The 55818-nt window shown below is 64.0% G+C and carries 59 protein-coding genes and 1 tRNA gene (2 of these 60 only partly in view); 49 read left to right on the top strand and 11 right to left on the bottom strand.

Annotation, left to right across the window (positions count from 1 at the left end):
• The 19 genes from I6E04_RS04675 to I6E04_RS04590 form a co-directional block, all read left to right on the top strand.
• Window positions 1–81 carry the final stretch of a nucleotide-binding protein gene (locus tag I6E04_RS04675; protein WP_235422000.1) on the top strand. Its footprint begins 1341 nt before the window's first position, so only the last 81 of its 1422 coding nucleotides appear in the window; its start codon lies beyond the left edge, outside the window; the stop codon is at window positions 79–81.
• Entirely contained in the window at window positions 78–1436 is a 1359-nt protein-coding gene (locus I6E04_RS04670) for a CpaF family protein (RefSeq protein ID WP_235421999.1), read from the top strand. The genes I6E04_RS04675 and I6E04_RS04670 overlap by 4 nt, the downstream gene beginning before the upstream one ends.
• The gene (locus I6E04_RS04665; protein WP_235421998.1) at window positions 1385–2335 is read left to right on the top strand and encodes a type II secretion system F family protein; all 951 of its coding nucleotides are present in this window, start codon (window positions 1385–1387) and stop codon (window positions 2333–2335) included. The genes I6E04_RS04670 and I6E04_RS04665 overlap by 52 nt, the downstream gene beginning before the upstream one ends.
• A gap of 12 nt (window positions 2336–2347) precedes the next feature.
• A complete protein-coding gene (locus I6E04_RS04660; protein WP_235421997.1) occupies window positions 2348–2974 on the top strand; it encodes a type II secretion system F family protein in 627 nt (208 codons plus the stop codon).
• Between the two features lie 54 nt (window positions 2975–3028).
• Window positions 3029–3211 (top strand): hypothetical protein, encoded by a 183-nt coding sequence (locus tag I6E04_RS04655; RefSeq protein WP_235422021.1) that lies wholly within the window; start codon window positions 3029–3031, stop codon window positions 3209–3211.
• 53 nt (window positions 3212–3264) lie between these two features.
• Window positions 3265–3687 carry a hypothetical protein gene (locus tag I6E04_RS04650; RefSeq protein WP_235421996.1) on the top strand — a complete coding sequence of 141 codons (423 nt, stop codon included), beginning with the start codon at window positions 3265–3267 and terminating at the stop codon, window positions 3685–3687.
• A gap of 14 nt (window positions 3688–3701) precedes the next feature.
• Entirely contained in the window at window positions 3702–3947 is a 246-nt protein-coding gene (locus I6E04_RS04645; RefSeq protein WP_235421995.1) for a hypothetical protein, read from the top strand.
• 16 nt (window positions 3948–3963) lie between these two features.
• A complete protein-coding gene (locus I6E04_RS04640; protein WP_235421994.1) occupies window positions 3964–4428 on the top strand; it encodes a TadE/TadG family type IV pilus assembly protein in 465 nt (154 codons plus the stop codon).
• A gap of 100 nt (window positions 4429–4528) precedes the next feature.
• Window positions 4529–6487, top strand: coding sequence for a hypothetical protein (locus tag I6E04_RS04635; RefSeq protein ID WP_235422020.1), 1959 nt, complete (start codon window positions 4529–4531; stop codon window positions 6485–6487).
• A 5-nt stretch (window positions 6488–6492) separates the two neighbouring features.
• On the top strand, window positions 6493–6951 hold the full coding sequence (locus I6E04_RS04630; protein WP_235421993.1) for a hypothetical protein: 459 nt from the start codon (window positions 6493–6495) through the stop codon (window positions 6949–6951).
• Window positions 6948–7328: a DUF192 domain-containing protein gene (locus tag I6E04_RS04625; protein ID WP_235421992.1), complete on the top strand. Its 381-nt coding sequence runs from the start codon at window positions 6948–6950 to the stop codon at window positions 7326–7328. Before I6E04_RS04630 ends, I6E04_RS04625 begins: the two co-directional genes overlap by 4 nt.
• 55 nt (window positions 7329–7383) lie before the next feature.
• Window positions 7384–7662, top strand: a complete 279-nt coding sequence (locus I6E04_RS09945; protein WP_419179986.1) for a BrnT family toxin — start codon at window positions 7384–7386, stop codon at window positions 7660–7662.
• Entirely contained in the window at window positions 7637–7993 is a 357-nt protein-coding gene (gene brnA / locus I6E04_RS04620) for a type II toxin-antitoxin system BrnA family antitoxin (protein WP_235421991.1), read from the top strand. Before I6E04_RS09945 ends, brnA begins: the two co-directional genes overlap by 26 nt.
• Window positions 7994–8142: 149 nt before the next feature.
• Window positions 8143–8218: transfer RNA gene (locus I6E04_RS04615), tRNA-Phe, on the top strand.
• 69 nt (window positions 8219–8287) lie between these two features.
• Window positions 8288–9352, top strand: coding sequence for a glycoside hydrolase family 5 protein (locus I6E04_RS04610; RefSeq protein WP_235421990.1), 1065 nt, complete (start codon window positions 8288–8290; stop codon window positions 9350–9352).
• A gap of 21 nt (window positions 9353–9373) precedes the next feature.
• Window positions 9374–10243: a 16S rRNA (cytidine(1402)-2'-O)-methyltransferase gene (gene rsmI / locus I6E04_RS04605; protein ID WP_235421989.1), complete on the top strand. Its 870-nt coding sequence runs from the start codon at window positions 9374–9376 to the stop codon at window positions 10241–10243.
• Between the two features lie 431 nt (window positions 10244–10674).
• A complete protein-coding gene (metG, locus tag I6E04_RS04600; RefSeq protein WP_235421988.1) occupies window positions 10675–12279 on the top strand; it encodes a methionine--tRNA ligase in 1605 nt (534 codons plus the stop codon).
• A 98-nt stretch (window positions 12280–12377) separates the two neighbouring features.
• Window positions 12378–13247 carry a 16S rRNA (adenine(1518)-N(6)/adenine(1519)-N(6))-dimethyltransferase RsmA gene (rsmA, locus tag I6E04_RS04595; protein WP_235421987.1) on the top strand — a complete coding sequence of 290 codons (870 nt, stop codon included), beginning with the start codon at window positions 12378–12380 and terminating at the stop codon, window positions 13245–13247.
• Entirely contained in the window at window positions 13247–14272 is a 1026-nt protein-coding gene (locus I6E04_RS04590) for a TatD family hydrolase (RefSeq protein WP_235421986.1), read from the top strand. The genes rsmA and I6E04_RS04590 overlap by 1 nt, the downstream gene beginning before the upstream one ends.
• 114 nt (window positions 14273–14386) lie before the next feature.
• On the opposite strand, the gene I6E04_RS04585 is transcribed toward I6E04_RS04590, so the two are convergent.
• On the bottom strand, window positions 14387–14920 hold the full coding sequence (locus I6E04_RS04585; RefSeq protein WP_235421985.1) for a pyridoxal-dependent decarboxylase: 534 nt from the start codon (window positions 14918–14920) through the stop codon (window positions 14387–14389).
• A gap of 124 nt (window positions 14921–15044) precedes the next feature.
• Here I6E04_RS04585 and I6E04_RS04580 point away from each other — a divergent pair, with 124 nt between their 5' ends.
• Both I6E04_RS04580 and I6E04_RS04575 read left to right on the top strand, forming a co-directional pair.
• On the top strand, window positions 15045–15401 hold the full coding sequence (locus I6E04_RS04580) for a hypothetical protein (RefSeq protein WP_235421984.1): 357 nt from the start codon (window positions 15045–15047) through the stop codon (window positions 15399–15401).
• A 65-nt stretch (window positions 15402–15466) separates the two neighbouring features.
• Window positions 15467–15841, top strand: a complete 375-nt coding sequence (locus I6E04_RS04575) for a hypothetical protein (protein WP_235421983.1) — start codon at window positions 15467–15469, stop codon at window positions 15839–15841.
• A gap of 134 nt (window positions 15842–15975) precedes the next feature.
• Here I6E04_RS04575 and I6E04_RS04570 read toward each other — a convergent pair whose 3' ends face one another.
• Entirely contained in the window at window positions 15976–17346 is a 1371-nt protein-coding gene (locus I6E04_RS04570; protein ID WP_235421982.1) for a D-alanyl-D-alanine carboxypeptidase family protein, read from the bottom strand.
• Window positions 17347–17584: 238 nt separating this feature from the next.
• On the opposite strand from I6E04_RS04570, the gene I6E04_RS04565 reads away from it, so the two are divergent.
• The 10 genes from I6E04_RS04565 (at window position 17585) to I6E04_RS04520 (ending at window position 26194) form a co-directional block, all read left to right on the top strand.
• On the top strand, window positions 17585–18283 hold the full coding sequence (locus I6E04_RS04565; protein WP_235421981.1) for a response regulator transcription factor: 699 nt from the start codon (window positions 17585–17587) through the stop codon (window positions 18281–18283).
• Window positions 18273–18902: a hypothetical protein gene (locus I6E04_RS04560; protein ID WP_235421980.1), complete on the top strand. Its 630-nt coding sequence runs from the start codon at window positions 18273–18275 to the stop codon at window positions 18900–18902. The genes I6E04_RS04565 and I6E04_RS04560 overlap by 11 nt, the downstream gene beginning before the upstream one ends.
• 6 nt (window positions 18903–18908) lie before the next feature.
• A complete protein-coding gene (locus I6E04_RS04555; RefSeq protein WP_235421979.1) occupies window positions 18909–19832 on the top strand; it encodes a sensor histidine kinase in 924 nt (307 codons plus the stop codon).
• Between the two features lie 374 nt (window positions 19833–20206).
• Window positions 20207–20947 carry a phosphate ABC transporter ATP-binding protein PstB gene (gene pstB, locus I6E04_RS04550; RefSeq protein WP_328225427.1) on the top strand — a complete coding sequence of 247 codons (741 nt, stop codon included), beginning with the start codon at window positions 20207–20209 and terminating at the stop codon, window positions 20945–20947.
• Between the two features lie 133 nt (window positions 20948–21080).
• Window positions 21081–21761 carry a response regulator transcription factor gene (locus I6E04_RS04545; RefSeq protein WP_235421978.1) on the top strand — a complete coding sequence of 227 codons (681 nt, stop codon included), beginning with the start codon at window positions 21081–21083 and terminating at the stop codon, window positions 21759–21761.
• A 30-nt stretch (window positions 21762–21791) separates the two neighbouring features.
• Window positions 21792–23216 carry a sensor histidine kinase gene (locus I6E04_RS04540; protein ID WP_235421977.1) on the top strand — a complete coding sequence of 475 codons (1425 nt, stop codon included), beginning with the start codon at window positions 21792–21794 and terminating at the stop codon, window positions 23214–23216.
• Window positions 23217–23539: 323 nt separating this feature from the next.
• Window positions 23540–24202 (top strand): YveK family protein, encoded by a 663-nt coding sequence (locus tag I6E04_RS04535; RefSeq protein WP_235421976.1) that lies wholly within the window; start codon window positions 23540–23542, stop codon window positions 24200–24202.
• A gap of 3 nt (window positions 24203–24205) precedes the next feature.
• Entirely contained in the window at window positions 24206–25021 is an 816-nt protein-coding gene (locus I6E04_RS04530; RefSeq protein WP_235421975.1) for a CpsD/CapB family tyrosine-protein kinase, read from the top strand.
• Window positions 25022–25036: 15 nt separating this feature from the next.
• Window positions 25037–25690, top strand: a complete 654-nt coding sequence (locus I6E04_RS04525; protein WP_235421974.1) for a CpsB/CapC family capsule biosynthesis tyrosine phosphatase — start codon at window positions 25037–25039, stop codon at window positions 25688–25690.
• Between the two features lie 9 nt (window positions 25691–25699).
• A complete protein-coding gene (locus tag I6E04_RS04520; protein ID WP_235421973.1) occupies window positions 25700–26194 on the top strand; it encodes a GNAT family N-acetyltransferase in 495 nt (164 codons plus the stop codon).
• A gap of 302 nt (window positions 26195–26496) precedes the next feature.
• On the opposite strand, the gene I6E04_RS04515 is transcribed toward I6E04_RS04520, so the two are convergent.
• Window positions 26497–27459, bottom strand: coding sequence for a hypothetical protein (locus tag I6E04_RS04515; protein ID WP_235421972.1), 963 nt, complete (start codon window positions 27457–27459; stop codon window positions 26497–26499).
• Window positions 27460–28044: 585 nt separating this feature from the next.
• On the opposite strand from I6E04_RS04515, the gene htpG reads away from it, so the two are divergent.
• Complete coding sequence (gene htpG, locus I6E04_RS04510) at window positions 28045–30078, top strand: molecular chaperone HtpG (RefSeq protein ID WP_235421971.1); 2034 nt, start codon at window positions 28045–28047, stop codon at window positions 30076–30078.
• Between the two features lie 113 nt (window positions 30079–30191).
• Here htpG and I6E04_RS04505 read toward each other — a convergent pair whose 3' ends face one another.
• On the bottom strand, window positions 30192–30449 hold the full coding sequence (locus I6E04_RS04505; protein WP_235421970.1) for a hypothetical protein: 258 nt from the start codon (window positions 30447–30449) through the stop codon (window positions 30192–30194).
• Window positions 30450–30902: 453 nt separating this feature from the next.
• Window positions 30903–31901 (bottom strand): DNA mismatch endonuclease Vsr, encoded by a 999-nt coding sequence (gene vsr / locus I6E04_RS04500; protein ID WP_235421969.1) that lies wholly within the window; start codon window positions 31899–31901, stop codon window positions 30903–30905.
• A 560-nt stretch (window positions 31902–32461) separates the two neighbouring features.
• Between vsr and I6E04_RS04495 the strand changes: the two genes are divergently transcribed.
• From I6E04_RS04495 to I6E04_RS04485, 3 genes are read left to right on the top strand one after another with little or no spacing between them, the layout of a single operon-like run.
• On the top strand, window positions 32462–32635 hold the full coding sequence (locus tag I6E04_RS04495) for a hypothetical protein (protein ID WP_235421968.1): 174 nt from the start codon (window positions 32462–32464) through the stop codon (window positions 32633–32635).
• A gap of 56 nt (window positions 32636–32691) precedes the next feature.
• A complete protein-coding gene (locus tag I6E04_RS04490; RefSeq protein ID WP_235421967.1) occupies window positions 32692–33501 on the top strand; it encodes an ABC transporter ATP-binding protein in 810 nt (269 codons plus the stop codon).
• Entirely contained in the window at window positions 33491–35740 is a 2250-nt protein-coding gene (locus tag I6E04_RS04485) for an ABC transporter permease (RefSeq protein WP_235421966.1), read from the top strand. The genes I6E04_RS04490 and I6E04_RS04485 overlap by 11 nt, the downstream gene beginning before the upstream one ends.
• 144 nt (window positions 35741–35884) lie before the next feature.
• Here I6E04_RS04485 and I6E04_RS04480 read toward each other — a convergent pair whose 3' ends face one another.
• The 3 genes from I6E04_RS04480 to I6E04_RS04470 all read right to left on the bottom strand — a co-directional run bounded on the left by I6E04_RS04480 (window position 35885) and on the right by I6E04_RS04470 (window position 38574).
• Window positions 35885–36049 carry a hypothetical protein gene (locus I6E04_RS04480; RefSeq protein WP_235421965.1) on the bottom strand — a complete coding sequence of 55 codons (165 nt, stop codon included), beginning with the start codon at window positions 36047–36049 and terminating at the stop codon, window positions 35885–35887.
• A gap of 1202 nt (window positions 36050–37251) precedes the next feature.
• Window positions 37252–37434: an Arc family DNA binding domain-containing protein gene (locus I6E04_RS04475; RefSeq protein WP_235421964.1), complete on the bottom strand. Its 183-nt coding sequence runs from the start codon at window positions 37432–37434 to the stop codon at window positions 37252–37254.
• 105 nt (window positions 37435–37539) lie between these two features.
• Complete coding sequence (locus tag I6E04_RS04470; protein WP_235421963.1) at window positions 37540–38574, bottom strand: SPFH domain-containing protein; 1035 nt, start codon at window positions 38572–38574, stop codon at window positions 37540–37542.
• 315 nt (window positions 38575–38889) lie between these two features.
• On the opposite strand from I6E04_RS04470, the gene I6E04_RS04465 reads away from it, so the two are divergent.
• The 5 genes from I6E04_RS04465 (at window position 38890) to pflA (ending at window position 43996) form a co-directional block, all read left to right on the top strand.
• Window positions 38890–39270: a PTS-dependent dihydroxyacetone kinase phosphotransferase subunit DhaM gene (locus tag I6E04_RS04465; protein WP_235421962.1), complete on the top strand. Its 381-nt coding sequence runs from the start codon at window positions 38890–38892 to the stop codon at window positions 39268–39270.
• 304 nt (window positions 39271–39574) lie between these two features.
• Window positions 39575–41656, top strand: coding sequence for a formate C-acetyltransferase (gene pflB / locus I6E04_RS04460; RefSeq protein WP_235421961.1), 2082 nt, complete (start codon window positions 39575–39577; stop codon window positions 41654–41656).
• Window positions 41657–41746: 90 nt separating this feature from the next.
• Entirely contained in the window at window positions 41747–41998 is a 252-nt protein-coding gene (gene grcA3 / locus I6E04_RS04455) for an autonomous glycyl radical cofactor GrcA3 (RefSeq protein ID WP_235421960.1), read from the top strand.
• A 38-nt stretch (window positions 41999–42036) separates the two neighbouring features.
• A complete protein-coding gene (locus I6E04_RS04450) occupies window positions 42037–43092 on the top strand; it encodes a Gfo/Idh/MocA family protein (protein ID WP_235421959.1) in 1056 nt (351 codons plus the stop codon).
• Window positions 43093–43195: 103 nt separating this feature from the next.
• Complete coding sequence (gene pflA, locus I6E04_RS04445; RefSeq protein ID WP_235421958.1) at window positions 43196–43996, top strand: pyruvate formate-lyase-activating protein; 801 nt, start codon at window positions 43196–43198, stop codon at window positions 43994–43996.
• A 92-nt stretch (window positions 43997–44088) separates the two neighbouring features.
• Here pflA and moaC read toward each other — a convergent pair whose 3' ends face one another.
• Entirely contained in the window at window positions 44089–45546 is a 1458-nt protein-coding gene (moaC, locus tag I6E04_RS09940) for a cyclic pyranopterin monophosphate synthase MoaC (protein ID WP_235421957.1), read from the bottom strand.
• Between the two features lie 6 nt (window positions 45547–45552).
• Window positions 45553–46581: a GTP 3',8-cyclase MoaA gene (locus I6E04_RS04435; protein ID WP_419179988.1), complete on the bottom strand. Its 1029-nt coding sequence runs from the start codon at window positions 46579–46581 to the stop codon at window positions 45553–45555.
• A gap of 634 nt (window positions 46582–47215) precedes the next feature.
• On the opposite strand from I6E04_RS04435, the gene I6E04_RS04430 reads away from it, so the two are divergent.
• Both I6E04_RS04430 and I6E04_RS04425 read left to right on the top strand, forming a co-directional pair.
• Window positions 47216–48271 (top strand): hypothetical protein, encoded by a 1056-nt coding sequence (locus I6E04_RS04430; protein ID WP_235421955.1) that lies wholly within the window; start codon window positions 47216–47218, stop codon window positions 48269–48271.
• 553 nt (window positions 48272–48824) lie between these two features.
• The gene (locus I6E04_RS04425) at window positions 48825–49304 is read left to right on the top strand and encodes an S-ribosylhomocysteine lyase (RefSeq protein WP_235421954.1); all 480 of its coding nucleotides are present in this window, start codon (window positions 48825–48827) and stop codon (window positions 49302–49304) included.
• A gap of 65 nt (window positions 49305–49369) precedes the next feature.
• On the opposite strand, the gene I6E04_RS04420 is transcribed toward I6E04_RS04425, so the two are convergent.
• The gene (locus I6E04_RS04420) at window positions 49370–50383 is read right to left on the bottom strand and encodes a MurR/RpiR family transcriptional regulator (protein WP_328225404.1); all 1014 of its coding nucleotides are present in this window, start codon (window positions 50381–50383) and stop codon (window positions 49370–49372) included.
• On the opposite strand from I6E04_RS04420, the gene I6E04_RS04415 reads away from it, so the two are divergent.
• The 7 genes from I6E04_RS04415 to gatC all read left to right on the top strand — a co-directional run.
• A complete protein-coding gene (locus tag I6E04_RS04415; RefSeq protein ID WP_235421952.1) occupies window positions 50273–51700 on the top strand; it encodes a 6-phospho-beta-glucosidase in 1428 nt (475 codons plus the stop codon). The genes I6E04_RS04420 and I6E04_RS04415 overlap by 111 nt on opposite strands.
• A 377-nt stretch (window positions 51701–52077) precedes the next feature.
• A complete protein-coding gene (locus I6E04_RS04410; RefSeq protein WP_235421951.1) occupies window positions 52078–52350 on the top strand; it encodes a CAT RNA binding domain-containing protein in 273 nt (90 codons plus the stop codon).
• Window positions 52323–52910, top strand: a complete 588-nt coding sequence (locus tag I6E04_RS04405; RefSeq protein WP_235421950.1) for a PRD domain-containing protein — start codon at window positions 52323–52325, stop codon at window positions 52908–52910. Before I6E04_RS04410 ends, I6E04_RS04405 begins: the two co-directional genes overlap by 28 nt.
• Before the next feature lie 64 nt (window positions 52911–52974).
• Complete coding sequence (locus I6E04_RS04400) at window positions 52975–53997, top strand: HAD hydrolase family protein (RefSeq protein ID WP_235421949.1); 1023 nt, start codon at window positions 52975–52977, stop codon at window positions 53995–53997.
• A gap of 72 nt (window positions 53998–54069) precedes the next feature.
• Window positions 54070–54606 (top strand): PTS sugar transporter subunit IIA, encoded by a 537-nt coding sequence (locus I6E04_RS04395; RefSeq protein ID WP_235421948.1) that lies wholly within the window; start codon window positions 54070–54072, stop codon window positions 54604–54606.
• Between the two features lie 308 nt (window positions 54607–54914).
• On the top strand, window positions 54915–55163 hold the full coding sequence (locus I6E04_RS04390; RefSeq protein WP_235421947.1) for an HPr family phosphocarrier protein: 249 nt from the start codon (window positions 54915–54917) through the stop codon (window positions 55161–55163).
• A 497-nt stretch (window positions 55164–55660) separates the two neighbouring features.
• On the top strand, window positions 55661–55818 hold the 5' portion of the coding sequence (gene gatC / locus I6E04_RS04385) for an Asp-tRNA(Asn)/Glu-tRNA(Gln) amidotransferase subunit GatC (protein WP_235421946.1). Its footprint extends 154 nt past the window's final position; the window shows 158 of its 312 coding nt (coding positions 1–158); its start codon is at window positions 55661–55663; the stop codon falls past the right edge of the window.

Genomic DNA, 55818 nt, shown 5'->3' with positions numbered 1-55818 from the left:
CAGCGCGTGCAGAACCAGGGCGATCCGCACCGTCCGCGCATCAAGCTGCCATGGCATAAGCTGGAAGGAGGTGGACGATGAGCGTGCTGGAACGCGTTCGTCGAGCGGAGCGCTACGACGTGGAGCTGTCCGACGGGACGGAAGGCAGGCGTACCCAGCTGGTCAAACGCCGGATAAAGTGCGAGATGATGGAGCGCGTCGGCTTTGCCGAGGTCGCACGGATCGCAGGGTTTTCCGACGTGCGTCGGTCCCGCGAGGAGCTGCGCCCGGCAATCGAGGCGGTCATGAACGCGGAGAATCCCGACGGGATCGATGCCGAGGGGCGCGCACGCATCGTCGACGAGGTGCTGAACGACGTGGTGGGGCTCGGGCCCCTGCAGCCGCTGCTCGAGGACGACACGGTGAGCGAGATCATGGTCAACGGATGTGCCTCGACGTTTTTCGAGCGGGCGGGTGTGCTGCATGAGCTGCCGAGCGTGTTTGAGAACGATGAGCAGATCCGCATCATCGCCGATCGCATCATCTCGCCGCTCGGCAGGCGTCTCGACGAGCGCAGTCCCATCGTGAACGCGCGTCTGCCGAGCGGGTACCGCGTGAACGCGGTGATTCCGCCGATCGCCATCGATGGGACGACGGTCACGATCAGGAAGTTCTCGGACCGCATCAGTTCGCTGGCGCGGCTCGTCGAGATGGGGTCGCTGCCCGATTGGTACGCGCGCCTGCTGTCGTGCGCGGTGGCGCTCCGGCAGGACCTGGCGGTCGCTGGGGGCACGGGATCGGGAAAGACCACGCTGCTCAACGCGCTGTCCTGCGAAATCGCCCTCGGCGAGCGCATCGTGACGATCGAGGATTCCGCCGAGCTCAAGTTCTCCCGTCATCCGCATGTGGTGAGGCTCGAGGCGCGCGAGGCGTCGATCGAGGGCGAGGGCGCGGTAACCATCCGCGACCTGGTGACCAACGCGTTGCGCATGCGGCCCGACCGCATCGTGGTGGGCGAAGTGCGCGGCGCAGAGTGCATCGACATGTTGCAGGCCATGAACACCGGACACGATGGGTCGTTGACGACGCTGCATGCCGGTAGCGCCCGCGAGGCGATCGTCCGCTTGACGCTGCTCGCCCGTTACGGCATCGACCTACCGGGCGACCTGATCGAGGAGCAGATCGCGATGGCGCTCGACGCGATCGTCATGTCGGTGCGCATGCCGGACGGGCGTCGCTACGTGTCATCCTACACCGGCGTGTCGCGCGGGGCGGAAGGCACGGTCGAACTGACGGATTACGTGGCGTTCGATATGGCGACGCGCAGCTGGGAGCTGGTCGCGGAACCGCCGTTCATCGAGGAGGGGCTGCGCTCCGGCGCGTTGAGCGAGGAGGAGGTGGAAAGTTGGAGATCGCTGTGTCCTGCGGCATCGGGGGAGCCGTCGCCGTGTGCATAGCCTGCGCGATTCCCGACTGTGGGAGCGGCGACGCGACGGACGATTCCGCGTCGCACCGAAGGCCCGACGAGGTCGTGTGGGCAGGGATGCAGACGATCGGTGCCTGGCTGGAGGCGGCGGGTATCGTGCGCGCGGATGCGGCGCGGGCCCTGGAGCGGGAGATGCGTCTGCTCGATACGGAGGGGAGATGGTGCGGCGCGGCGTTCGACCGGCATATGGCGGTCGGCTCTACGGTAGCCGCATGCGTGCTCGCGAGCGTGGTGCTCGGTATGCTCTCGGGATCCATCGTGGGTGTCGCGATCGGTGCGGTGGCGCCGGCGGCATCGCTCGCCGTGTTGCACATGCGCCGGAAGGCGGGGGAGGAGCGCCGGCTCGAGGAGATCATGCCCGAGGCGTTCGGGGCGCTGTCGATCTCGCTGGGATCCGGCTATTCGCTCGCGCAGGCCATGCGCTACGTGAGCGGGCATGTCGCCGAGCCGTTGCGGTCCGAGTTCATGCGGGTTTCCTTCGCCGTCGACTGCGGGGTTCCCATGGTCGAGGCGCTCGACGGGATGCTCGGTCGTCTGCGTGCACCCGGATTGGAGCTCGTGGTGCTCGCCCTCAAGGTCTCGCAGCGGACGGGGGCTCCGCTCAAGGAACTGTTCGCCCAGGCGACGCAGCTGGTGAGTGACCGTATCGAGCTGAGGCGAAGGCTGGATGTCAAGACGTCGCAGGCGCGCATGTCTGCCCGCATGGTGGCGTGTATGCCGATGGCGATGGTGCTGTTGCTCTCGCTGCTTTCGAGCGATTTTCGGACGGGGGTGACCAGGCCTGCCGGTGCCGCTGCGGTCGTCGTGGCGCTCGTGCTGAACGTCATCGCCTGGTCTGTTATCAGGAAGATCATGGATGTCGAGTTGTAGGGCGTGATGGTGATGGAGCTCGTTGCGATGGCGATGGCCGTGGGCGGTTTTGCGGCCGTGGCGGCGTGGGGTGCGTGCGAGGTGCGCGCGAGCGCGGTCGTGGTGGCGGTAAGCGATCTTGTGACGCGCATGAGCGAGGCGGCCGATGGGATTCGGGAAAGGTTGCGTGCGGTTTCCGGCGTGGCCGAACCCTCCCGGGTGACGCTCGGCGAGGCGTCCGAGATGGTCGATATCGTGCGGCTGGGCCTATCCGCAGGGCTCTCGTTCGACGCTGCGCTCGGGCTGTATTGCGAGCAGTGCACGGGATTGCTCTCCGAGAGCATGATGCGTGCGCGCATGAGTTGGCAGACGGGTATGGCGTCGCGTGAGGAGGGGTTGATGGCGGCTGCGCGCGAGCTCGGCGTCCGCCAGCTCGAGTCGTTTGCAGCTGCCGTCGCCCAGGCGCATGCGTTGGGCGCGCCGCTGTCCGATACGCTCGCGCGGCAGGGTCGCGAGATGCGCGCGGCGCATCGTGCGGCCGTCGAGCGCGAGATCGAGCGTGCGCCCGTCAAGATGCTCGTCCCGACGGGGACGCTGATTCTTCCGGCGTTGTTGTTGTCGATCGTCGGCCCGCTGTTGGCGGCGGGCGGCATGGTGTGAGGAGGTATCTGGATGATGAAGGCGAAATCTCTGGTACGTGACCGATGCTCACGGATGGCCACGGAGCTGGTACACGATGTTCGGGCGCTTGCGCATGAGGCGCGTGCGCAGGGCACGACCGAATACGCGATCTTGGTCGGCGTCCTCGTTGTGATCGCCATCTTGGCGATCATCGCATTCCGCGACCGGGTGAGTGAGTTGTGGGATGCGATCTCGTCGGGCATCAACAGCCTGTGACGCGCAGGCGTGTTGGCGGCCGATGGGGCTTCTTCACGCTCGGAGCGGCGTGTTTGGTCATCGCAGTGGGCGCGGTCCGATGCGTCCGCTCCCCATCGGCCGCGGATGTACCGGACGAGGTCGTGGAGGTCGCCCAGGAACTCGGCATCGATATCGAGGCGATGACGCACGATGCACGTGCGTCATCGCCCGAGCGGTTCTTGGATGACTTGGATGAGGCAGACGACGGTGACGCGTCGGTTACGTGGAGCGTCTCGGGCGATCTGGTCGAACCTGCTTCCGACGTGATCCGCGCGTATCGGGATATGGGGACGGCGACGTTGGTGACCAGCGGATATCTTGATCTGAAAGGCAACGTGTGGGGAGCGCTCGTGCAGGGCGGGACCGATTGGGTCGACATGGTCGTCGTCACGACGACGGAGGACGGCGGTGAGACGACGGTGCGCGTGGCGCGTCTTCGCGCCGATGACGGATGAAGCGGGAGGGCGTGATGAGGAGATGGGGTAGCAGGACGTGCCGAACGGAGGAGCCGAGGGACGGAAGCGGGTTTTGGCGAGAGGGCCGCGCGCAGGGAACGCTCGAGTACGCGATCACGTTCTCGGCGCTTTTGGCGGTTATCGTCGGCTTGGGTGCGCTGTGGCATGCGGGCGAGCGCGGCGTGTTCGCGCGACTCGTCGAGCGAGCCGCCTCGCATGTGCTCGGGGCGTTGGGCGCGTTGGATATCGCGTTGTATTGAGCAAGTGGACGGGAGTATGGCGCAGGCGACGGTCGAGGCGGCGATGCTGCTCCCCGCCTTTCTCACGCTGCTGCTCATCGCGTTGCAACCGGTCTGTCTGCTATACACCCGCAGCGTGATGGAATCGGCGGCGGCCGAGACGGCGCGGCTCATGATCACGGCACCCGACGGGGACGATGATGCCTACGTCGCCTTCGCGCAGCGGCGCCTGGCCGCGGTTCCGAACGTCTCGATCTTCCATGTGGGCGGACCCTTGTCGTGGGACATCGAGCTGAGGCGTGCCGCTACGTCGGGCGGTGCCGTTTCGGTGTCGATCGAGGGGTTCGCGCGGCCGTTGCCGGTAATCGGGGCGTTTGCGCATCTGCTCGGTGAGACGAACGCATCGGGGGACGTGGCGTTGGAGGTGTCGGTGGATTATGAGGGAAGACCGTCTTGGCTGTCGGGCGATTATAGGACATGGGTCGCCATGTGGGAAGGGTAGGATACGGAGCCGCCATCGCGTTCGTGGACCACGGTGGGGAATCGACCTGTTCATAGAGGACGGGGCGTACACGACGCTCGCCTCGGCGGTCACCATCTTGGTGGTGTTGACGCTCGTGTTCTCGTCCGTGACGGCGGTGTGGAGCCTGTCGCGGGCGGGTGACGTCCAGGTGAGCGCCGACAGCGCCGCGTTGGCCGGTGCGAATGTGGTCTCGTCGTATACGACCGCGGCGACGGTCGTCGATGCGAGCGTGGCGAGCCTTGGGTTCGCGGGGCTCCTGACGACCGGCGTCGGGCTGGTCGGCCTGTTGATTCCGCCTGTGAGCGCCGCGGCGAGCGAGGTGGTGGACGCCGGGGTGCGCATCTTGGACGCGCGGAACCGATTCGCCGCGTCGGCGTCCGAGGGGTTGCAAAAACTGGAGTCCTCGCTGCCCTACCTGGTGGGCGCGAACGCTGCGCGTCTGTGCGCTGCGCAGTCAACCGGCTCGTTGAGCTATTCCGGTGTCGCTTTGGCGGTGCCCCGCGACTCCGCCTCGGAGTTTCCGGCGATCGAGGGCGCGAAGATCGATACCGAGGGCCTGTCGGATGTTGCCGACGACTTGGAGGAAGTGGCCGACGAGCTGGAGAAGGCGAGCGAGGCGACCGCTGCCGCAAAGGAACGGGCGTGGATCGCGGACTGCGGGCGTGATGGCATGAACATGCAGGAACGTGCCGCCCGGCTGAGCGGACTCAGTGCGAGCGAGAACCCCGATTACGCATCGAGTATCACATGGGACCCTATCGTGGGGCTTCGACGCGCTCGGGCGTACTATCGCTGGCGCGCCGAGCACGAACAGGCCGAGGGGTCGAGTGCCGAGGCGCGTGCCGATTCCGCTGCGCGTCGCGCATTTTACCGGTACGCATCGAAGCAGATGGACCGTGCGACGATCGAGGAACGCGACGGGCGCGTCATCTCGACGGTACCGCTGCTGCCGAAAAACACCTCAGAGGTCCGTCGCACCTCCCTGTACACCGATCCCGTGTGGCAATCGAGCGAGGAGCCCGGGGGCACGACGCTGCACTATGGGGCGGATTGTCCGGGTATCACCGGTCCGTTGGGCAGTCTGATCTCGCTGGCGACGCTTGCCGGCGGCGGGGCTCGCGAATGCGAGGTCTGCCACTTCGACGTGGGCGACCTGGGCAAGACGCCGGCGGCATCGACCTCGATCGACAACGGGTTCGAATATCACCTGCGCGAGTTCACGCTGGCGCTCGATGAGTACGTCGAATGCCGCAACCGCGAGCTGGCGCTCGAGCGCGAGGCTCGCGACCAGGCCGACGTGGCGGGTGATGCGTTCGAGGAGGCGCTCAGCGTGCTCGGGTCGAAGCGGCCGCGCATCGCACCGCCCGGACGCTACGGCTGTCTGTCGTTGGTGGTGTCGGGGGAGGTCGTATCTCCCAGGGAGCTGGACACGGCGTTCTCGGAGGCGGCGACGCTCGATCGGCGCGGCGCGATATCGGCGGCCGTGCTCGCACCGGAGGCCGAGACGGAGCAGAGCAACGTGCTCTCGTCGTTTTTCGCCACGATCGAGGAGCGGTCCTCGTCCGATGGGGTGGTCGGTTTGGTCGGGAGCGTGATGGACCTGTGGGGTCGCCTGCTCGTATCGTATGGGGATTTGAGCCAGGGACTCTCCGATATGGCCGATGATCTGCTCGGTTCGCTCGATGGGATGGGCGCGGGGCCGATTGCGAGCTGGCTGCGCGACCGGCTCGGCGATGCCGTTCACGCGCTCGACTTGGAGCCGGTCGATCTACGACTCAAAAAGCCGGTGCTCACGGATACCTCGAACGTGATCGCGCGTTCCGGCATGGCGTCGCTCGGCGATGCACAGGGCCTGTTGCGTTCCATCCCGTTGGGCACGACCGATCCCGGGGCGCTGCTCCAGGCGGTCGGCTATCAGGTGGGCGATTACATCGTATCGGCGGAGTTCACGATAGCCGAGATCCCCCTGCCTGCCGGAGGGAGCATCCCGCTGACGATCCGCCTGCGCGACGTGCTCGGCACGTCCGGTGGGAGGTGAGGCCCATGCGCTCGCTTGTCGTGGAGACGCGCGCGCAGGCGACCGTGGAGATGGTCGTCGTCGCGCCCGTGTTGATCGTGCTGGCGTTGATCGTCTACAACGTGATGATGTTCGCATCGGCGACAGCGCGCTTCGACCGCGTCGCACCGGACGTGGTGATCGCACACGCGGTCTCGCCGGCGGGGTCCGGCGGCTTGGGTGTGGCCGGGCAGGTGGCCGAGCAGCTCGAACGCGCGATGGAGGGCTACGAGGTGGAGGTCGAGGTGACCTGCGATGCCGATGACGCTTCCGGCGGCTCGATGCTGACGCTTGTGGGCGCTCCACGGACCTATCGCTGCACGATGCGGTATGCGCCGTGGCCGAGCGGCCTGTCCATCGCGGGCGTGAATCTCGGGGCGCCGGCGCACTTGGAGCACGTGCGCAGCGTGGTGGTCGATCCGTGGAGGCCGGGGGTGGTGCTGTGAGGGGTCCCTGTCCGGATTGGGAGCGGGCGGCAGCGATCGCCGCCCGCACGTTGGGCTGGGCGCAGGTCGACATCGTGGTCGCCCGCCGTTTCGTGGACCGGCTGCTGGGGATGGCCATGCGCATACCGCCCGACGAGCGTGCGGTCATGTGCTTTCCCGCGTGCCGGTCGGTCCATACGTGGGGCATGCACTATCCGCTCGATGTCGTGTTCATCGATCGTGCGGGCAACGTCGTGCGCTTGTGCCGAAACGTCGGTCCCGGTCGCGTGCTGTGCTGTGTCGACGCCGACGCGGTGCTGGAGCGTGCGGCGATATCGGCGGCTTCTTCCTATCGCCGGCAGGGGCCATGTGACGTTTGCGGTTCACGTGCCTCTTAGGTAGTACAAATCAGTTCAAAAACAGATTAATAACGGATGAGAAACGGATATACTTGTGCTGAGATTCGAATGGAGTCAAAACAAGAGCGAAGCGAATCTCGTCAAGCACGGGATCGATTTCGCCGAGGCGACGGCGCTCTGGTCCGATCCGTATGGGCTCGTCATGCCTTCCAATAGGCGGGGCGAGCGGCGGTATTCCCTCTATGCGCGGCATTCCGGTGTGGTATGGACGGCGGCGTATACGATGCGAGGGGACATTATCCGGGTTATCACGGTGCACAGGGCGACAAGGTGGGAGGCGGCCGAATATGACCGATATCGTTTTGAGCGGTGAGGAATTCGACGAGCTGGTCGATAACGGTATGGATACGACGGCATTCATCGATTGGCCGGCGTTCGAGGAACTCGACCCTCGCTACAAGCAGACACGCCGCATCAGCGTGGACGTTCCGCTCTCGTTGCAACTTCGTCTCGATGCCGCTGCGGAACGGCGTGGTGTCACGCGCCAGTCGCTGATCAAGATGTGGCTCACCGATTGTCTGGATGCCGACGACGACCGCCGCGCGAAGATCGAGGTCGAGCGCGCTCGTGCACGTGTGCGCATGCAATCCATGGCGAAGCGCACCGCAGGGCCGCAGCGAGACGACGCCGAGGAGCAAGCGTAGCACTCCTGTGTCCGGGGATCTTTCGACTTCGGTGCCGGCAATGGGTTCGTGTGGGCGGTTTTGCAGGCGGTTTCAAAAAAGACCGAAATCGGGCTTGACCGGCTTGCTGGTTTCGGTATACTAAACGAGCTGTCGTTCGCGGCAGACTTGGCCAGATAGCTCAGTTGGTAGAGCAGAGGACTGAAAATCCTCGTGTCAGGGGTTCGAATCCCTTTCTGGCCACCATACGATGTGAAAGCGTCCGGCGTGCATGCGTCGGGCGCTTTTTTCATAGTCGCCAGGAAAGGGGCCGGTATGCCAGAGAGAATCCGCGGTGTGAACCTGTCCGGTTGGTTTATTCCGGAACCCTGGGTGACGCCTTCGCTGTATGCCGCGACGGGTGCGGCGAACGAGGTCGAGCTGCAGCAGGCGCTGGGATCGACCGTTTACAGCGAGCGCCTTCGCCGCCATTACGAGACGTTCGTGAGCGAATTCGACTTCAACCGCATGTCCGCCATCGGGTTCAACTCGGTGCGCCTGCCGGTGCCGTGGTACGTGTTCGGTTCGCAGGGAGACTCGCTGGCACACATCCCCGCGATCGACTATGTCGACCGTGCGATGGAGTGGGCCGAGAAGTACGACATGACCATCCTGCTCGACTTGGCCAACGTGCCTGGCGGCCAGGGTGATTCCAACGATCGCGCGACGACGCCGGAGACCACGGCGGACTGGCATTCGACCACCAACGGGCGTGCGATCGCGCTCGACGTGCTCGGCAGGCTGGCCGAGCGCTACGCGTCGAGCTCGGCGCTGCTCGGTATCGAGTTGCTCGACTCCCCGGTCATGAGCGTGCGGACGAGCCTGTTCAACGTGACCGAGGGCATTCCCGCCCACTATCTGCGCAACTACTACCGCGATGCGTACGATCTGCTTCGGACCTATCTGTCCGAGGACAAGCTGATCGTGTTCTCCGCGTCCGGATACCCCGAGATGTGGAAGCGCTTCATGAGCGGGTCCAAGTACCAAAACGTGTACATGGACCTGCATCTGTACCATTACCGCGACGACAACGCCATCGATATCACCTCGCCCAAGGGCATCACCCGCGCGGTCGCGCGCAACCGCAAGCTCATCAGCGCCGCCAAGGATTGCGGATTCCCCGTGATCGTGGGCGAATGGTCCGCCGCCGCCGTGCTGTCGAGCTCGACGGTGACGCCGGAGGGCCGTTCCGCGTACGAGCGCGTGTTCATCTCGAGCGAGCTCGCGAGCTTCTCCGAGGCGGCGGGCTGGTACTTCCAGACCTGGAAGACCGAGAAGCGCATTCCGTCGTGGGATGCGCGCGTGGCGCTGGCGCCGCTCGAGCGCGCGATGATCGATTAGTCCATGGGGGAGATAAAGCGCATGGGACGCCTGTACGTGGTGGGGACCCCGATCGGCAATCTGGGGGATTTGACCCCGCGCGCCGCCGAGGCGTTTCGCACGGCCGATGCCGTGTGTTGCGAGGACACGCGTGTGACCTCCAAGTTGCTCGCCCACTTGGATATCTCGCGTCCGCTCGTGCGCTGCGACGAGAACGTGATCGCCACGCGGGCGCCGCAGCTCGTGGAGCGTATGCTTGCGGGGGAGACGATCGCGTTCGCGTCCGATGCCGGCATGCCGAGCGTGTCCGATCCCGGCCAGGTGCTCGTCGACGCGGCGCGCGAGGCGGGTGTCGACGTCGAGGTCGTACCCGGTCCGTCTGCCTGCGTGACGGCGCTCGTCGCGAGCGGGATCCCGTGCGAGCATTTCTTCTTCGAGGGCTTTTTGCCGCGCAGGCACGGGGAGCGGGTGCGACGGCTTCGTGAGCTCGCCGCCATTCCCGGCGCCCTGCTGTTCTACGAATCCCCGCATCGTATCGAGGCGACGCTCGTCGCCATCGCCGAGGTGTTCCCGGCGCGCTGCGTCGCGTTGTGCCGCGAACTCACCAAGCTGCACGAGGAGGTGCTGCGCGATCGCGCGCCCGAGCTGCTCGAGACGGTCCGTGCGCGCGGGGAGCTGCGCGGCGAGATGGTCGTGGTGGTTGCGCCCCCTACGGCCGATGAGCTTGCATCTAGGACCTCGATACCCGTCGATGCGTGCGAGACGGATCCCGACGAGGCGCTGCGCGGCGACATCCGCGAGGCGCTTGCCGCCGGCGAGCCCGCTTCGGCGATCGCCAAGCATCTGTCGCAGCGCTATTCGCGTCGCAAGCGCGAGGTGTACGACCTCGTGCTCGAGCTTCAAGACGCTTGATTCATTCTTGGCGCTCGATGTGGCTGTTTTATTCATCCGCGTCGGCGTGTTTCGCGCGCCGGATCGTTCGTTTTCCGCCGTGGTGACAAAATCGCGCCTTTTCTAGTTGAAATCGTGCCGCAATACCCTCGGATTCGATCCAGCGACATGTCGGAAAGCCCGGCAAGTTCGTATATTGTGCGCATAGCGTTCAAAACGGGCATAAAAAAAGTCCGATATGGCCGTCTTGAAAATGTATAGCCCTGCGTACCCCGCTCATGTAACTAGAAAGTGCCCGTTTTTGTAACTCGCAGCGCGGGTGAACCGAAAACAGCCGTCTAGAAAGCGTGGCGCGCACGGCAATGGACGCCCCTAAGCTGCGATTGCGCTAGAATGGCAACTTGATTGACTATTTTGCGTATCCACTACCGACGAGGAGAGGCAGCGCCACCATGGAGCACACCAAGCCGTCCTATTACATCACCACGCCGATCTACTACGTGAACGCCGCACCGCATCTGGGCACGGCGTACTCGACGATCATGGCTGACGTCCAGGCGCGTTTCCGCCGCTCGATGGGCTATGACGTCATGTTCCTGACCGGCATGGACGAGCACGGCCAGAAGGTCGCCGAGGCCGCCGAAGCCCACGGCATGACCCCGCAGGAGTGGTGCGACTCCCAGGCGCCGCTGTTCCACGCGCTGTGGGAGGAGCTCGAGATCTCCAACGACGACTTCATCCGCACCACGGAGAAGCGCCAGGAGCATGCGGTCCAGTACCTGTGGGAGCGCATGAAGGAAGCCGGCTACATCTACAAGGGCAACTACGACGGCTGGTACTGCGTGCCCGACGAGACCTACTTCACCGAGACCCAGGTCGAGAAGGCCGACGAGGAGCGCGGCACCAAGGGCGAGCACCTCTGCCCGGATTGCGGCCGTCCGCTGCAGCGTATCAAGGAGGAGAGTTGGTTCTTCAAGCTCTCCGAGTTCCAGGATCGCCTGCTCAAACTGTATGACGAGCACCCGGACTTCGTGCAGCCCGACTTCCGCATGAACGAGGTGCGCACCTTCGTCGCCGGCGGCCTGCAGGATCTGTCTGTGTCGCGTAACAACATCGACTGGGGCATCCCGCTGCCCTTCGGCGACGGGCATGTGACCTACGTGTGGTTCGACGCGCTGCTCAACTACATGACCGCCGTGGGGTACGGTGTGGACTCCGACGAGGCGCGCGCCGAGCTCGCGTATCGCTGGCCTGCGCAGACGCACATCGTGGGCAAGGACATCATCCGCTTCCACTGCGTCATCTGGCCGGCGATGCTCATGGCGATCGGTGAGGCTCTGCCGGAGCACGTGTTCGCCCACGGCTTCCTCACCGTGCGCAACGAGGAGACCGGCAAGGCCGAGAAGATGTCCAAGTCGCGCGGCAACGCCATCGCCCCGCGCGAGGTCATCGACCTCATGGGTGTCGAGGGTTACCGCTACTACTTCATGACCGACGTGGTGCCCGGCTCCGACGGCGCCATCTCCTTCGGCCGCATGAAGCAGGTCTACAACGCCGATCTGGCCAATAGCTGGGGCAACCTGATCTCGCGTTCGCTCAACATGAGCGCCAAGTACTTCGACGGCTGCGCGCCGGCCAAGCCCGCCGCGACCGATGCGTTCGCGAATCCGCTGGCCGAGGTGGCCGACGGTCTGGTCGTGCGCTACGCCGACAAGATGGGCGCCTTCGCCTACGGCGAGGCGGCCGCCGAGGTCATGGAGCTCATCCATGCCGCCAACCACTACATCGAGGACTCCGAGCCCTGGGCGCTCGCCAAGGATCCGGCGCGCGCCGACGAGCTCGCGTTCGTGATCTACAACCTGCTCGAGGCCATCCGCATCTGCGCTCACCTGCTCGCGCCGTTCATGCCCGCCACGAGCGCCGAGGCGCTGCGCCGCATCTCGTGCGCCGACGAGGCCGCGACCGATGACCTTGCCGCCGCCTGTACCTGGGGCGGCCTTGCCGGCGGCGCCCCGGTGGAGAAGGGCGACGCCCTGTTCCCGCGCCTGATGGACTAGTCACGCACGGCGCGAAGGAATCGACCGCCGCATGCTGGAGGCTCCGTCGCCTGCGGTATGCGGCGTATTCGGCACGCGGTTGCCGCGAGAGGAGCGACATGACGACATCGCCGTTGGCAAGCCCCGGCGCGACGCGCGCGCTGCTGGAGACCTACGGGCTGGCGACCAAGCATCGCCTGGGTCAGAACTTCCTGATCGACAACCATGTGATCGAGAAGATCATGGAGCTCGCGTCGCTTTCCGGCGATGAGCGCGTGCTGGAGGTGGGCCCCGGCATCGGAACGCTCACGCTCGCGCTGCTGCAGGAGGCGGCGCACGTGACCTCGATCGAGGCGGATGCCGAGCTTGAGCCCGTGCTGCGGACGCACGCGCTGCATCACGATTCGTTCTCCTACATCATGGATGATGCGTTGCGGGTCGAGCCCGAGCGGATCGCCGAGGTGTCGGGCGGTGCGCCGACCGTCATGGTCGCCAACCTGCCCTACAACGTGGCCGCCACGATCATCTTGCAGTTCTTCCAGACGATGCCCGAGCTTGAGCGGGCGGTCGTCATGGTGCAGAAGGAGGTCGCGGACCGCATCGCGGCGCACCCGGGTACCAAGGCCTACGGCGCCTATACGGTCAAGTTGTCGCTGCTTGCGCAAGTAACCGGTCGCTTCGAGGTGCCGCCGCGCTGCTTTAGCCCGGCGCCGCATGTTGACTCGGCGGTCGTTCGGCTGGAGCGTGTGGCAGGCGAGGAGCTGGCGGTTTCGCGCGCGTTCGTCGCCCAGGTGGTAGACGCCGCGTTCACGCAGCGCCGTAAGACGATCCGCAACTCGATGTCGTCCTCGGGCTTTGACAAGGCCGCGCTTGACGCGGCGTTTGCCGCGTGCGACATCGCACCGACGGCGCGTGCCGAAACGCTCGATACGACAACCTTCGTGCGTCTGGCCTGCGCGCTCGCCGATTCCCGGGAGGGCGAGGCGTGATGGGCGACGTGAAGGAGCATTCCGAAAACCGGGGGCCGGCGGACACCGCCGCCCTCCTGTCGCTGACGTACACCAAGAAAACGAAGCGCTTCGAGCTGCCCGCGCTCGGCGCGCCGGTGGTCGATACGCATGCACACCTGATGAGCTTTTGGCGCGCGAACCCGGCGGGCGCGCTCGCCCGTGCCGCGGCGGCGGGGGTGGAGCGCATGGTGACCATATGGGATCCGCTGTCCGATGTCCGTTACGCACCGACGGCCGCGGCCTATCATGAGCTGCTGTGTGAGTGGATCGCCGAGGCGCGCGCCTTGTACGAGCAGGGTCTCCGCGATGGTGCCGTCGACACCGCCCGTGCGACGCCGCAGCTGTTCGACCATGTGGGTTACCTTGCCGGCGTGCATCCGTACGGTGCGCCCGATTACACCGACGAGGTGCATGGCCTTGTCGCAGCGGCACTCGACGACCCGCTGTGCCTGGGCGTGGGCGAGATCGGTCTGGATTACCATTTCGATGCCGACGACGACATCGAGGCGGCGCCCCACGACGTGCAGATCGCGGCGATGTCCCGTCAGCTCGCCCTTGCCTGCGAACGCAACATGCCGGTCGAGTTGCACTTGCGCCACGAGAACGACGATGCCGCGCGGACGTCGCATGAGGACGCCTATCGGGTGTTGTGCGAGGTCGGCGTGCCGTCGGCGGGGTGCGTGCTCCACTGCTTTGGCGAGGATCGGGCGACGGCCGAGCGTTTCGTCGAGCTCGGCTGTTACATCGCGTTCGGTGGGGCGGCGACGTTCAAGCGCAACGACGAGGTGCGCGAGGCGTTTGCGGCGTGCCCACTCGACCGCATCGTCTTCGAGACCGACTGTCCCTACATGGCGCCCGAGCCCATCCGCGGTATCGAGTGCGAGCCGGCGATGATCTGCCAGACGGCCAAGCTGCTGTCCGAGGACCGCGCCCAGCGCACGGGCGAGAAGGTCGACGAGATCCTTGCCGCCGCGCGCGAGAACTCGCTCCGCCTGTTCGGTTAACTCCAGCTGGGACGAAAAATCGCACCGGGACTGAAAGCGGGCCACGCGTTATCCTGCGCCGCCGGATGCAAAAGCGACAAGGTTGTACCTGGCACCATCTTGTCGGCAGGGATGCTACTCCGCGAGCACTTCCGTGCAGCAGGCGTTCAGCTTTCGAATCGTGCCGCGCATGTCCTCCTCTTTGGCCTCGGGGTGGATGGCGCAGATGCGCAGGCACGTCCGCCCGTTGAGCACGGTGGTGAACACGCCCGCGTAGCCGCTTTCCACGATGCGGCGCGAGATCTCGGTGTTCAACGCGTCGCATGCCGCGTCGTCGAGGCCCGCGGGCGCGTAGCGGAAGTTCACCATGGCCATCTGAGCCGGCGAGACGATCTGGATATCCGGGTTCTTGCGGGCCTCGTCCTCCGCCCAGCGCGCGAGCGTGAAGCCGTGCTCCACCGCCGAGCCGAGCCCGTTCGCACCCATCGCTTGCAGCGTGAACCACAGCTTGAGACCGCGTGCGGGCCGTGTGAGCTCGGGACCCAGGTCCCACGGGTTGATGAGGCCGGCGCCCTGCTCGAGGTCCTTGAGGTACTCCGGGTGCGTGCTATAGGTCGAAAGCAGCGTACGCCGACGATGGAGGTGTTCATGAAAATGTTGCGTGAGCACGTTCCGTGCACGCCGGGCGCACCGGCTTGCGGTAGCGTCGATGGCGACGAACAGGTACGATACACAGCTATGACCGAGGCGTGCGCGTCTCGGTGACGCAACACGATGGCGAGGGGCGGAACACATGGCAAAGGCCGACAAACAGACGGACGCATCGATCGAGCAGGTTTCGCAGGCGGATGCCGATAGCGCCGCGAAGGCCGAGGTAAAGAGCACCGCCACGACCAACCGGCGTGCCGTCGACCGCGATATCCTGCACAACCTGCCCGGTACCAAGGCCATGTTCGTCGTGATCGTCGCGGCGATCATCGCCTACGTGCTGTCCCGCGTGGGCGCGTACTTCGATATCGATGTGCTCTTCCGCGGTGGCACCATGGTGTGCTTCAGCCTGCTCATCATGGGCGGCCTCATGTACTTCCATTCATACGGCATCGCCAAGAAGCTGACGCGCGAGCGCCGCGAGCAGGAAGAGCAGCAGTAAGGACGCCGGACATCGAGATGGCGCGTCGTCTGCGGGCGTCGCGACGGTGATACGCGGGAGCGAACATGGCCAAGAAAAAGAAGAAGCAGCGCACGCCGCAGCAGGTTCAGGGTGAGACGAAGACCTCGTCGCGGCGTGAGGGCAACACCGCCCAGGTCCGTCGCGTCAAGGAGCTTCGCGACCAGCCGGTACGCGAGCGCTCGGTCGACAACGACATCCTTTTCTCCCTGCCCGCCATCAAGGCGATGCTCGCCGCGTTGGCCGTGGGCATCGTCTGCTACGTGCTGTCGTATTTCGGCGAGGCCCTGGGAATCGGGCAGATGCAGCAGGTGTTCCACATCGCGAGTTACGCGCTGTTCGCGATCTCGTTCGTGCTGCTGGTCATCGGCCGCGTGCAGGGTAAGCGCCGCACGGCCCAACGTCGCGCGGAGCAACGATAGTCCAATCGGGTCGGCTCGGAATCGGACCGGCGTGAACATACGTCCGACCTGATTCCACACCTCTCACATCCGCGACAAGGTTATAGCGACAAGATTGTACCTGGCACCATCTTGTCGCCGGCAGGTATGTTTCGCTATGCCGCTTCGTCGAGCTCCGACATCGTGAGGGGCTCGCTCACGACCGTGCCTTCAGCGCAGGTCGGCTGGCCGGTTACCGTGCGCACGATGCGATCGAGCTGCACAAGCACCCAGCTGATCGGATCGGGGGCGCTCACATCCTCGGCACTCACCAGATCGACGGTGGCGATATCCTTGCCCTGCTGGGAGAGCGTGAGGGTTCCCACCTTCTGACCGGCTTCGACGTTGCCCGTGATGGTGTCGAAGGCAACCTCCTGCTCGACGTCGCCGCCCATGCTGAACACGGAGACCGTCTGCTCGGGATCGGCGAGGGTCACATCGACCGTCTTGTCCGTCCAGTCGGCATGCGGGGCGCGCGCCACGAGCGGCTGACCATTGAGCGCCGTCCTATCGGTGTTGGCGACCGGATAGGACACGACGTGTCCGTAGTACCAGTTCGCCAGCGTCTCGGTCTGGTCGAAGCGCGCCTCGTCGTCCTCGCAGCCCAGCACGACCGTGTAGATCTCGCCGCCTTCGTCGCGCAGGAACGCGCCGACGAAGCAGTGACCCGCATCGTCGGTCCAGCCGGTCTTGCCGCCGATGTTGCCGTCCTTGCCCAGCAGGATGTTGTACTCCGTCATATCGATGGTGCGCTCCTCGCCGTCCTCGCCCGTGACGGTGATGCTGGTGTCGGTGCTCGAGGTGAGCGCGCGGAAGTCCTCGTTTTGCATGGCGTAGGCGAACATCTTGGCCACGTCGCGCGCCGACGCGTGCAGCTCGCCCTCCCATTCATCGAAGTCAAGGCCGTGGGGATTGGAGAACACGGCCTCGTCCATGCCGATCTCGTCCGCCTTGTCGTTCATGGCCTGCACGAACGTGGCCAGCGGGTCGTCGCTTTCGGGGTCGAGCTTCGCGCCGACGGTGGTGGCGATGGCCATGGCGGCGTCGTTGCCCGAGGGGATGAGCAGGCCGCGGAGCGCCTCCTCCATGGTCAGGACGTCGCCTTCGCGCAGGTTGGCAGACGACTGTCCCACCGTCGCGGCCGCACGGTCGACCACGACGGTATCGTCGAGCTCGGAGTTCTCGAGCGCCACGATGGCGGTCATGACCTTGGTGATGGAGCCGATCTCGATCTGCGCGTCGGCGTCGCGCTCGTAGTAGACGGTGCCGTCCTTGCCGACGACGATGGCGTTGCGCGCGTCGATGTCCGGGCGGTCCTCGGCGGGATCTTGGCGCTCGGACTCGGCGATGCCGCAGATGATGTCCGTATCGGGCTGGTCGGCCAAGGCGGGCGCAGGGGCGGTGGCGAGGCAGATGCCGAACATGAGGCTTGCGGTGACGGCCGCCGCACGGCGGGAGGCAAGGACGCAGGCGCGGAAGGGTTTCATGGCGGTTCGCTTTCGTTGCGACGGGTGTCGGTTCTCGTGATGTCGTTTAGGAAAGTATACCGGTACGGGCGGGTATATGCCGCAGGTTCGCGTTCGGTTCAAACGATAATCCGCGCATCGCGCACGCCGGGTCGATGCGGGCGACGACGCACCCCTTAAGCGCGACTTAATCTCGCGTGGCAAAACGATGGTCGCGCGGCGCGTTGGGCATAATGGAGGGGTGTCGGAGGGAGACCGGATGGATACGCATATCCTCATCGTCGACGACGAGAAAGCCATCACCGATTTGGTGGGCATCTATTTGCAAAACGAAGGATACCGGGTGACGCTCGCCTATAACGGCGCCGACGCCGCCAAGGCGATCCTCGAACAGGATTTCGACCTCGCGGTCCTCGATATCATGCTCCCCGACATCGATGGATTCGAGTTGTTGCGCACCATCCGCGCCGAGCACACCTATCCGGTCATCATGCTCACGGCGCGCGGGTCGCAGGCCGACAAGATCGAGGGCCTGTCCATGGGCGCCGACGACTACGTGGTCAAGCCGTTCCGTCCGCTGGAGCTCGTGGCGCGCTGCAAGGCGCAGTTGCGTCGCTACACCAGTTACGGGAGCCGCTCGGGCGAGGCGGACGACGTGGAGCTCACGGTCGACGGGCTCACGATCAACAAGGATTCCCGCGTCGTGACGGTCGATGAGCGACCCGTGCGCTGCACGCCGCTCGAATATTCGATCCTGCTGTACCTGGTCGAGCACCGCGGCAAGGTCGTGTCGGTCGAGGATCTGTTCCGCGCGGTGTGGGGCGAGGAGTTCATGGCGAGCTCGTCCAACACCGTCATGGTCCACATCCGCCACCTGCGCGAGAAGATCGGCGACGACGCGAGCAACCCGCGTTTCATCAAGAACATCTGGGGAGTGGGGTACACGATTGAGGGCTAGCGAGCACCACGGGCGGCGCGGCGAGCATGCGCCCGTGAACCCGGCCACCGGGTTGCCGAATGTCGCCGGAGGCACCGCGTGGGAGCCGATTCCCGCGCAGACCGACGATGCCGCGGGCGATTCCGACATGGTCGCCGAAGCGACGACTCCTGACGCGGCGGACACGACCTTTGCGACCGTCTCCGGCTCGACGATGACCACCGGTGCGCAGGTCGGTCATGGCCGCACACCCGATGAAGCGCGGCAGGGCGCCGACACCCCTGCTGCCGCACCGCAAGTCGCGGCGCCGTCCTCGGCGTCCGCCCGGGCGGTGGAGGCCCCGGTGACGCCTGCCGACGAGGAGCATGCCCAGTTCATGTCGATGTACGACAAGCTGATGGCGATCCTCGACAACCGCGTGCTCGCCACGGTCATCCTCATCCTGCTCGACTTCGCGGTGGTGGGCCTCGACAGCTTTTTGCTGTTCGTGGCCGTGCTGTTCGCCGGGTTCGTGCTGCTCGACCGCGTCGCGAACGTGCGCCGTGTCATCGCGCTCGGCGGCATACCCTGGTTGGCCATGCTGGCCGTCGGTCTGCTGCTCGCCGACCGCGTGGGCTACATCGCGGTGGGCATCGACTAACTGTTCATGTTCTGCGGCTTCATGCTCGCGGTCTCGGTGTGTGGCGTGTTCTTCATCGGCCAGTTGCTCTACGGCTACGGCTACGAGCGCGGCCAGATCGACGCGGATCGTGCGGTGGCGGAGCATATGGTCGACCGCCTGATCGAGCATCCGGACGACTGGGGGACGGTCGACGGCGATTACCTCGAGGTCGAAGGCGCCTTGAACCGGGTGCGCGACCGTCAGCGTGCCGCCGAGCAGGCGCTGCGCGACGAATCGAGCCGCAAGGACGATCTGGTCACCTATCTCGCGCACGACCTCAAGACGCCGCTGGCGAGTGTGGTCGGCTACCTGTCGCTGCTGCACGAGGCACCCGATCTGCCCGAGGAGCAGCGTGTGCGCTTCACGGGCGTGGCGCTCGAGAAGGCGCATCGGCTCGACGCGTTGATCGAGGAGTTCTTCGACATCACGCGCTTCGACTTCCACGATATCGTGCTCACGCGCGGGTACGTGGACTTGAACCTCATGATGGCACAGGTGGTCGACGAGTTCTACCCGACCCTTGCCGAGCAGGATAAGACCGCCGACATCGAGATTCCCAACGGTCTGATCGCGCTGGTCGATGGCGACAAGATGGCGCGCGTGTTCAACAACGTGATGAAGAACGCCATCGCGTACAGCTACGAGGGGACGACGATCCGCATTTCGGCGGATCGCTCCGACGGTGCGGTGCATATCCGCTTCGAGAACCATGGCGATCCGATTCCCGAGCCCAAGCTCAAGGTGATCTTCGAGAAGTTCTACCGTCTCGATGCCGCGCGCACCACGAATCGCGGCGGTGCGGGTCTGGGCCTTGCTATCGCCAAGGAGATCGTGGTCGCCCACGGCGGCCAGATCACCTGCGAGTCTTCGCCCGAGCACACCGTCTTCACCATCACCCTGCCCGAGTAGGCGAGGGGGCGGCGGCGTAAAAACACCCCAGGGGTTATTCTACATGGGGCGATGTCAGCATCGCCCCATGTAGAATAACCCCTGGGGTGTTTTTACGCCGCCGCCCCCTCGCCGGGGTGTTTTTACGCCGGCCTCCCGCCATACCGCTTTACATTCTCCTGACAATACCTTTTCGGCCGCATGAAACGCAGCTCGTAATGTAGAGCGAGCTATGACAGCGTGCCCGAGGAGGTATCAGGGTGAACGAGATGGAGCAAGCGAGCAAGGCGAGCGCATCGGCCGATGCCATCGCGGCAGCCGTGAAGGACGCCCATGACCGCGAACTGGGCGTGACGCCTCGACAGCAGCAGACGCCCGAGGAGCGCCCGGTGCGCATGTCCGTCGAGCACCTCGATCTGTACTACGGCGACCACCAGGCCCTGAAGGATGTCTCGATCGATATCCGCGACCGCGAGATCACCTCGTTCATCGGCCCGTCGGGCTGCGGCAAGTCCACCCTGCTGCGCTGCCTGAACCGCATGAACGACATGGTCAAGGACTGCCGCATCGAGGGCACGATCACCCTCGACGGCCAGGATATCTATCGCGACTACAACGTGACGCGCCTGCGTCAGCAGGTCGGTATGGTCTTCCAGCGGCCCAACCCGTTCCCCATGAGCATCTTCGACAACGTCGCCTACGGCCCGCGCGGCCTCGGTATCAAGAACCGCTCCGAGCTCGAGCAGATCGTCGAGGAGTCCCTGACCGGCGCCGGCCTGTGGGACGAGGTCAAAGACAAGCTCAAGCAGTCCGGCCTGGGGCTTTCGGGCGGCCAGCAGCAGCGCCTGTGCATCGCCCGTGCCATCGCGGTCAAGCCGCAGGTCCTGCTCATGGACGAGCCCACGAGCGCCCTCGACCCCATCTCGACCGTCCAGGTCGAGCAGCTCTGCATGGAACTCAAGCGCGACTACACACTCGTCGTCGTGACGCACAACATGCAGCAGGCGTCGCGCATCTCCGATTCGGTCGCGTATTTCCTGCTCGGCGAGCTCGTGGAGCACGCGCCCACCGCCGAGCTGTTCACCAACCCCAAGGATAGCCGCACGGCCGACTACCTGACCGGTCGCTTTGGCTGATGGCGTCCTGATCGAGCCGGTGGCAGACGGATCGGGGGCAGCTTCTTTTCCGTTGTGTGCAACGGTGGGGCCGTCCCCCGTTCGCTTCGATGACGGGGTAAGATAGGGGCGGTTGCAAGGAAGGCGGTCAGCGATGATCTACTACGTCGAGGATGACGATAACATCAGGGGTTTGACGCTGTACGCCCTGCGTCAGCAGGGTATCGAGGCCGAGGGCTTCGCAAGCGACAGCGAGTTCAAGGCGGCGGTCGCCCGTCGCGTGCCCGATGCCGTCCTGCTCGACATCATGCTGCCCGACACCGACGGCCTGCAGATCATGCGCCGCCTGCGCGCCATGCCCGAGACCGCGACCGTCCCCATCATGATGCTCACCGCCAAGGATACCGAGCTCGACAAGGTCGTCGCGCTCGACGGCGGCGCGGACGACTACCTCACCAAGCCGTTCTCCCTCATGGAGCTCACGAGCCGTTGCCGCGCCCTGCTGCGCCGCGGCGGCATGACCAAGCAGGTGAGCGACGTGCTGTCCGCCGACGGCATCGTGCTGTCGCCCAGCCATCGCCGCGTGACGGTCGACGGCGAGGAGGTCAAGCTCACGCTGCGCGAGTTCGACCTGCTCGAGTACCTCATGCGCAAGCCCGGCATCGTGTTCAGCCGCGAGGCGCTGCTGCAAAGCGTCTGGGGCTGGGACTTCGACGGCGGCTCGCGCACGGTCGACGTGCACGTGCAGACCCTTCGCCAAAAGCTCGGCGACCACGCGGGCAGCATCGAGACGGTGCGCGGCGTGGGTTACCGCTTTGCCGGCAAGGAGTCCTAACGCCATGCGCCGCCGCTCGAGGTGCGCCCGATGAGCGCCGTTCGCCGTTCGCTGTCCCACCGCGTGTTCGCCACCGTGTTCGCCGTGGCGATGGTCGTGGTGGCCGTGTTCTCCCTCGCCGGGACCGCCTACGTCCAAAGCCGTCTGGTGTCGCTTGCGCACGAGGAGCTCGACAGCCAGGCCGACGTCGTGCGCGCTGCGCTCGACAGCATGCCCGACGACAAGTTCATCCTGCGCAACCTCGAGCTGGGCAACACGCGCATCACCCTGATCGATACCGACGGCACGGTGCTCTACGACACCGAGGCCGAAGCCGACACGATGCCCAACCACGCGAGCCGCCCCGAGGTCGCGAGCGCCTTCGCCAACGGACGCGGCGACGCGGAGCGCGCAAGCACCACGCTCGGCGAGGTCATGCTCTACGAGGCGGTGCTGCTCGAAAACGGCACGGTCGTGCGTCTGGCGCAGGAGCAGGCCGGTTACCTGTCCATCCTGGTGGGCATGCTGCCGCCGCTCGCCGTGCTCGTCGCGCTGTGCGCCATCGTGTCGCTGGTCGCCGCCCGCCGTGAGTCGCGCGCGATCATCGAGCCGCTGCTCGAGGTCGACCTCGACCACCCCGTCCGCAACGTCGAGAACGCCTATACGGAGATGGTCCCCATGCTCGAGCGCATCGAGACGCAGCGCCAGGAGCTCAAGCGCCAGGTGCGCGTGCTCGCCGACAACGACCGCATGCGCCGTGAGTTCACGGCCAACATCACCCACGAGCTCAAAACGCCGCTCACCGCCATCTCCGGCTATGCGGAGCTTATCTCGAGCGGCATGGTGTCCGACGAGGCGGACCAGCGCGACTTCGCCCATCGGATCTTCAACGAGGCGGGTCGTCTGACCGCGCTGGTCAACGACATCCTCACGTTGTCGAACCTCGACGAGGCCGAGCGCGACGAAGCCGGGTCGTCCTCCGACAGCGTGCTGGGGACCCGCGAGCCGGTCGATCTGCCCCGCACGCTCGACACGGTCTACCATCGCCTGGAGACCGTGGCCGACGTGAACGGGGTCACCCTGTCGGTCAAACCGCAGCGCGCGATCGTGCTCGGCGTGCCGCGCCTGCTCGACGAGCTGGTGTACAACCTGGCGAGCAACGCCATCCGCTACAACAAGCCCGACGGCTCGGTGACCATGCGCTGCGGCATGGAGGACGGCGCGCCGTTCATCAGCGTGGAGGACACCGGCATCGGCATCGCGCCCGAGGAGCAGGAGAAGGTGTTCGAGCGGTTCTACCGCGTGGACAAGAGCCGCTCCAAGGAGCGCGGCGGCACGGGACTCGGCCTGGCGATCGTCAAGCACGCGGCGGTGTTCCACGACGCCACGATCTCGGTGGACAGTGCTCTGGGCGAGGGGACGACCATCACCGTGCGGTTCCCCGCCGGCGACCAGGAGCTCGGCGAGCTGTTCTAGGGGCCCGATAGGGGGTGGGGCTCAGGGGACGCCCTGGCGCGCGCTCCGTATCGGGGCGGCCGAGCGGCGTCCCGCATCGGGAGGTGTGCGCTCCTGCGGGGTTTCCGGCGTGTTCTTTTGGGTTTTTCGCGGCGTCGGTGCTGGACTGCCCACCTCGTTGTTTTGCCGTATGCGTTTGGATATCATTAACGGAGCTTTTGCGTGCGGCACGCTCATCTTTGGTCGGGTGACGTGCCGCGGATACGCTCGAATCGGATGTACCTTCGCCCTTGGGTCCTGATTCGGTCGGAAGGGTGAAATATCAGATTCGGAGGGGCGTCTCTATGACGTTGCTAGAGCTGTTTCAGCTGCTAAAAAGGCATGTAAAGCTGGTGGTCGCACTGCCGTTGGTCTGCGCGGTCGCCATGGGCGTCTTCAGCTTCGTCGCCATGGACGATGTGTACACCGCGCAGACGAGCATGTACATCCTGGCGAATGAGGACACCTCCCAAGGTCAAAGCACCTACTACAACGACCTCAACGCGAGCCAGTTGCTGGCAAACGACATCGCCACGCTTCTGAACAGCGATCGCGTGAGCGCGGATGCCGCCAAGGCGCTGGGGCTCGAGAGCCTCGCCGACTACGATGCGAGCGTCACGAGCGAGACGACCACCCGCGTGGTCTCCCTCGCCGTGACGGGCCCCGATCCGGATGAGACCGCCGCCGTCGCCAACGAGATGGCGCGCCAGGTCTCGATCGTCGCCCAGGAGATCGAGATGGCCGACAGTATCAACGTCATCGACGAGGCGGTGTCCCCCGATGCACCGAGCGGCCCGAACCGCACCCTCTACGTCGCGGTGGCGTTCCTCGCCGGTCTGTTCCTCGCTGTTGCCATCGTCGTGCTCATGGACATGCTCAACACGCGGGTCCGCAGCACCGAGGAAGTCGAGGAGCTGCTCGACGTCTCGGTTATCGGCCGTTTCCCCACGATGAAGGAGGGCCGGTAATCCATGCCCCGCAAGAACGCGAAATCCACCAAGCTCGTCGTCCAGAACGCCGCGAAGACCCTGCTCGCCAACATCCGCTTCGCCGGCATCGACGGACCTATCCGCACCATCACGGTCACGTCGGCGATTCCGAATGAGGGCAAGTCGACCGTGGCGCTCAACCTGGCCCAGGCCATCGCGACGAGCGGCAAGTCCGTCGTGCTCGTCGAGTGCGACATGCGCCGCCAGAGCATCGCGTCGATGACCGGCGCGAGGAGCCAGGGCGGTATCTATGCCGTGCTCTCCAACCAGATGACCCTCGACGAGGCGGTCGCCAAGACCAGCCAGAAGAACATGTACGTGCTGCTCGCCGAGCCGCACATCATCAACCCGTCGGACGTCATCGCGTCCAAGAGCTTCGCGCGGATGGTCGAGGAGCTCGCCGATAAGTTCGAGTACGTCATCTTCGACACGCCCCCCGTGGGCGCGTTCGTCGACGCCGCCGAGGTCGGGCGCCTTTCGGATGGCGTGCTGTTCGTCATCCGCGAGAACTACTCCAAGCGCAACGAGATCGTCGAGGCGTTCGATCAGCTCAAGAAGGCCGAGGTGCACATCATCGGCGCTGTGGTGAACTGCTGTGAGGTCGATACCAGCGAGCATTACTACTCCTATTACTCGAAGGACGGCTCGCGGAGGACCGCTGGAAGCGTCGGCGTTCCCGACGTTGCGCGCGGCGACGGCTCAAGCTCCGTCGTCGGTGCCGGCGAGCATGCGGCTTCGCATGTGACGGCTCCCGTGTCGGACGCCCCCGCTGGCAAGCGCTTCGCCAACCGCAGGTAAGCCGATCGATTCGCGATGCGCGATATCCATGCCCACATCCTGCCGGGCGTCGACGACGGCGCCGCTAACCTGGAGGAGAGCCTCGCCATGCTCGAGGCCGCCAAGGCCGCGGGTGTGACGAGCATCGTGTGCACCCCGCATTGCCGCGACCCGTATTTCGACTACGACGCCATGTGGGATGCGTTCGAGCTGCTGCAAGCCCATGCCGGCGGTTTTCCGCTGCAGATGGGTTTCGAGGTCAACCATGCCAAGCTTATGGACCTCGGTATGGAGTGGGCCGACTATCTTCATTTCGACGGAGGCAACGAGTTTTTGCTCGAGCTGTCGACCCATGCCGGTAAACTTGAGTTCCAGGAATACGAGCGCACGATCTTCGAGCTGCAAGGGCGTGGCTACGAGGTGATCATCGCGCATCCGGAGCGCTATCGGGCCATTCAGGACGATGTCGACGTGGCGGTTCGCCTGATGCGCATGGGGTGCAAGCTCCAGGCGTCGGCCGATTTCATCGCCGGCGGCCGCTTGGGGCGCGAGCGTCGTCCGGCCAAGCTGATGTTCGACCGGATGATGTACACCTACATCGCGAGTGACGCGCATATTCCCGAGCATTATCGGTATCTTGCCGAGGCGCGCGAGAAGTTCCGCGTTCGCGGCAAGCACATGCGAGTTTAGGAGCCGACCATGGAATACGCCGTTCGTTTGGGTGCTCGCGACGATGCGTTCGAGGTTCGCCGGTGCGTGTTCATGGAAGAACAGGGCTACGAAAACGAGTTCGACGGCATCGACGACGATGCCGCCTGCCTGCATTTGACTGCCTATGCCGACGGTGAGCTCGCCGGCTGCGCACGTGTGTTCCCCGAGCCCTTGGAGCGCGCGCAGGCACCCGAGGCGCCGCAATCTCTCGTGAGCCCGTTCGATGACGGCGTTGCCCCCGATGCGATCTACCTGCTCGGTCGTGTGGCGGTGCTGCCCAAGTACCGCGGTCGCGGCATCGCAAGCCTGCTCGTGAAGGCGAGCGATGAGGCGGCGCGCGACGCCGGCGCCGAGGTTTGCAAGCTGCACGCCCAGGAGTACGTGCGCGACCTGTACGCCAAGCTCGGTTACGTCCAGATCTCCGACGTCGATTACGAGGACGAGGGCCAGCCGCACCTCTGGATGGCCAAGCGTCTTTCGTAGGCCTTGTTCGCCGTCTTTCGGGCTTCCGTATCGTTCATGATCGCGATTACGGTCACGAGAGCACGATTACTGTCAATCGACCGCATGTAAACGGAAGGCTGGTCCTGTCGGAAGGACTATGATTCGTCGCATGCCGCATACGGAACCACAAAACATGCCATTCGGGCATGCTCCGAGATGACTTTTATGCTGCAAGCTACTGATTCACCATCTTCGTCTGTTGCTGCGCGCCTTTTTTGGGTTCAGATTGACAGTAATCGTGCTCTCGCGACCGTAATCGCGATCATGAAGCGCCGCTGGTGTCATTTGCTCTTACCGTACCTCTTGATGGTGGGCAAAAGTTGCGCCTGCAAGATGTGCTGACGGTCTGCGAAATGTTCATCGCGGATTCTCAGGCGTTTTCCGATTGCCTTTACAATATCGGCGTGCAGCTTGTTGAGGAGATGCAACTCGGCAAGGTCTTCGTACCACACGTTGAGGATCGTGATCCCAGAGCCAACCAATCTGTTTTGGCGACGATCGTCGCGCTGAGTCTGCTCCGGCGGATGAGAGTCCCGACCCTTATACTCTAGGCCCACATTTGCACCCTTAATCAGAAGGTCTACCCACTTCGGGCCATCTGCCGTTTCGACCTCCTGATTCAAGGCAACCGGACCGATTCCGAATCCGCCCATCTTTCGTGGAAAGGTTACGAGTGCGGCAAGTGCGGTCTCCATCGGAGAGTTCGACCCATCGTAGATGAGGCGAAGCGCGCGGGCGGCGCGTTTCGCGCCACTAAAGCCTTTATTCGCACGGATGAAGCGCTCCAGCTTTACTGTCGAGGTCAGAGCCGCTTCGGTTTGCGTCAGTCCGTCCCATGAGTCATCGAGTAGGTACGTTCCGCAGAGCTCGAATCCTATGATGGCGAGGTCTTCAATGCCGATGCTGTCGTCTCGTGCTAAATCAATGAACAGTAATTCGGGGCTCACGATGTAGACATATCTGGATAGCTTAATGAGTGCACGTCGGGGGAGCTGTTTGGTTCTAAAGTGACCGACAACATCTTTGCGTGTCTTAGGAATTCTTTTGTTTACCAGTATGTGGTATGGCTTCGAGGCATTTAGACGCTCCATCTCGTCCTCTATTGCTTGAGGTAACGGGATGATCAGGTTGTCGATCTTGCCTGTACGAGGTTTCTCAAGAACGGTGGGGGCAACACGCTTGCTAGCTCGATACACTTCGAGCGCTGTCTTTCCGCACAGGCAGAATGTTTCTTTGCGAGACATGCTACACCTTTCCGTATTGCAAGATGAAGTGCACAATACTAAATATACGACTATATATAAAGAGAAGATTGTAAATACATAAAACACTAAGAAGTACGCAGTAAGATAGTGCTCGGCTGGTGCGCACTGTTGTGGTGAGTTTTTTGTTCGTGATCGCGATTATGGTCACGAGAGCACGATTACTGTCGTTGCGACGTCCATGAGGAGGCGGTTGGAGTCTGTGGCGCAGTTCACTTCTCGTGGCATGGGACGTTGACGCGGCTCACTTCTGCTGTTTTTCGCCGCAGAGCGCTGCATTGTACATTTTAGCGCGCTTTTCAAGGCGTTTCTGAGGGGTGATTCAGCGGCGGACTGACAGGAATCGTGTCATCGTGACCACGATAACGGAAACGAACGCTTACTCCGGCATGCGTCACGCGCCGGCAGGAGGGCGGCAGCCGAAGCCTAGTCATCTGGAGATAAATCTAAGTCTTTAACGCTCAGGTTTTATGAGCGCTGTTATGGGTAGTATAGTCACTGTTGAAAAATGGCAGATCCGGTTTGCCAGCATTTGCAAAACGGAGCAAGGAAGGAAGTCGTACGCCCATGCGCCAGTTCAAGACGGAGAGCAAAAAACTGCTCGACCTGATGATCAATTCCATCTACACCAATAAGGAGATCTTCCTGCGCGAGCTGATCTCCAACGCGTCGGATGCCGTCGACAAGCTCAATTTCAAGAGCCTGTCGGACGACAGCGTGAAGCTCGGCGAGGACGACCTTGCCATCCGCGTGTCGTTTGACCACGATGCCCGCACGCTCACCATCTCGGACAACGGCATCGGCATGACGGCCGATGAGCTCGAGAAGAACCTCGGCACGATCGCCCATTCCGGCAGCCAGGAGTTCAAGACCGAGAACGCCGACAGCCAGGGCGACGCCGTCGACATCATCGGCCAGTTCGGCGTCGGCTTCTATTCGGCGTTCATGGTGGCCAAGCACGTGCGCGTCGTGAGCCGCGCCTACGGTTCCGACGAGGCGAACGTGTGGGAAAGCGACGGCCTGGAGGGCTACACGATCGAGCCTGGCGAGCGCGCCGGTCACGGCACCGACGTCATCCTGACCATGCGCGATTCCGACGCCGACGCCAATGGCGAGGCTGGCGAGGACTACGATCGCTTCCTGACCGAGTGGGGCCTGCGCGACCTCATCAAGCGCTATAGCAACTACGTGCGCTACCCGATCCAGATGATGGTTTCCAAGAGTCGCCAGAAGCCCAAGCCCGAGGACGCAGGCGACGACTACAAGCCCGAGTACGAGAGCTACGAGGAGCTCGAGACCATCAACTCGATGACACCCATCTGGAAAAAGCGCAGCTCCGATGTCGAGCAGTCCGACTACAACGAGTTCTACAAGTCGACGTTCCACGATTTCGAAGATCCCGCACGCACCATCAGCTTCCACGCCGAGGGCACGCTCGAGTACGACGCTCTGCTGTTCGTGCCCGGCCGAGCGCCGTTCGACCTGTACAGCAAGGACTACGAGAAGGGCCTGGCGCTCTACAGCTCCAACGTCCTCATCATGGAAAAGTGCGCCGACCTGCTGCCCGACTACTACAACTTCGTGCGCGGCGTGATCGACTCGGCTGACGTGTCGCTCAACATCAGCCGCGAGACGCTGCAGCACGACCGCCAACTGCGCGCCATCGCGCGTCGCGTGGAAAAGAAGATCACCAGCGAGCTCGAGGACATGCGTGACAACGATCGCGAGACCTACGAGACGTTCTTCGAGAACTTCGGTCGCGGCCTCAAGTACGGTATCTACTCGAGCTACGGCATGAAGGCCGACGAGTTGGCCGACCTGCTGCTGTTCTGGAGCGCCAAGGAGCGCAAGATGGTCACGCTCGCCGAGTACGCGAAGGCCATGCCCGACGACCAGAAGGCCATCTACTACGCCGCAGGCGACGACCGTGATCGCCTGTCCAAGATGCCGGTGGTGACCGGTGTGCTCGCGCGCGGCTACGATGTGCTGCTGCTTACGTCCGACATCGACGAGTTCACGTTCCAAGCTATGCGCGAGTACGTGGCGCACGACCTGCCCAAGATCTACGAGGACGAGGCCGCTCGCGAGGCGGCGGCCAAGGCCGTGGCCGACGGCGCCGAGCCCGAGGTCGAGGATCGCCATCTGGAGCTCAAGAACGTCGCCGCCGGCGATCTGGATCTTGCCACCGAGGACGAGAAGAAGGACGCCGAGGAGGCGACCAAGGAAAACGAGGACCTGTTCGAGGCGATGAAGAGCGCGTTGGGCGACAAGGTCGAGAAGGTCGCGGTGTCGGCGCGTCTGGTGGGCGAGGACGAGTCTCCGGCCTGCATCACCACCGAGGGCATGCTGTCGCTCGAGATGGAGAAGGTCCTGCAGCGCGGTCCGGAGGGCGATATGGAGGGGCTGCCCAAGTCGCAGCGCGTGCTGGAGCTCAACGCCAAGCACCCGGTGTTCGCCAAGCTCGTCGCCGCGCAGAAGGACGGCGACACCGAGAAGGTCGAGCGCTATGCCGGTCTGCTGTACGACCAGGCGCTGCTGGTCGAGGGCATCCTGCCCGAGGACCCCGTTGCCTTCGCGGCAAGCGTGTGCGCGCTGATGTAGGGTACGGCGACGAGGCGGGTCCGCAGGGTCCGTACATGGAAAGGGCACCGACGCGCGTCGGTGCCCTTTTTGCTGCGTACGCAGATGGAATTGCCGCGGGATGGGTGCGGCGGCTAGACCGCCACGGCACGGGGATTCAGATGATCGATGCTGTCGAGCAGACGATCGAGCGAATGCTGCAGGTTCTTCTGCTGATTCGTCGACCGATGCGGCTCGTCGTCATGGTCGGCATCTGGTGAGGTGTCGTCGTGAAGATCGGCGGGGGAGACGAGGAGGCCGTTTCTCTGTGTCGGGGGGAAGGAGAATCGGTCTGCACGTTGGGATGGCTGCAATGGCGACCATGTGCTTGCTGCATGTTGGGAAGGATGCATGCCGGCCTCCTCGCTCATCCGCCAGATACCGCGCACATCAGGTGTCGCTTTTCTTTCCGTGCGCTGACCCCATTATGCCCGCGCTACGGTGCAACCCCTGTTTAAGCCTTGCTTACGCCTGTTTGAACGTTTCGTGATGCTGCAGGTAGATAGTGGTGAACAGGCGTATTTACGCGAACGGGCGGTGCGTTCGGGCACCCGGTGCGTGTGTCGTAAATGTGTGGGGTACGGTGTGAGCCGTTCGCGGTGCGAGAACGGCCGTCTGCCGACATGTGCTGCCGACTTGGCGGGTTGCGTGCATATCCCACCGCGGCGCGGCAATAAAGAGAATAGAGAAAGGGTCCTCCCCACCGAGATATCCGGTGAGAGCCTTCGAGAGGCGGGGAGGTCGGAGAGCCGGGGACGGCGTTCGCCCCCGGCTCTCTTCGTGTGCCAGCCCGGGGTGCTCCCACGCTAGCCGACAGCGCGGATCTGGTCGATGACGCGCGCCATGGTCTCGTCGATGCGGTCGCGCTTGAGCTCGCATTCCCAGATGGTGATGGCGGTCCAGCCCAGCTCTTCGAGCTCGGCGAGGGCGCGGGCGTCGCGCTCCATGTTGCGGCGGAACTTGGCCTCCCAAAACTCGGTGTTTCGCTTGGGCATGCTGGGGTGGCAGTTCGGGCAACGATGCCAAAAGCACCCGTTTACGAAGATCGCGATGCGCCGACCCGGAAACGCGATGTCGGGACGGCCGGGCGCCTTCTTCCATTGCAGGCGGTAACCGGTGAGCCCCGCCTCGCGCAGGCGCTGCCGTACGAGCATCTCGGGTTTGGTGTCGGCTCGCTTGTTGCCGCGCATCGATTTGCGGATGGCGGCGCGGCGGCGCACGAGTTCGGTCTCGGCGGCGGTCAGGTCGCTCGTGTCGATGCCGTCGAGTAGCGAGGGTTTCTTCCTCGTCGTGCGGGATTTCCGACGCGGCCGCGGCTTCGGGGCAGCGTCCGCTGCTGGCGATGGACCGCCATCGCCAGCTGCCGCATCATCGATCCCGCGTCCGTTCGCCTCGGTGCCATCGAGGGCGAGCGCCTCGACGAGGCCCTTGTCCGCTGGCATCCACTCCAGGCTTGCCAGCGACCGGCGGCTGACCCAACGGATATCCAGCTGTCGGTCGCTGCGCTGCGGCTCCGCGCTGCCCTCACTCGCGTCGATACGGCAGAAAAAGCATTCCATCGAGAGATGGAAGTCCTCGTAATCGTATTCGACCGTATAGAAATCCCGCAGGTCCGTCACGCGGATCTGCAGCTCTTCGGCAAGTTCGCGCACGCAGGCGTCCTCCGGCGATTCGCCGCGCTCCACCTTGCCGCCCGGAAACTCCCAAAGTCCCTGCATATCGCCATAGCCGCGCTGAACGGCGAGCACTTCGTCGCCATCGCCGTCTCTGCGTATGATGCCTGCTGCCACATGTATCGTCTTCATGGCACACCATTCTACACGGGATGGGACCTGATCGAGCGGCGCGGGTGCGCCTGCGCGCGGGATGGACTAGAGCCGGACCGCATCAACGCCCCCGAGCGCACGATCGGCCTAGATTGAACGGCGTGACCCCTTTCGCGGCTAGGTAACCGCTCGATTCTCTGCGCATGAAAACCGTTTCCGGTTGCCCAACTTGCTGAATTTGCACTTTTCGGGGGTTTTCGTTCTTGTCCGTTTTGGCTGGTAGCAAAAGCGCAGGTCAGAAGCTTAGCGTTTTTGCGCAAAGGCTGGAAAACTGCCGAATTCCAAAATAGCGTCGTCAAAACCCCCGAAAAGTGCAAATCCAGCAAGATGGACGTTCGTAAGGCGTCGGCATGCTGCGCCGCGGTTATATTTCGCCGTGCTGAAAGTGCGCTATTGCCCGTCGCGCCGAGGCGCACCGTGCAGGCGCCCCGGCCTTAAGCCCGCCTTAACCAACCTTACAAAAGCGCAATCCAGATGTAAGCCAAATCGATGGATACGCTCTGCTACCTGCGCGACCATATCCTCAGGAGGTGGTCGTCATGGAGGCGATCGATATGAACACGAAGTCCGACATCCCGCGTCGCAATCCCTACGACGTGCGCGAGGAGCCGCAGGGCGTCGGCATGAGCGCACTCGAGATGCTCCTGTGGCTGCTGATCATGGCCGTGCTGTCGCTCGGCATGATCTGGCTGCTGTGGACGAATTCCCGATAAGGGCCGCGCCGGCCCTTCGTCTTGCTATGGTTACTACAGGAAAGGAAACACGAGCTATGCAGATGCAACATCTCACCGATACGACCGGGGCTGCCGCGCAGCCGCCCGTGCTCGACGTCCGGCACGTCGAGAAGGTCTACGGGTCGCGCAACAACGTGACCCGCGCGCTCGCCGACGTCTCGTTCACCGTGCAGCGCGGCGAGTTCGTGGGCATCATGGGCGCATCGGGTTCGGGTAAGTCGACCCTGCTCAACTGCGTATCCACCATCGACGCCGTGACGAGCGGCCACGTCTTCATCGACGGGGTCGACGTGACCGGCATGAAACCTGCCAAGCTCACGCGCTTTCGTCGCGAGCAGCTCGGCTTCATCTTCCAGGATTCCAACCTGCTCGACACCCTGACCGCGCGCGAGAACATCGCCCTGCCGCTCACCATCAGCCGCGTGCCCGCGCGCGAGGTGCAGGTCCGCGTCGAGGCGGTGGCCTCGCGCCTGTCGATCACCGGCGTGCTCGACAAGTACCCCTACCAGATGTCCGGCGGCCAGCAGCAGCGCGTCGCCGCGGCTCGCGCGCTGGTCGGCGATCCCGCGATCATCATGGCCGACGAGCCTACGGGCGCGCTGGACTCCAAGAACGCGCGTCTGCTGCTCGAGTGCTTCGAGACCATGAACCGCACCTATCGGGCGACCGTCCTCATGGTCACGCATGACAGCTTCGCCGCGAGTTACACCAATCGCGTACTGTTCATCCGCGACGGCCGCATCTTCACCGAGCTGCGCCGTGGAGCCGCGAGCCGCCAGGAGTTCTTCAACCGCATCATGGAGGTCGTGGCGATGATGGGCGGTGAGGGTTCCGATGCTCTGTAAGCTCGCTTGGGGCAACGTGCGCCGCGCCGGCAGGGACTACCTCGTCTACCTACTCACCCTCACGCTCGCCGTCACCGTGTTCTACGCGTTCAACACGATCTCGGTGCAGGTCGACCTCGCCGGCGTAACCGCGCAGAACGCCGGCATGGGCGAAACGCTCGGTGGCATCATCAGCGGCCTCACGGTCTTCCTCGCCGTGGTGATGGGCTTTCTCATGGTCTACGCCAACAACTTCATCATGAAGCGCCGCAAGAAGGAGTTCGGTCTCTATCAGGTGCTCGGCATGAGCAAGGGGCAGGTCGCGCGCATCATGACGTTCGAGACCCTGTTCGTGTCGATGGCGGCGCTCGCGCTCGGCATCGTCTGCGGGCTCGCGCTCTCGCAGCTCATGGTGTTCTTCACCGCCTCGCTGTTCAAGACGCAGATCGCCGACTTCCACTTCTTCTTCTCGCTCGGTGCCTTCGCGATGACCGTGGGCTGCTTGGCGGCGATCTTCCTCGTCACGCTTGTGTTCAACCTGCGCGTGGTGGCGCGCGCCAAGATCATCGACCTCATGAGCGCCGGACGGCAAAACGAGGCGATCAAGACCCGTAACCCGTGGGTCTCGGCGGTCATCTTCCTTGTGGGCCTTGCCGCCATCGTCGTCGCGTACGTGCGGCTGCTGCACGACGGCCTGCCGTATGACGGCACGCCCGAAGGGATGCAGACATTCGGCATCACGACCGCCATCGTGGTGGTCGGCACCATCCTGTTCTTCTACGGACTGTCGGGCTTTTTGCTCAAGGCGCTGCAGAGCGCGCGCGGCCTGTATTGGCGCGGCCTCAACATGGTCACGCTGCGGCAGCTGTCCGCCAAGGTCAACACGGTGAGCCTGTCCATGGCTGTCATCGCGATGATCCTGTTTTTGGCCATCACGTCCGTGACGACGGGCATGTCGCTCGCGAGCACGATGAACAGCACGGTGGAGCGCGGTACGCCGGTGGACTACACGCGCTGCCTTGTCTATTGGAGCGCCGACGTGGTGGACGAGATGAACGCCGAGGTGCAGGCGCAGGAGGCGCACGATGCGGGCGCACCGAGCGATGCGGAGGCGGTTGCCGACCGTTCGGATGCTTCGCGCTACGCCGTGGCGGACGACCCGATCGACATGATGCAGGCGAGCGCGGGCGACACCGTGGATCCCGACACCGCCGATGCCCGTCCCTTCGACCTCGCATCCATCGCCGGTGCTTCCGTGCAGGTTGACACCTACGACTCCATCCCGCGCGACGCGGATAAGCCCGTGGTGACGCTGTGGGATCTTTGTCGGCTCGTGCACATGGACCTGCCCGCCGGCACCGAGACCTCCGATATGACCACGCTCGGCCTTGCGGTCATGACGGAGTCGAACTACAACGAGTACCTGCGCTTCCGGGGCATGGAAACTATCGAGCTCGGCGAGAACGGCTACACGATCACCTCCGACATGGGCGCCACGGTAAACGACATCTACAACAAGGTGCTCGCCGAGGGCGTCGAGCTCACGATCGGCGGCCGGGCACTCCGTCCCGTGCAGGACCGCGTGCCCGAGGACGCGAGCACGTTCCAAAACGCCATGATGGGCATGAACTCGGGCACCATCGTGTTGCCGGACGATCTGGTGGCCGCTCTCGATCTGTCGCCCTACATAAGCTACCTCATGGTGGACTACGCCGATGACGTCTCGGTCGGCGAGGGCGATGCCTATATCGGCGCTTATCGCACCTACGGCGACGTCACGAATGCGGCGGGCGAATCCGTGGCGGGCTGGGGCGTCGAGGCCACGCGCACCACCACGTACCAAAGTGTCGATTCCATGAACGGTCTGATCAGCTATCTGGCGATCTACATCGGCTTCGTGCTCGTGGTGGCCTGCGCGGCGATCCTCACCATCCAGCAGCTCTCCGGCGTGTCCGACGCCAGCAGGAACTACCGGATCCTCTCCGAGCTCGGCACGTCGGTCCGCGAAATCTATCACTCGGTGTTCGTGCAGCAGACGATTTTCTTCGTGTTTCCCGTCGTGGTCGGTATCGCGCACTCGATCGTGGCACTCTCGGTCATCATCAAGCTCGTGGCGCTGTTCGGCGGCATGACGATCGGCGGCATGGTGGGCATCACCACGCTCATCTTCCTGATCGCCTACGGCGGCTACTTCTGCGTGACGTACGTCATGGGCAGGGGTATCGTGCGCGACGCCATCCGTACCCGTCACGCCGCGTAAGCGAGAGGTCTGGCCGCTTTTCGAGAAACGCGGCAGTCGCTCGAGAAGGTCCACCGTGGCCGCAATGCAAAAGACCCGCAGGCAGCATGCGCTTCCTGCGGGTCTTTCCCGTTCGCGCGGGGCGAACGGTATGTCACAGATGAACTAGGCGGCGAGACGGCCGTAGGCGGAGGATGCCTTCGGGGTCACGTGAGCGGCGCGGTCGAGATAGGCACCAGTGCTGATGCCGGGCACGGCGGCCTCGAGCTCGTTGGAGAAGATGTTCGCAATAGCCTTGGCGGTGGACTGGAGCAGGTTGATGGCGGCCATAGTTCTTCCTTTCCTTCGATATGCTATGGACTTGAACGGACCGTTTACTGTGGGTAATCGTCCGTTCACCGATTTGCCGAGGGCAAGTCTAATCGGACGCCCAGACGGTTTCAAGGGTCGCTGGCAATCATTTGGAAACGATTCAAGAGTTGCACATAATGCGCAGGTAAACACCTTGTTTTTGCAGCATATGCTGCACTGCGGGATAGTGGTGGAGCGCGGATTTCGGGGCCTTGCGTGCCCCTTTTGGCGTCTTTTGTGGCAATGCGACCACAATTTCTTCATATCGTCGTGCTAGGCATCCTCATCACCGCCTGTCAGCACACGTCGATCATGCCCATGGAAAGGCCCCGCGAACCGGTGTGATCCGGCTTGCGGGGCCTCGGTGCCTCGCGCGCGTGCGGCAAGGCGTCAGATGCAAGAGGGCCTAGATGGATGCCGCGTATGGGCGCATCGGCCAGACCTCGGAGGGAATGCAGACGCTCTTGGCGGAGTCTCCCGCCTTCTTGGTCGCTTCCAAAAACGCTTCGTATGAACGCTTAAGGTTGAGTCGCTGGTCCTTTGAGCGTTTCGGGCGTTTGGCGGTTGTCACCTGGGGAGCGTTCGTCTCGGCGAGGTGAGGGTCCTCTTTTCTCTTCGTTGCGATGCGCATCGTGTCATCTCCTGTTCAGCGTTGCCAAGGCGCCGCGGGCGCCTCGACGGTCGATTGGTGCGCCGATAAAGAATGTACCTCAGGGGCGTCGGATTAGTCTGAAGAACCTCTTAAGTCGTGTTCTCCGTCGCGAACGGCATCTTTTGACAAGGGGGCGGTCATATATCTGTGCGATCTGTGATGCCTCTGCTCCAAAAGGTCCTGCGTATTCCAAAAAGGGCCAGGAGAAAACTGGGACATTTCTGGTGCGCGTCGCGAAGGTGGGCAATTTGTTCAGATATGAAGGTTGTGCATCTGCCGCGGATGATGGAATCTCACAAAACGTAATATCTTAGTTTGCCTATCGACTGATGCGCGGTCGACAGCATGGCTGCAGAAGTTACGGTACTGCCAAAACAGCCCGATTTGATGGCGTTTTAGGAGGTCCAAACCTTCATATCTGAACAAATTGCCCGGTCTTGGCGTGCGGTAGGCGCGCAGTCGGGAAGCAGGTGTTCCAAAACCGCGCACGCGCATCGTGCCCCACGTGAGGTCGTGGGGGCGTGGGGCATTACCGGTCGGCGCGCTCGTCAGCGCTCGGCTTTTTCTTGGGCAGACGACCGGCGCGCTTCAGGGCGTCACGCAGTATCCACTCGACTTGACCGTTGGCGCTGCGCATCTCATCGTCGGCCCAGCGCTGAACGGCCTCCCAGATGGCGGGGTCTATACGGAGTGGATACTGCTTGCGTGCCATGCGGACACCTGCTTTGACGTGCGGGATGGGAAAATGGTGCCTGTCCCCATTTTCCCATACGGGGCTGATACTGGGAAAATGGTGCCTGTCCCTATTTTCCCGGGGCTAGTAGAGGGAGCTGGTGTTGAGAACCGGATGCGCTTCGGATTCGCCGCACAGCACGACCATGAGGTTCGAGGCCATCTGCGCCTTGCGCTCCTCGTCCAGCTCGATGGTGCCGCCGTCGGCGAGCTCCTTCACCGCCATATCGACCATCGACACCGCGCCCTCGACGATCTTCTTGCGTGCGGCGATGACGGCTTCGGCCTGCTGGCGGCGTAGCATCGCTTGGGCGATCTCGGGCGCGTAGGCCAGATGCGTGAGGCGGGCGTCGTCCACGGTTACGCCGGCCGGTGCCAGGCGCTGGGTGAGCTCGCGCTTGAGCGCCTCGGAGACCTCCTCGATGTTGGAACGCAGCGTGATGGCGCCGGCGTCGTCGGAGTTGTCCTCCAGGTGGTCGTAGGCGTAGATGCTCGCCACGTGGCGCAACGCCGTCTCGGCTTGGGTGGAGACGAACTGCTCGTAGTTGTCCACGTCAAATAGGGCCTTTGCGGTGTCGGCGACGTGCCACACCACGACGTTCGCGATTTCGATGGGGTTGCCCATCTTGTCGTTGACCTTCAGGATCTCGCCGTTCAGGGTGCGGGCGCGTACGCTCACCTTGGTCGACAGGTTGCTGGATGCCTTGGCGGCGACGCTGATCTGCTTGCCGAGCGATAGGCTCGACTTGGAGAGGACCTCGGCGGTCGCCTCTTCGGCAGAGGCATTCGTGCCCATCGAGCGGCTGTAGAACGGGTTGGCCCAGCGGAAACCGCCGTCGCGCACCGTGCCCTTATAGTCGCCGAACAGGATGCACACGCGCGCCTGGCCGGGCTGCAGGGTAAAGAAGCCGCAGACGGGGATCCAAACGAGGCAGAACGCGGCGATGCTCAAGCCCAGACCCCAGCCGTGCAGCGGGTTGATGGGAACGCCGGCGTCTTCGGCGTCGGCAAGACCGATGATGCTCAGGATGAATACGACGACGATGGCGACAAACGCCACGCAGACGACGGCGAGCATACCCCAACCGGATTTGGCCTTGATCTGCTTTTCCACGCTCATGGAAGTTCCTTTCGAACGACGTCCGCGTTTGCGTGACAGCCCGGACGCTGCCCCGTATTGCTTCGGGGGGGGGCAGTCCCCGACGGGACCCGTGCGTCCCGTTGATTGCATTGTGATATCACATTGGTTTCTCGTCAAGACGCCGTTCGACCCATCGGTGAACGGCATTCCACCATGTCCCAAAAGGGGGCCGGGAGGAAATTGGGATACAGGGGGCGGGGCAGGCTTTCCTTTCCGTGAGGGAATGTTTCGAAGGGTGTGAAACGGGTACCATGTGCTCGTATGACGGTCTTGCAGGGGAAAGGAGTGGCCGCCATGGTGGGGATCGTGCTCGTCTCGCATTCCAAGGCGCTCGTCGAGGCGCTACATGACTACACCGAGGCCATCGCCCCCAAGGCCCCGGTGGCGCTTGCCGGCGGGCTGCCCGACGGCTCGTTCGGTACGAGCTATACGCGCGTCCGCGCCGCCATCTCCGCAGTCAACGGGCCGGACGGCGTCATCGTCATCATGGACATGGGCGCCTCCGCCGCAATCGTCAAGATGGTCCTGTCCGATCTGCACGACCCGGATGTATGCATGGCCGACTGTCCCTTCGTCGAGGGCGCGGTCGAGGCGACGGTGCAGTCGCAGGCGGGTATCGACCGCGACAGCATCATGCAGTCGCTCCGCTCGCTGTCCTCGCTGCGCAAGTTCTAGGCTTCACCGTCATCCGTCAACATCCGCTCGGCCCTCTATACGGCCAATCCGAACATTTCGCACATCCCGGAATGTGAAAACCACGACAAGCTGCCCAAGGCCGCGGCACCGTGGTGTTTTTATACTATCCTATGTCGTGTAGTCAGCGGGCACCAAATATGTTACAGAGTGAATAGCATATCCAACAGCGGGTACAACCCGCTTGGCATACGGGCACGACGACATCCGTCGCCCGCCGCTACGGCATTCACCAGGCGCCTGCCGAACCGGCATGCGCACGACCGCGAGGAGCGTGGTTGCACCAATGAAAGCATGGGAAGACTTTGTAGGCGGTATCTGGCAGGATGAGGTGGACGTCCGCGACTTCATCCAGCGCAACTACACCCCCTACGAGGGCGACGAGTCGTTCCTCGCCGGGCCGACCGAGCGCACCACCGAGTTGTGGAACACGGTGCTCGGCCTGCTGGAGGAGGAGCGCGCGAAAGGCGGCGCCCTCGATATCGAGACCGATCTCGTGACGGGCATCACGGCATATCCCGCCGGCTACATCGTGCCCGACCATCCCGAGCTCGAGACCATCGTCGGCCTGCAGACCGACAAGCCGCTCAAGCGCGCCCTGCACGTCAACGGCGGCATCCGCATCGCCTGCCAGGCGGCGGCGCAGCACGGCTACGAGGTGGACCCCGAGATCGTCGACATCTACACCAACAAGCGCAAGACGCATAACGCCGGCGTGTTCGACGTGTACAAGCCCGAGATGCGCGCCTGCCGCTCGGCGCACATCATCACCGGTCTGCCCGACGGTTACGGCCGCGGCCGCATCATCGGCGACTACCGCCGCGTGGCCCTCTACGGCCTGGACTTCCTCATCCGCGACAAGGAGGCCCAGAAGGCCGCCACGCCGGATACCATGACCGAGGCGGTCATCCGCGATCGCGAGGAGCTCTCCGAGCAGATCCGCGCCCTGCATCAGCTCAAGGCTCTCGGTGGGGCGTACGGCTTCGACATCTCGCGCCCGGCGGCCAACACGCAGGAGGCCATCCAGTGGATGTACTTCGCCTACCTCGCCGCCGTCAAGGAGCAAAACGGCGCCGCTATGTCCATCGGCCGTACCTCGACGTTCATCGACATCTATGCTGAGCGCGACCTGCGCCGCGGCACCTTCACCGAGGAGCAGATCCAGGAGTTCGTCGACCACTTCATCATGAAGCTGCGCATGGTCAAGTTCGCGCGTACCCCCGAGTACCAGGCGCTGTTCTCCGGCGACCCGCAGTGGGTGACCGAGTCCATCGGCGGCATGGGCGTCGACGGCCGCACGCTCGTCACCAAGATGAGCTTCCGCTACCTGCACACCCTCGAGAACATGGGCACCTCGCCCGAGCCCAACCTCACGGTACTGTGGAGCACGCGTCTGCCCCACGCGTTCAAGGAGTTCTGCGCCAAGACCTCGATCGCCAGCTCGTCGATCCAGTACGAGAACGACGACGTGATGCGCGTCTACCACGGCGACGACTACGCGATCGCCTGCTGTGTGTCCTCGATGCGCGTGGGCAAGGAGATGCAGTTCTTCGGCGCCCGCGCCAACCTCGCCAAGTGCCTGCTCTACGCACTCAACGGCGGTATCGACGAGGTCTCCAAAAAGCAGGTCGGTCCGGCCTACCGGCCCGTCGAGGGCGACACGCTCGACTACGACGACGTCATGGGCAAGTACCGCGAGATGATGCGTTGGCTCGCCGGCGTGTACGTGAACACGCTGAACATCATCCATTACATGCACGACAAGTACTGCTACGAGGCGATCCAGATGGCGCTGCACGACCATCACGTGCACCGCTGGTTCGCCACGGGCATTGCCGGTCTGTCCGTCGTGGCCGACTCGCTGTCCGCCATCAAGTACGCCAAGGTGCACCCGGTGCGCGACGAGAACGGCGTGATCGTCGACTTCACGATCGAGGGCGACTTCCCCAAGTACGGCAACGACGACGACCGCGTGGACAAGATCGCCCACGACGTCGTGCACGAGTTCATGGAGTTCGTGCGCCGCAACGAGACCTATCGCGATTCGGTGCCGACGACCTCGGTGCTCACCATCACGTCGAACGTGGTGTACGGCAAGAAGACCGGTGCCACGCCCGACGGTCGCCGCGCGGGCGAGCCGTTCGCGCCGGGCGCCAACCCCATGCACCAACGCGATTCGCACGGCGCCATCGCTTCACTGTCGAGTGTGGCCAAGCTGCCGTTCCGCGATGCGCAGGACGGCATCTCCAATACCTTCTCGATCATCCCGGGCGCGCTCGGCAAGGAGGACCAGGTGTTCTTCGGCGACGTCGACCTGGGCGAGATCGAGTTCGAGAATCCCGCGCCCAGCTGCGACTGCTGCCAGTAACGGCGCCCGGCACGCCGGCGGCGGCGTCCAGCCTGCCGGTGGCGGCGCCTGACGCGACGCGTTTTCCACGACCTATCGAAGGAGCATGACATGAAGGTTTCCGAGGTTTCCCAGAACCAGGCCGACAACCTGGTGAGCATGATCGACGCCTACGCCGAGAAGGGCGGCCACCATCTGAACGTCAACGTGTTCAACCGCGACACGCTGCTCGACGCACAGGCCCATCCCGAGAAGTATCCGCAGCTTACTGTGCGTGTGTCCGGGTACGCGGTCAACTTCCACAACCTCACGAAGGAGCAGCAGGACGAGGTCATCTCGCGCACGTTCCACGAGCAGATGTAGGTTGTCGCCGGTTCATCCGGCACGGTGAGGAGGTCGCGATGGAGCGCGTGAGGTTCGCGGTCATCGGCACGAGTTCGATCTCGGAGAGTTTCCTGGACGCCGTCTCGTCGAGTGACGAGGCCGTCTACGTGGGCAGCATGTCGCGCGACGCCGAGCGCGCCGCACGGGTGTCCGCGCGGTTCGGCGGCACGCGGGCGTTCACGACGGTCGCCGAGGTGGCGGCCTGCGACGAGGTCGACGCGGTCTACATCGCGAGCCCCAACGCGCTCCACGCCGAGCAGGCGCTCGCCTGCATCCGTGCCGGCAAGCACCTGCTCGTGGAAAAGCCGATCTGTGCGAACGCCGCGCAGGCGCGCATGCTGTTCGAGGCGGGTCGTTCAGCCGGCGTCGTGGTCATGGAGGCCATGCGCTCGGTGCACGACCCCGCCTACGAGGTGCTGCGCGCCGCGCTGCCGCGCATCGGGCGCGTGCGGCGGGCGAGCCTGCGCTTCGGTAAGTACTCGTCGCGCTACGACGAGGTGCTGGCGGGGCGTCAGACCAACATCTTCGACGCGCGCATGGCGACCGGCGCTCTCATGGATATCGGCGTGTACTGCGTCGAGGCGTGCGTGGCGCTGTTCGGCGAGCCCGAGGCGATTGCGTGCGAGGCCGTGCGCATCGCCGGGGAGGACTGCGCGACCACGGGCGGCGTGATCGACGGGGCGGGCACGATCCTTGCCCGGTATCCTGATATGGTCGCCGAGCTGGCGTATTCCAAGATCACCACGGATCTGTTGCCCTGCCAGATCGAAGGCGAGCTCGGCACGATCACCTACGGCGGCGTGTCGGTTCCGCTCGAGGGTACGCTGACGGTGCGCGGGCAGGCATGCGGGGGAGCGTCCCGCCCCGGCCAGTTCACGGTCGGCGACGTATGCGAGCCGCTGCCGTTCGCTCCGTGCGATAACAACATGTGCTATGAGCTGCAGGATTTTGTCGCATGCGTCCGCGGTGAGCGCGAGGCGGACGAGTTCGAGCGCATCACCTGCGCCTCGCTTTCCATCATGGACGAGGCGCGTCGCCAGGCGGGCATCGCGTTTCCCGCCGACGCCTGCTAGCAGGTCGAGCTGGGCGTGAACGCGCCGGACATAGGTGCAGATGTGTCGGACGCAGGCGCAAGCGTGCCCGACGCGAACGTGTCGCTCTAAGGAGGGGCGCCCGATGGCGCGCAAGACTTTCGATATGCCGGATGGGCCCATACAGTCGGACTATGCGCTCGGACGAATCCATTCCGTCGAGAGTATGGGTACCGTCGACGGGCCGGGGATTCGCTTCGTGGTGTTCATGCAGGGCTGCCCCATGCGCTGCCTGTTTTGCCACAACCCCGATACGTGGGATGCCGGCCCCGGAGCCGGAACGCCCGTGGCGGTCGAGCAGCTGGTCGAGGAGTTCGAGAGCAACCGGCCCTTCTATCGCACGGGCGGCATCACCGTGTCGGGTGGCGAGCCTCTGCTGCAATCGGACTTTTTGGCCGATCTGTTCGCCGCCATGCACGCACGCCCTGCCGGACGGGTCCATACATGCCTCGATACCTGCGGCTATGCGTTCGACCCGGCGCATCCCGAGCGTACGGCGCGCGTGCTCGACGAGACCGACCTGGTCCTGCTCGACATCAAGCACGCCGATCCCGCGGGGCATCGTGCGCTGACCGGGCGCGACCCGGCGCGCATCCTGGCGTTCGGCGATGAGCTCGCGCGCCGCGGTATCGACGTGGTGATCCGCCACGTGGTCGTGCCGGGCTACACGGATACCGTGGAGGAATGCGAGGCGCTGGGGCGACTCATCGCGCCGTGGCACAACGTCGTGGGGCTCGAGATGCTGCCGTACCACACCATGGGCGTCGCCAAGTACGAGCAGCTGGGTATCGCGTACCCGCTCGCCGGCGTGGAGCCCATGGATAAGGAGCGCATTCCCGACCTGCGCCGCGCCGTGTTGCGCGGCATGCGCGCTGCGCGCGGGTAGCGGGCACGAAGGGGCCGCGTGACAAGATGGGGCCGGGTACGAACCTGTCGCGACGGGTTCGCACCCGGCCCCTTCGTGTCGGTTGCGTCCGCCTAGGCGCGGCCGATGCGACGCATGATGAAATTGACGATTTCCGCTGCATCGTTGATGTTCAAAAACGGCGGCAGCGCCCGGGGCTCGCCATCCTCGTCGGCCTCCTTGGCGGCGCGGGCGCGAAAATCGCGTTCGACCAGCTCATTGCAGGCGATGGCGACGGTGTGCTCGTCAACCAGGTCGTAGGAGCTGTCACCGCGCAGGCGGTCGACGCCCGAGCGGCTCACGACGATGTTGGGCAGTTCCGCCGTCTTGTATCCCTCGACCACCACGACGTCGACGTCGGTGAAATGCGTGAGCAGGTCGGCGACCGGGACCTCCTCGGCGGTGTCGGCGTACTCCGCGAATCGCCCCGGGGAGACGAGGCCCACATGCCGGCTGCCTGCGCGCGCATGGCGCCAGGAGTCCTTGCCGGGCTGATCGACCTCGATGTTCTTCTCGCCGTGATGCTTGATGGAGCCCACGCGCAGCCCGCGTTGGGTGAGGCGCGCGATGACCTTCTCGACCAGCGTGGTCTTGCCGGAGTTCTGATAGCCGATGAACGCGATGGCCGGCGCCGCGGCGCCGTTCGCGATCGGCCCGCCGGGCAGGGGAGAGGTCGGAGAGGCAGGTGTTTCTGCGTCGGCATCTGCCGGGGCTGTGGGGGTCTCGACGGCGGGCACCGCGTCCGTTGCGGGCACCTTGTCCTCGCGCTCCCACGTGCCCGACCTGCCACCCTCTTTGCGCAGCAGGCGCACGTCGACGATTTCCATGCCGCGGTCCACGGCCTTGCACATGTCGTAGATGGTCAGGCAGGCGACGGAGGCGGCGGTGAGCGCCTCCATCTCGATGCCGGTCACGCCGGTCACGCCGCACGTCGCCTGTACGCGAAAGCCCACGCGGCCGTCGTCCCGCGCGCCCTCGCCGCTCGCGGGGATGGGCTCGATATCCACCGCGCTTTTGGTGATCATGAGCGGGTGGCACATGGGGATGAGCTCGCCGGTGCGCTTGGACGCCATGATGCCCGCGACGCGCGCGCAGGCGAGGACGTCGCCTTTCTTGGCGCGGTCCTCGAGTACCATCGTCTGCGTCTCGGGGTGCATGAGGATCGTGGCCTCGGCGACGGCGAGCCGCTGCGTCACCGCCTTGCCGGAGACGTCGATCATGCGCACATCGCCCTTGTCATCGACGTGGGTGAGCACGTCGCCCGCGCCGTCGCGGGTGGGAGCTGCGGTGTGGGCGGCGGGCGCGGGCGCGCCGTCCCTCACATCCACACCGTCGATCGCGGTGGTACTGTCCGTCATGTCCGCACCGTTGACTCCGGTAGGCCCGTCGGACGCAGCCGCGTCGGACGCCGCCGCCGCGCCGCCGCCCGCCCGCTCCTCGTCTTGCGCAGGCGGCTCGCCCACGACGGAGACGGGATACGTCTCGCCGGTTGCGCGTTTGATGGTGGTCTTGCCGGTCTTGCGTCGTGCCATGGACGATCAGCCTCCGATCTGCGACATGAAGCGCGTCGTGCCATCGACGCGATCGTGCTCTTTGGGTTTGCGTGCGACCGCCTCGCGGTAGATGGCGCGCGCCAGTGCGTCGTCGTGGTCCCGCAGCGCATCGCGCACGAGGTATTCGTCATCAGAGAACAGGCATGGCCGTAGCTTGCCGTCGGACGTGAGGCGCAGGCGGTTGCACTGCGCGCAAAAATGGTTCGACATCGCCGAGATGAAGCCGACGGTGCCGGCTGCCGCGGCAAACCGCCAGTATCGGGCAGGTCCGACGCCGCCCGGAGCCGTACCGACAGGCTCCAGTGGGCCGAGACCTGCGGCGATGCCCTCGCGCGAGATGCGTTCGCGCAGCTCATCGCTGGGGACGATATCGCTTTCATTCCAGGTTCCGGGTTTGAGGGCATCCTGGGCGCCGGACTGCGTCGGGTAGCTCGATGCCGCATCGTGTGCCACGGGATTGTTCGCACCCATGCCGGGCAAGCAGTGGGGCTCGCGGTCGCCCTGTCCCCGGTTGCCCTTGCCGCCGATGGGCATGTACTCGATAAAGCGCACGTGGATCGGGCGGTCGACCGAAAGCCGTGCCAGCCCGAGCACGTCTTGATCAAGACGGCGCACCACGACGCTGTTGATCTTGACGGGGGAGAATCCGAAGTTGAGTGCGGCGTCGATGCCGGCGAGGGTCTGCTCGAGGCGGCCGCACCGCGTGATCCGCGCGAACTGCTCGGGATCGAGCGTGTCGAGCGAGATGTTGACGCGGTCGAGCCCCGCGTCGCGCAGTTCGGGTGCGAGCGCGGGCAGCAGAGCCCCGTTGGTGGTGAGCGAGATGTCCTCGACCTGCGGGATTGCTCGGATCGCGCGGATGAGCGGGATGATGCGGCGCGACACGAGCGGCTCGCCCCCGGTGAGGCGAACGTGCCGGATGCCCTCGGCCGCCGCGAGGCGCACGAAATGCGCCGTCTCCTCAGCGGTGAGCAGCTCGGTGTGATCGCGCCGCGCGACGCCTTCGGGCGGCATGCAATACACGCAGCGGTAGTTGCACTTATCCGTCACGGATACGCGCAGGTAGGTTATGCTGCGGCCGAAGCCATCCTGTTGCGTGGGGGTCGTCAAAGTCCAAACGCCCTTTCGGGTTGAATGATGCTCATCCAAGAATAACACCGATATCCCAGCATCCGGCGCGTTGCCTCATCGGTTCGGATGGACGGCGCACGTCGCGCTTTTTGGAAGACACGGGTTTCCAAGGGCTTGGTTGCTGGCGCGAAGATGCGCAAAAGCCTTGACGTGCGGCTTCTGCGATGCCCTCGCCCGAGTCTGTCCCGCCTGGCGGCAGGCCGAAGACCGTTTTCTGCAGGTTTTTACAAGTTGTGTACCGCTCGATTTCGATACTCGGGGAAACGGCATAAACGGACAGAGGACCTAATACGCCCGACCTGCGAAAACGTCGACCGGGTGGCCTGTTTGCGGTGTCGAAACCGCCGGAGCGGAATATGAGCGGTACACAACTAGTAAAAAACTGCAGAAACGCACGCCGAGTCTGCCTTGGACACATCCGCCGTGGCGGCAAAGGCGCTATCGCCCGTCATGAGAGTTGCCCGTGAACCGTGAATAGATAGTTACAAACAATATAGAAATGATATAATGATTAACTATGAAGTATATTCTTTCACATACAGCAGCCGTCACCTGGTATATGCGCCATGAGTTTCCCCGCATACGAGGCGAGCGGACGAGCCGCGCATCGGTTGCGGGTGCGTCGGCGCCCGATGCATCATCCGTCGCGCGCCTTCAGTGGTTCTTGCGTTTAGAGGGCATTAAGCTCGACGTCCTCGTGGACGATCTCTCCAAGCGCAGGCACTTGAAAAACCTGAACACGCATGTTTGCACTGAGAGCTTGCCCGAGGGCTCACTGGTCTCCATTCCAAGCTGCTGGGATGAGATTCCACTCTACGTCGTGAGTCCGGAACTCGCCTTTCTACAGGTAGCGTGTGGGTCGACGCTGCAGGCCGCCGTCTATACGGGGATGGCGCTTTGCTCCGATTACCGTATCGATGTGCTCGCCGATGGCGGAGTGGTTCAGCGTGCGCCATCCGATCGCAGGCCCACCTCCGTGTCGGGTATCGGAAGGTTTCTCGATCGCGCACAGGGCATGAAGGGCGTTCGACCCGCGAGGAGGGCGTTGCGTTACGTAGTCGAGCACGCCTGGTCGCCCAAAGAATCAGGGCTCGCGATGTTTTACGGCCTGCCGTGCCATTACGGTGGCATGCATATCGGGGCCGTCACGCTTAATCCCAGCGTCGAGGTGTATGCAGGTCGCGACATGTTCGGAGAGGTAAAGACCGAGACGCGGTATCCCGACATCGTGATTTCCGCATATAACAAGGGGGTCCGTTACGACGTGGCATTTGACTACGATGCCGATTCCACACACGAGGGCAGCGCTAAGGCGGTCAAGGACCGCCATCGCGCAAACGCCATCGCGACGGTGCGAAACCTCGTGCATTTCACGCTCGTCACCTCTGACATCTCCGATTTCAATTATCTGGTGCTCATGGGGGAGCGGGCGAGAAAGGTGCTCAAGCAAAGGCGCAAGCCGAGCCTCAATGTCCCGCGCGACAGCGTCGAGGGTCGCAAAGCGCTGAAAGCGTATCGGGAACGGCAGATCGAGCTGTTCGATTCGTTCGTCAGGGGCGCGCGCGATTTCTAGCGTGCACGGGTTCGTTTGTCATTGTGCTCAGGTCGCGTTCGTTTGGGGCGATGAATACCCGCTGGGGTTGGATCAAATACGGGTGCAGCCGATCGCGGCAATGCCCGGTCTGGTTTCTGCAGTTTTTTGCAAGTTGTGTACCTCATGATTTTGATGGCTGGAAAAACGGCACCTCGCGATGACAAGCGAACTGCGGTTTTGTTGCAATCGGATATGCCATTTGGCAAGACACCGAAATCGAGCGGTACACAACTTGCAAAAAACTGCAGAAACCGGGTGCGGGGCTGCCGCGTGGCGGCTGCCTGTCCCACGGTTTACCGTCAGGACTTTAGCTAGGTGCTGGTAGAGGGACCTACATGGCGTCCGGGCGCTGGTGCGCGGGCAAGATGGTTTGGCGCCGTATACGAAAGCGCTCTCCATCTGTCATCGATGGCGAATGTCCCGTCCTCACTCTCCACGACGCATGGGTACCGCGAGACGTGTTATCCTGCACGATGTTTCACACTGGCTCGCGCGACACACGCGGCGGCAGGGTGCGAAAGGGGATTTCCACATGGATAAGATCGCAAGCTTCACCGTCGACCACCTTCGGCTCATGCCGGGTGTGTACGTGTCCCGCATCGACCGCGATCCGCAGGCCGGCACCGCGGTCACCACGTTCGACCTGCGACTGACTGCGCCCAATCGCGAGCCGGTCATGAACACGGCCGAATGCCACACGATCGAGCACCTGGGTGCGACGTTTTTGCGCAACCATCCGACGTGGGCACCCCGTGTGGTCTACTTCGGGCCCATGGGATGCCGCACGGGCTTTTACCTGGTCTTGTTCGGCGAGGTGACCTCCGAGGAGATCCTGCCGCTCGTTCGCGAGCTGTTCGAGTTCGTTCGCGACTACGAGGGCGAGATTCCCGGCGCCGCGCCCGCTGAGTGCGGCAACTACCTCGACCAGAACCTGCCGATGGCCCGGTGGCTCGCCGAGCGCTACCTCACACGCGATCTCGCCCACGCCGACGAGTCCCGCTTGCACTACTAGTCGCCAAAGGTCGATAGGCTCGCGACAGGCTTGTACCCGGCACCATCTTGTCGGCGGTGCGGCGTCTAGGAAGGGTTGCGACCGAGCAGGCTCATGTAGGGCAGCGATGCCTTCAAAAACGCCGTGCTTGTGTCGTAGCTGTCGGCGAACATGCAGCTGAACAGCGCATCGAGGACGAATTGCACGGCGATGTGGCTCGCGAACTGCGTGATGCGGTTCTGCAGATGCTCGTGGTCGGCGACGAGCAGGTAGGCGTCGAGCCCCGGGTGTCGGCGGCGCGCGTCAGGCGTGCCGATATAGACGGTGGGGACGTGCCGGGCGGACAGCACCTCGAGCCGGTCGTCGATGCCGGGCGCGAGTCCCGAGTACGAGATCATCACCGCCACATCCTGCGGGCCTAGGGCGAGCGCGCGCCTGAGCTGCCATTCGCTGTCGCCGCGGCACTGCGCATCGCGGCCGATCGAGACGAGGCGATCGCGGAACATCTGCGCCGGATGCAGGTTGTGCGACTGGGTGAAGATGACGATCTGTCGCGCGCCTCCGAGCAGGCGGGCGGCGTACGCTAGGCTCTCCTCGTCGAGCATCTCGCAGGTGTCGCGCAGGGTCGCGGTGTAGAGCGAACGCATGCGCGGGACGATGGTCGTCGCTTGGTCACCCGGTCCGAACGGGAAGTTGATGTCCACCGCCGCCGCATCGTCGGCGCGCGCGGCGAGCGAACGGGCGAGTTCGACCTTGAGTTCCTTGTATCCCTCGAGGTCGAGCTTCTTGCAGAATCGGTGCACGCTCGCGATGGACACGGCGGCGGCGCGGGCGAACTCCTTGATCGAGAGTTCCTGCAGACGGTTGCCCATGGTGAGCACGGTCTGGGCCATCTGCTGCGCGGCGGGCGTATATCGGGCATACTGGCATCGATGGACGGATGGGCACCCGCGCGCAGGCGCGTCCCGAAGGCGAGAAAGGACAGGTCCATGGCATTTCCCGAAGGCTTCCTGTGGGGCGGCGCCACCGCCGCCAACCAGTGCGAGGGCGCGTACGACGAAGGCGGGCGCGGTCTCGCCAACGTCGATGTGATCCCGCACGGCGAGGCACGCTGGGCGGTGATGGCCGGCGAGCGCAAGATGCTCGACTTCGAGGACGGCTACTTCTATCCCGCGCAGACCGCCATCGACATGTACCACCACTACAAGGAGGACATCGCGCTGTTCGCCGAAATGGGCTTCAAGACTTACCGCCTGTCCATCGGCTGGAGCCGCATCTTCCCCAACGGCGACGAGACCGAGCCCAACGAGGAAGGCCTCGCCTTCTACGAGGACCTGTTCCGCGAGTGCAAGAAGCACGGCATCGAGCCGCTCGTGACCATCACGCACTTCGACTGCCCCATCCACCTCATCAAGGAGTACGGCGGCTGGCGCAACCGCAAGCTCATCGACTTCTACAAGAACCTCGTGACGGCGCTCTTCACCCGCTACAAGGGTCTGGTCAAGTACTGGCTCACCTTCAACGAGATCAATATGATCCTGCACCTGCCGTTCATGGGCGCGGGTCTGGTGTTCGAGGAAGGCGAGGACCGCGAGGCCGTGGAGCACCTCGCCGCGCACAACGAGCTCGTGGCGAGCGCCTGGGCGACCAAGATCGCCCGCGAGATCGACCCCGAGATGAAGATCGGCTGCATGCTCGCCGCCGGCACGTACTATCCCTATAGCTGCAGCCCCGCCGACGTGCGCGACGCCCAGATCAAGAACCAGGAGAACTACTTCTTCGTGGACGTCCAGAGCCGTGGGCACTATCCGGCGTATGCCAAGAAGTTCCTCGAGCGTCGCGGCATCGACGTCGGCATGACCGCCGAGGACGAGAAGATCCTGGCCGAGAACACGGTGGACTTCATCTCGTTCTCCTACTACTCCACGCGCACCGCGGCGGCCAACCCGCCGGCCGAGGAGGAGGGTGCCGGCAACGTCTTCAAGGGCGTGCAGAACCCGTATCTGGCCAAGAGCCAGTGGGGCTGGGCGATCGACCCACTGGGCTTCCGCATCACCATCAACGACCTGTACGACCGCTATCAGAAGCCGCTGTTCGTGGTGGAGAACGGCCTCGGCGCGAAGGACGAGGCGAACCCTGACGGCACGATCGACGACGACTATCGCATCGACTACCTGCGCCAGCACATCGAGGCCATGCGCGACGCGATCACCGAGGACGGCGTCGAGATGCTCGGCTACACCACCTGGGGCCCGATCGACCTGGTCTCGGCCTCGACGGGCGAGATGTCCAAGCGCTACGGCTTCATCTACGTGGATCGCGACGACGCCGGCAACGGCACCATGGCGCGCTCCCGTAAGAAGAGCTTCGACTGGTACAAGAAGGTCATCGCGACCAACGGCGAGGATCTGGCGTAACCGGGCTGCGTGAACCGGGCGTTACGGATCGGCGGCGGGGAAGCCTTCGGGCTCCCCGCCGTTTTCATGACAAGATGGTGCCAGGTACAATCTTGTCGCAAAGGTGGCCGGGAGAAAATCGGGACACCCCGGTCTGCCGTTTCCGGTGGGGCGCGGTGGACACGTCGTCCCATCCCGCGGTGCTGAATCTCGACCCCTGTTCCGTTCGCGGGCGATTGCCGACCGTTCGCGGTAGAAAAACAGCCATTTTGCGTTCTGCAGGTTTACCGAAATCCCTGCGCAAAGTTGTTACTCCCCGGAGGCATTATTTGCGTGCCAACCCGAAGCCCCGCGCTCGGGTTCCATGCACGCAAGGTTGGCCCCAGGGAGTTTTTTTCATGCTCATCATCAAGAAGATCAACAACAACGTTGCTCTCGCGCAAGCGGATGACGGCACGGACCTTGTTGTCTTCGGCAAGGGCGTGGGCTTTCCCGCCACTCCCTACGAGCTGGAGGACACGTCGAGCATCCAGACCGTGTTCCACCACGTGGACAACGAGGTGCTCACGGCCGTCTCCTCCATCAAGCCCGAGGTCATGGCCTCGGCCGTGGAGATCGCCAACCTTGCTGCGAAGACCCTCGATTGCGACCTCAACGCAATCTGTTCCTAACGCTCGCCGATCACCTGCAGTTCGCCATCGAGCGTACCGAGGACGATATCCTGATCGAGAATCCCCTGGCCTCCACGGTGCAGGCTATCTACACCAAGGAGTACGGCGTCGGCGAGCAGAGCATCGGGATCGTCCGCGAGCGCTGCGGCGTCGAGCTGCCCCGTACCGAGGCCTGTTCGGTCGCCATGCACATCGTGACCGCCGAGGCGGGCGGCGAGTTCGACAACAACCTCCACGATTTCCAGAAGGCCATGAGCTCCATCGACGAGATCACCTACATCGTCGAGGAGTGCCTGGGCATCCAGATCGATCGCGCGTCGTACAACTACAACCGTTTCGCGATCCACGTCCGCTACCTTATCAAGCGCCTGACCAACGGCGAGAGCGCCTCGTCGCAGAACAAGGGGCTGTTCGCCCGCGCCGCGAAGGACTTCCCCGAGGTCAGCGCCTGCACGAATCTCATCTGCGACTACCTCAAGGAGCGCTACGGCCGCGCCTGCGGCAGCGAGGAGCGCCTCTACCTCATGGTGTACATCAACCGGTTCCTCGTGGGCCGGTAGGTGGGACGCATCCCGGGCCCGGATGCGTCCGCATAGCACGGTTGGATCTTTGGAAGGAGAGACTGTGGCCGGTAAGGATTACACACAGCTCTGCCAGGACATTCTCGAGAATGTCGGTGGCAAGGACAACATCAACAGCGTGACGCATTGCATCACGCGTCTGCGTTTCAAGCTCAAGGACGACACCAAGCCCAACACCGAGGTCATCGAGAAGCTCCCCGGTGTCATCAAGGTCATGAACGCCAACGGCCAGTACCACGTCGTCGTGGGCAACAAGGTCGAGGACGTCTACGAGCAGTTCATCAAGGTCTCCGGCGTCGCCGCGGGCGGTGCCGTCGAGGTCGACGAGGCCGAGGGCCCCAAGACCCCCGCCGCCATCGCCATCGACCTGATCTCGGGCATCTTCGCCCCCATCCTCGGCCCCTTCTGCGCCGCGGGTATCATGAAGGGCATCCTGGCGTGCATCACGCAGTTCGCCCCCGAGTTCGCCAATGACGGCGCCTACACGGTGCTCTACACCATCGCCGACGGCCTGTTCTACTTCCTGCCCGTGATGCTCGCCATCACCGCGGCGCGCAAGTTCAAGATGTCCGAGTTCACCGCGCTCGGCATCGGCGTGGCCCTCGTGTACCCGACCATGGTCGCGCTGACCGGCGGCGACGTGCTCGGTAGCGTCGACCTCGGCTTCTTCGGTACCTTCTCCTGGTACGCCACGTTCCTGGGCATCCCCATCATCATGCCCGCCTCCGGCTACACCAGCTCGGTCATCCCCGTGCTGCTCATGGCGGACATGAAGGTGGGCACCTGGGGCGGCGCGGGCGAGCTCGCGCTGTTCGGCGACGTGGCCACCAAGGACGTCGACAAGGCGGTCGCCGTGCGTCGGGTGGTCGAGTATCTGGGCGTCGACATGGCCGATACGGTCGCCATGGGTGACGCGAAAGTCGACATCCCCATGTTCGAGGCGTGCGCGACGAGCGTGTGCATGGGCAGAGGGGGAGACGAGGCCAAGGCGGCCGCCGACTTCGTGACCACTGACGTGGACGAAGACGGCCTTTGGAATGCTTTCTCGCATCTCGGGTTGCTGTAGTGCAGTAAAGTTGGTAACGATTCCGATTGCCCCGCGCAGGGGGCGGGGCACGAAATAAAGGAGTGATAGAGCATGGGTCTGTTCGATATGTTCAAGAAGAAGGACGCTGAGCCCGCTGCCCCCGCGGCGCCTGCGGCCGTTGCCGCCGAGGAGGCCGTCGACGTGCTGTGCGCCCCGGTGAACGGCCGCGTCATCAAGATGACCGACGTGCCCGACCCGGTCTTTGCCGGCGAGGTCGTGGGTAAGGGCTGCGCTATCTGGCCCGACGACGAGATCGTCTACGCGCCGATCTCGGGCAGCGTTACCGTGACCATGGGCCACGCCATCGGCATCACCGCCGACAACGGCGTCGAGGCGCTCGTGCATATCGGCGTGGACACCGTCGACATGAACGGCAAGGGCTTCACGGGTTACGTGAAGCAGGGCGACACCGTCAAGGCAGGCCAGCCGGTCATCAAGATGACCCGCGCCGACATCGAGGCCGCCGGTCATCCGGACTGCGTCGTGCTCGCCGTGTCCAACACCGCTGAGTTCGCCGACGTCCAGCTCACGGCCGAGCCCGAGTCCGCCGTGGCTGCCGGCGCCGCCGTGGTGAAGGTCGTCCGCTAGGCAGCGAAGCGGCCTTAACGGCTTGGATTGCCCTGGCAGGTAGATGAGTTCGCAGCGCGGACGAGGGGTGCGCCCGTCGTCCGCGCTGTTCGGTTGAAGGGCGGGTGGTGTGTGCTGCTCGGCTGCGGGATCGCGTGGTATGCGCACCGTTCAGCTGGCAGGGGCTCTGCCGCGCTCCATTCATCCGGTCAAATGGGACGGTCCCCAAGATATATCGAAATGACGCCCTACGGAGGCGTATAGTGGCGTAAGGGCGTGTCGCCCCGCGGGCGGATCGCCCGCCGCGCTTTTGAGCAGGAGGTACCATCATGATCAAGTTCCAGCATCTCATCGAGGCGGAAGAGGGCCTGCATGCGCGCCCCGTCGCGGACGTCGCCTTCACGTTGACGCAGTGCTCCAGCGATGTGCAGATCACCTTCGACGGCAAGACCGCGTCCGGTCGCGATCTGATGGAGATGCTGACGCTCGACGCCAACAAGGGTGACATCATCGACATCACCATCGTGGGCGGTAACGAGGAGGAGACCAAGGAGGCCCTGCTCAAGGTGCTGCCGTAGAGTACCTATCGGGGGATGTTCCCCCAGTTTCCGATGTGCGACGAGGGTGTCGTGGCGATGCGCCGCGGCACCCTCGTGTCGTTTACGGGCATGTAACAACGTTTAATGTAATTTCACGCCTGGCGTCTTTTCACGTGCGGGATAGGGTGGGCAATTTGTTCAGATATGAAGGTTGCTGTCGGACTGAGCGGCGAAAATATACTAAATAAGCAATATATTATATTATTAGCATTGACGCGCCGAACGGAGTGGTGTGCTGAGACGCTGTATGACGGCAAAATCGATAGCGTTTTATGATATCCGGGCGCGCCGGAACCTTCATATCTGAACAAATTGTCCAGACCAGATTGCTACGCCCCGAATCGGCATGAGCATGGAAGTACATCTGGCGCAATTTCATGCATCACGCGCCTGTTTCCATCGTCACTCCATCGCGGTGGAGCGTCCGGCTTGCGTATAATGGTGGACGTTCGACTGATACCACGAAGGGAGTGCCCATGGCGCTCAGCCCCAACGACGTGCGCGGCATCGCGGAGTACGCCCGCATCGCGCTCGAGCCCGACGAGCTCGAGCAGATGACGGCCTATCTCAACGACGCAGTGGATATGCTCGCGCCCGTGCTCGATTACGACCTGCCCGATGTGGAGCCCACGTT

It is taken from the genome of Collinsella tanakaei (genome assembly GCF_021531055.1).
In the GTDB taxonomy this organism is placed as follows: domain Bacteria; phylum Actinomycetota; class Coriobacteriia; order Coriobacteriales; family Coriobacteriaceae; genus Collinsella; species Collinsella tanakaei_B.
This window is presented reverse-complemented; position numbering and strand designations above follow the sequence as displayed.

What these genes read in the sequence shown, in the direction of transcription:
- I6E04_RS04670 (WP_235421999.1), top strand. Translation starts at nt 78, where the DNA reads ATGAGCGTGCTGGAACGCGTTCGTCGAGCGGAGCGCTACGACGTGGAG.
- I6E04_RS04660 (WP_235421997.1), top strand. Translation starts at nt 2,348, where the DNA reads ATGGAGCTCGTTGCGATGGCGATGGCCGTGGGCGGTTTTGCGGCCGTG.
- I6E04_RS04655 (WP_235422021.1), top strand. Translation starts at nt 3,029, where the DNA reads ATGGCCACGGAGCTGGTACACGATGTTCGGGCGCTTGCGCATGAGGCG.
- I6E04_RS04645 (WP_235421995.1), top strand. Translation starts at nt 3,702, where the DNA reads ATGAGGAGATGGGGTAGCAGGACGTGCCGAACGGAGGAGCCGAGGGAC.
- I6E04_RS04640 (WP_235421994.1), top strand. Translation starts at nt 3,964, where the DNA reads ATGGCGCAGGCGACGGTCGAGGCGGCGATGCTGCTCCCCGCCTTTCTC.
- I6E04_RS04630 (WP_235421993.1), top strand. Translation starts at nt 6,493, where the DNA reads ATGCGCTCGCTTGTCGTGGAGACGCGCGCGCAGGCGACCGTGGAGATG.
- brnA (WP_235421991.1), top strand. Translation starts at nt 7,637, where the DNA reads ATGACCGATATCGTTTTGAGCGGTGAGGAATTCGACGAGCTGGTCGAT.
- I6E04_RS04610 (WP_235421990.1), top strand. Translation starts at nt 8,288, where the DNA reads ATGCCAGAGAGAATCCGCGGTGTGAACCTGTCCGGTTGGTTTATTCCG.
- rsmI (WP_235421989.1), top strand. Translation starts at nt 9,374, where the DNA reads ATGGGACGCCTGTACGTGGTGGGGACCCCGATCGGCAATCTGGGGGAT.
- metG (WP_235421988.1), top strand. Translation starts at nt 10,675, where the DNA reads ATGGAGCACACCAAGCCGTCCTATTACATCACCACGCCGATCTACTAC.
- rsmA (WP_235421987.1), top strand. Translation starts at nt 12,378, where the DNA reads ATGACGACATCGCCGTTGGCAAGCCCCGGCGCGACGCGCGCGCTGCTG.
- I6E04_RS04590 (WP_235421986.1), top strand. Translation starts at nt 13,247, where the DNA reads ATGGGCGACGTGAAGGAGCATTCCGAAAACCGGGGGCCGGCGGACACC.
- I6E04_RS04580 (WP_235421984.1), top strand. Translation starts at nt 15,045, where the DNA reads ATGGCAAAGGCCGACAAACAGACGGACGCATCGATCGAGCAGGTTTCG.
- I6E04_RS04575 (WP_235421983.1), top strand. Translation starts at nt 15,467, where the DNA reads ATGGCCAAGAAAAAGAAGAAGCAGCGCACGCCGCAGCAGGTTCAGGGT.
- I6E04_RS04570 (WP_235421982.1), bottom strand. Translation starts at nt 17,346, where the DNA reads ATGAAACCCTTCCGCGCCTGCGTCCTTGCCTCCCGCCGTGCGGCGGCC.
- I6E04_RS04565 (WP_235421981.1), top strand. Translation starts at nt 17,585, where the DNA reads ATGGATACGCATATCCTCATCGTCGACGACGAGAAAGCCATCACCGAT.
- I6E04_RS04555 (WP_235421979.1), top strand. Translation starts at nt 18,909, where the DNA reads ATGTTCTGCGGCTTCATGCTCGCGGTCTCGGTGTGTGGCGTGTTCTTC.
- pstB (WP_328225427.1), top strand. Translation starts at nt 20,207, where the DNA reads ATGTCCGTCGAGCACCTCGATCTGTACTACGGCGACCACCAGGCCCTG.
- I6E04_RS04545 (WP_235421978.1), top strand. Translation starts at nt 21,081, where the DNA reads ATGATCTACTACGTCGAGGATGACGATAACATCAGGGGTTTGACGCTG.
- I6E04_RS04540 (WP_235421977.1), top strand. Translation starts at nt 21,792, where the DNA reads ATGAGCGCCGTTCGCCGTTCGCTGTCCCACCGCGTGTTCGCCACCGTG.
- I6E04_RS04535 (WP_235421976.1), top strand. Translation starts at nt 23,540, where the DNA reads ATGACGTTGCTAGAGCTGTTTCAGCTGCTAAAAAGGCATGTAAAGCTG.
- I6E04_RS04530 (WP_235421975.1), top strand. Translation starts at nt 24,206, where the DNA reads ATGCCCCGCAAGAACGCGAAATCCACCAAGCTCGTCGTCCAGAACGCC.
- I6E04_RS04525 (WP_235421974.1), top strand. Translation starts at nt 25,037, where the DNA reads ATGCGCGATATCCATGCCCACATCCTGCCGGGCGTCGACGACGGCGCC.
- I6E04_RS04520 (WP_235421973.1), top strand. Translation starts at nt 25,700, where the DNA reads ATGGAATACGCCGTTCGTTTGGGTGCTCGCGACGATGCGTTCGAGGTT.
- I6E04_RS04515 (WP_235421972.1), bottom strand. Translation starts at nt 27,459, where the DNA reads ATGTCTCGCAAAGAAACATTCTGCCTGTGCGGAAAGACAGCGCTCGAA.
- htpG (WP_235421971.1), top strand. Translation starts at nt 28,045, where the DNA reads ATGCGCCAGTTCAAGACGGAGAGCAAAAAACTGCTCGACCTGATGATC.
- I6E04_RS04505 (WP_235421970.1), bottom strand. Translation starts at nt 30,449, where the DNA reads ATGCATCCTTCCCAACATGCAGCAAGCACATGGTCGCCATTGCAGCCA.
- vsr (WP_235421969.1), bottom strand. Translation starts at nt 31,901, where the DNA reads ATGAAGACGATACATGTGGCAGCAGGCATCATACGCAGAGACGGCGAT.
- I6E04_RS04495 (WP_235421968.1), top strand. Translation starts at nt 32,462, where the DNA reads ATGGAGGCGATCGATATGAACACGAAGTCCGACATCCCGCGTCGCAAT.
- I6E04_RS04490 (WP_235421967.1), top strand. Translation starts at nt 32,692, where the DNA reads ATGCAGATGCAACATCTCACCGATACGACCGGGGCTGCCGCGCAGCCG.
- I6E04_RS04485 (WP_235421966.1), top strand. Translation starts at nt 33,491, where the DNA reads ATGCTCTGTAAGCTCGCTTGGGGCAACGTGCGCCGCGCCGGCAGGGAC.
- I6E04_RS04480 (WP_235421965.1), bottom strand. Translation starts at nt 36,049, where the DNA reads ATGGCCGCCATCAACCTGCTCCAGTCCACCGCCAAGGCTATTGCGAAC.
- I6E04_RS04475 (WP_235421964.1), bottom strand. Translation starts at nt 37,434, where the DNA reads ATGGCACGCAAGCAGTATCCACTCCGTATAGACCCCGCCATCTGGGAG.
- I6E04_RS04470 (WP_235421963.1), bottom strand. Translation starts at nt 38,574, where the DNA reads ATGAGCGTGGAAAAGCAGATCAAGGCCAAATCCGGTTGGGGTATGCTC.
- I6E04_RS04465 (WP_235421962.1), top strand. Translation starts at nt 38,890, where the DNA reads ATGGTGGGGATCGTGCTCGTCTCGCATTCCAAGGCGCTCGTCGAGGCG.
- pflB (WP_235421961.1), top strand. Translation starts at nt 39,575, where the DNA reads ATGAAAGCATGGGAAGACTTTGTAGGCGGTATCTGGCAGGATGAGGTG.
- grcA3 (WP_235421960.1), top strand. Translation starts at nt 41,747, where the DNA reads ATGAAGGTTTCCGAGGTTTCCCAGAACCAGGCCGACAACCTGGTGAGC.
- I6E04_RS04450 (WP_235421959.1), top strand. Translation starts at nt 42,037, where the DNA reads ATGGAGCGCGTGAGGTTCGCGGTCATCGGCACGAGTTCGATCTCGGAG.
- pflA (WP_235421958.1), top strand. Translation starts at nt 43,196, where the DNA reads ATGGCGCGCAAGACTTTCGATATGCCGGATGGGCCCATACAGTCGGAC.
- moaC (WP_235421957.1), bottom strand. Translation starts at nt 45,546, where the DNA reads ATGGCACGACGCAAGACCGGCAAGACCACCATCAAACGCGCAACCGGC.
- I6E04_RS04435 (WP_419179988.1), bottom strand. Translation starts at nt 46,581, where the DNA reads ATGCCGCCCGAAGGCGTCGCGCGGCGCGATCACACCGAGCTGCTCACC.
- I6E04_RS04430 (WP_235421955.1), top strand. Translation starts at nt 47,216, where the DNA reads ATGAAGTATATTCTTTCACATACAGCAGCCGTCACCTGGTATATGCGC.
- I6E04_RS04425 (WP_235421954.1), top strand. Translation starts at nt 48,825, where the DNA reads ATGGATAAGATCGCAAGCTTCACCGTCGACCACCTTCGGCTCATGCCG.
- I6E04_RS04415 (WP_235421952.1), top strand. Translation starts at nt 50,273, where the DNA reads ATGGCATTTCCCGAAGGCTTCCTGTGGGGCGGCGCCACCGCCGCCAAC.
- I6E04_RS04410 (WP_235421951.1), top strand. Translation starts at nt 52,078, where the DNA reads ATGCTCATCATCAAGAAGATCAACAACAACGTTGCTCTCGCGCAAGCG.
- I6E04_RS04395 (WP_235421948.1), top strand. Translation starts at nt 54,070, where the DNA reads ATGGGTCTGTTCGATATGTTCAAGAAGAAGGACGCTGAGCCCGCTGCC.
- I6E04_RS04390 (WP_235421947.1), top strand. Translation starts at nt 54,915, where the DNA reads ATGATCAAGTTCCAGCATCTCATCGAGGCGGAAGAGGGCCTGCATGCG.